Annotated in this window: 43 protein-coding genes and 1 pseudogene; 20 read left to right on the forward strand and 24 right to left on the reverse strand. The window is 53.3% G+C overall.

The annotated features are described in order from the left end of the window. Positions 1 to 196 precede the first annotated feature (196 nt). The gene (locus VSP_RS04450; protein WP_009959038.1) at positions 197 to 1,321 is read left to right on the forward strand and encodes a hypothetical protein; all 1,125 of its coding nucleotides are present in this window, start codon (positions 197 to 199) and stop codon (positions 1,319 to 1,321) included. On the opposite strand, the gene VSP_RS04455 is transcribed toward VSP_RS04450, so the two are convergent. Then, complete coding sequence (locus VSP_RS04455; RefSeq protein ID WP_009959040.1) at positions 1,318 to 2,355, reverse strand: IS630-like element ISVsp12 family transposase; 1,038 nt, start codon at positions 2,353 to 2,355, stop codon at positions 1,318 to 1,320. The genes VSP_RS04450 and VSP_RS04455 overlap by 4 nt on opposite strands. A 563-nt stretch (positions 2,356 to 2,918) precedes the next feature. Here VSP_RS04455 and VSP_RS04460 point away from each other — a divergent pair. The 3 genes from VSP_RS04460 to VSP_RS04470 are packed head-to-tail and all read left to right on the forward strand — an operon-like array spanning position 2,919 to position 7,885. Next, a complete protein-coding gene (locus tag VSP_RS04460; protein ID WP_425509796.1) occupies positions 2,919 to 3,992 on the forward strand; it encodes an HlyD family secretion protein in 1,074 nt (357 codons plus the stop codon). Between the two features lie 14 nt (positions 3,993 to 4,006). Next, the gene (rbbA, locus tag VSP_RS04465; protein WP_232289543.1) at positions 4,007 to 6,754 is read left to right on the forward strand and encodes a ribosome-associated ATPase/putative transporter RbbA; all 2,748 of its coding nucleotides are present in this window, start codon (positions 4,007 to 4,009) and stop codon (positions 6,752 to 6,754) included. 6 nt (positions 6,755 to 6,760) lie between these two features. Further along, positions 6,761 to 7,885: an ABC transporter permease gene (locus VSP_RS04470; RefSeq protein ID WP_009959044.1), complete on the forward strand. Its 1,125-nt coding sequence runs from the start codon at positions 6,761 to 6,763 to the stop codon at positions 7,883 to 7,885. Positions 7,886 to 8,235: 350 nt separating this feature from the next. Here the strand turns inward: VSP_RS04470 and VSP_RS04475 are convergent, their stop codons facing one another. Beyond that, the gene (locus VSP_RS04475) at positions 8,236 to 9,129 is read right to left on the reverse strand and encodes a LysR family transcriptional regulator (protein WP_009959045.1); all 894 of its coding nucleotides are present in this window, start codon (positions 9,127 to 9,129) and stop codon (positions 8,236 to 8,238) included. A gap of 84 nt (positions 9,130 to 9,213) precedes the next feature. Between VSP_RS04475 and VSP_RS04480 the strand changes: the two genes are divergently transcribed. The 5 genes from VSP_RS04480 to VSP_RS04500 all read left to right on the forward strand — a co-directional run bounded on the left by VSP_RS04480 (position 9,214) and on the right by VSP_RS04500 (position 16,747). After that, positions 9,214 to 10,827, forward strand: coding sequence for a proton-conducting transporter transmembrane domain-containing protein (locus VSP_RS04480; protein ID WP_009959046.1), 1,614 nt, complete (start codon positions 9,214 to 9,216; stop codon positions 10,825 to 10,827). Positions 10,828 to 10,850: 23 nt separating this feature from the next. Next, complete coding sequence (locus VSP_RS04485; RefSeq protein ID WP_009959047.1) at positions 10,851 to 13,325, forward strand: YbcC family protein; 2,475 nt, start codon at positions 10,851 to 10,853, stop codon at positions 13,323 to 13,325. 5 nt (positions 13,326 to 13,330) lie between these two features. Continuing rightward, positions 13,331 to 14,512, forward strand: coding sequence for a 5-(carboxyamino)imidazole ribonucleotide synthase (locus tag VSP_RS04490; RefSeq protein ID WP_009959049.1), 1,182 nt, complete (start codon positions 13,331 to 13,333; stop codon positions 14,510 to 14,512). Next, the gene (gene purE, locus VSP_RS04495; RefSeq protein ID WP_009959050.1) at positions 14,509 to 15,009 is read left to right on the forward strand and encodes a 5-(carboxyamino)imidazole ribonucleotide mutase; all 501 of its coding nucleotides are present in this window, start codon (positions 14,509 to 14,511) and stop codon (positions 15,007 to 15,009) included. Before VSP_RS04490 ends, purE begins: the two co-directional genes overlap by 4 nt. Positions 15,010 to 15,592: 583 nt before the next feature. Beyond that, on the forward strand, positions 15,593 to 16,747 hold the full coding sequence (locus VSP_RS04500; protein WP_086010719.1) for a tyrosine-type recombinase/integrase: 1,155 nt from the start codon (positions 15,593 to 15,595) through the stop codon (positions 16,745 to 16,747). A gap of 205 nt (positions 16,748 to 16,952) precedes the next feature. Here the strand turns inward: VSP_RS04500 and VSP_RS04505 are convergent, their stop codons facing one another. Further along, positions 16,953 to 17,150: a hypothetical protein gene (locus tag VSP_RS04505; protein WP_009959052.1), complete on the reverse strand. Its 198-nt coding sequence runs from the start codon at positions 17,148 to 17,150 to the stop codon at positions 16,953 to 16,955. 567 nt (positions 17,151 to 17,717) lie between these two features. Between VSP_RS04505 and VSP_RS04515 the strand changes: the two genes are divergently transcribed. The 4 genes from VSP_RS04515 (at position 17,718) to VSP_RS04535 (ending at position 23,479) form a co-directional block, all read left to right on the forward strand. Beyond that, positions 17,718 to 18,662 (forward strand): PD-(D/E)XK nuclease domain-containing protein, encoded by a 945-nt coding sequence (locus VSP_RS04515; protein ID WP_009959055.1) that lies wholly within the window; start codon positions 17,718 to 17,720, stop codon positions 18,660 to 18,662. 8 nt (positions 18,663 to 18,670) lie between these two features. Further along, positions 18,671 to 19,852, forward strand: a complete 1,182-nt coding sequence (gene gapS4b / locus VSP_RS04520; protein ID WP_009959056.1) for a GapS4b family protein — start codon at positions 18,671 to 18,673, stop codon at positions 19,850 to 19,852. A gap of 314 nt (positions 19,853 to 20,166) precedes the next feature. Next, complete coding sequence (locus VSP_RS04530; RefSeq protein WP_009959057.1) at positions 20,167 to 21,345, forward strand: ISAs1-like element ISVsp18 family transposase; 1,179 nt, start codon at positions 20,167 to 20,169, stop codon at positions 21,343 to 21,345. Beyond that, positions 21,338 to 23,479, forward strand: a complete 2,142-nt coding sequence (locus tag VSP_RS04535; protein WP_009959058.1) for an RNA-binding domain-containing protein — start codon at positions 21,338 to 21,340, stop codon at positions 23,477 to 23,479. The genes VSP_RS04530 and VSP_RS04535 overlap by 8 nt, the downstream gene beginning before the upstream one ends. Before the next feature lie 89 nt (positions 23,480 to 23,568). Here VSP_RS04535 and VSP_RS04540 read toward each other — a convergent pair whose 3' ends face one another. The 4 genes from VSP_RS04540 to VSP_RS04555 form a co-directional block, all read right to left on the reverse strand. Then, positions 23,569 to 24,339: a DUF932 domain-containing protein gene (locus VSP_RS04540; RefSeq protein WP_009959060.1), complete on the reverse strand. Its 771-nt coding sequence runs from the start codon at positions 24,337 to 24,339 to the stop codon at positions 23,569 to 23,571. An 82-nt stretch (positions 24,340 to 24,421) separates the two neighbouring features. Further along, positions 24,422 to 25,294, reverse strand: coding sequence for an AlbA family DNA-binding domain-containing protein (locus VSP_RS38905; protein WP_157210733.1), 873 nt, complete (start codon positions 25,292 to 25,294; stop codon positions 24,422 to 24,424). A 177-nt stretch (positions 25,295 to 25,471) separates the two neighbouring features. Continuing rightward, positions 25,472 to 25,747 carry a hypothetical protein gene (locus VSP_RS04550; RefSeq protein ID WP_009959063.1) on the reverse strand — a complete coding sequence of 92 codons (276 nt, stop codon included), beginning with the start codon at positions 25,745 to 25,747 and terminating at the stop codon, positions 25,472 to 25,474. Positions 25,748 to 25,836: 89 nt separating this feature from the next. Next, entirely contained in the window at positions 25,837 to 27,288 is a 1,452-nt protein-coding gene (locus VSP_RS04555) for a DNA polymerase III subunit beta (RefSeq protein ID WP_157210734.1), read from the reverse strand. A 150-nt stretch (positions 27,289 to 27,438) separates the two neighbouring features. On the opposite strand from VSP_RS04555, the gene VSP_RS04560 reads away from it, so the two are divergent. Further along, entirely contained in the window at positions 27,439 to 28,230 is a 792-nt protein-coding gene (locus VSP_RS04560; protein ID WP_198141312.1) for a hypothetical protein, read from the forward strand. Positions 28,231 to 28,466: 236 nt separating this feature from the next. Here VSP_RS04560 and VSP_RS04565 read toward each other — a convergent pair. From VSP_RS04565 to VSP_RS04595, 6 genes are all read right to left on the reverse strand, one after another. Then, a protein-coding gene (locus VSP_RS04565; protein ID WP_086010718.1) for an IS3-like element ISVsp13 family transposase occupies positions 28,467 to 29,641 on the reverse strand; the annotation gives its coding sequence in 2 pieces (ribosomal slippage) (positions 28,467 to 29,365 and positions 29,365 to 29,641; 1,176 coding nt in all). A 271-nt stretch (positions 29,642 to 29,912) separates the two neighbouring features. After that, positions 29,913 to 30,416, reverse strand: a complete 504-nt coding sequence (locus VSP_RS04575) for a hypothetical protein (protein WP_029190181.1) — start codon at positions 30,414 to 30,416, stop codon at positions 29,913 to 29,915. Then, on the reverse strand, positions 30,391 to 30,654 hold the full coding sequence (locus tag VSP_RS04580) for a hypothetical protein (protein ID WP_009959067.1): 264 nt from the start codon (positions 30,652 to 30,654) through the stop codon (positions 30,391 to 30,393). Before VSP_RS04580 ends, VSP_RS04575 begins: the two co-directional genes overlap by 26 nt. Positions 30,655 to 30,733: 79 nt before the next feature. Continuing rightward, entirely contained in the window at positions 30,734 to 31,555 is an 822-nt protein-coding gene (locus VSP_RS04585; protein WP_009959068.1) for a RecB family exonuclease, read from the reverse strand. Next, entirely contained in the window at positions 31,552 to 32,067 is a 516-nt protein-coding gene (locus VSP_RS33855) for a hypothetical protein (RefSeq protein WP_009959069.1), read from the reverse strand. The genes VSP_RS04585 and VSP_RS33855 overlap by 4 nt, the downstream gene beginning before the upstream one ends. 93 nt (positions 32,068 to 32,160) lie before the next feature. Continuing rightward, the gene (locus tag VSP_RS04595) at positions 32,161 to 32,373 is read right to left on the reverse strand and encodes a hypothetical protein (protein WP_009959070.1); all 213 of its coding nucleotides are present in this window, start codon (positions 32,371 to 32,373) and stop codon (positions 32,161 to 32,163) included. 550 nt (positions 32,374 to 32,923) lie between these two features. On the opposite strand from VSP_RS04595, the gene VSP_RS04605 reads away from it, so the two are divergent. Both VSP_RS04605 and VSP_RS04610 read left to right on the forward strand, forming a co-directional pair. Next, positions 32,924 to 37,297, forward strand: a complete 4,374-nt coding sequence (locus VSP_RS04605) for a hypothetical protein (protein WP_157210736.1) — start codon at positions 32,924 to 32,926, stop codon at positions 37,295 to 37,297. An 18-nt stretch (positions 37,298 to 37,315) separates the two neighbouring features. Next, positions 37,316 to 38,917, forward strand: coding sequence for a phosphotransferase (locus VSP_RS04610; protein WP_009959073.1), 1,602 nt, complete (start codon positions 37,316 to 37,318; stop codon positions 38,915 to 38,917). Positions 38,918 to 39,213: 296 nt separating this feature from the next. Here VSP_RS04610 and VSP_RS04615 read toward each other — a convergent pair whose 3' ends face one another. Continuing rightward, complete coding sequence (locus tag VSP_RS04615) at positions 39,214 to 39,984, reverse strand: hypothetical protein (RefSeq protein ID WP_009959074.1); 771 nt, start codon at positions 39,982 to 39,984, stop codon at positions 39,214 to 39,216. Between the two features lie 415 nt (positions 39,985 to 40,399). Here VSP_RS04615 and VSP_RS43815 point away from each other — a divergent pair, with 415 nt between their 5' ends. Beyond that, positions 40,400 to 40,627 (forward strand): helix-turn-helix domain-containing protein, encoded by a 228-nt coding sequence (locus tag VSP_RS43815; protein WP_053332308.1) that lies wholly within the window; start codon positions 40,400 to 40,402, stop codon positions 40,625 to 40,627. A 78-nt stretch (positions 40,628 to 40,705) separates the two neighbouring features. Beyond that, positions 40,706 to 40,999, forward strand: coding sequence for a hypothetical protein (locus VSP_RS33865; protein ID WP_009959077.1), 294 nt, complete (start codon positions 40,706 to 40,708; stop codon positions 40,997 to 40,999). A gap of 97 nt (positions 41,000 to 41,096) precedes the next feature. On the opposite strand, the gene VSP_RS04630 is transcribed toward VSP_RS33865, so the two are convergent. From VSP_RS04630 to VSP_RS04680, 10 genes and pseudogenes are all read right to left on the reverse strand, one after another. Then, the gene (locus VSP_RS04630) at positions 41,097 to 42,260 is read right to left on the reverse strand and encodes a TIGR02597 family protein (protein WP_232289544.1); all 1,164 of its coding nucleotides are present in this window, start codon (positions 42,258 to 42,260) and stop codon (positions 41,097 to 41,099) included. A 35-nt stretch (positions 42,261 to 42,295) separates the two neighbouring features. Continuing rightward, a pseudogene (locus VSP_RS43315) lies at positions 42,296 to 43,414 on the reverse strand (TIGR02597 family protein). 54 nt (positions 43,415 to 43,468) lie between these two features. After that, positions 43,469 to 44,512 carry a hypothetical protein gene (locus tag VSP_RS04645; protein WP_009959082.1) on the reverse strand — a complete coding sequence of 348 codons (1,044 nt, stop codon included), beginning with the start codon at positions 44,510 to 44,512 and terminating at the stop codon, positions 43,469 to 43,471. Positions 44,513 to 44,540: 28 nt separating this feature from the next. Then, positions 44,541 to 45,698: a TIGR02597 family protein gene (locus tag VSP_RS04650; RefSeq protein ID WP_009959083.1), complete on the reverse strand. Its 1,158-nt coding sequence runs from the start codon at positions 45,696 to 45,698 to the stop codon at positions 44,541 to 44,543. Positions 45,699 to 45,719: 21 nt separating this feature from the next. Continuing rightward, entirely contained in the window at positions 45,720 to 46,799 is a 1,080-nt protein-coding gene (locus VSP_RS04655) for a TIGR02597 family protein (RefSeq protein WP_081452398.1), read from the reverse strand. A gap of 157 nt (positions 46,800 to 46,956) precedes the next feature. Continuing rightward, entirely contained in the window at positions 46,957 to 48,090 is a 1,134-nt protein-coding gene (locus tag VSP_RS04660; protein WP_009959086.1) for a TIGR02597 family protein, read from the reverse strand. A gap of 71 nt (positions 48,091 to 48,161) precedes the next feature. Continuing rightward, positions 48,162 to 49,256, reverse strand: coding sequence for a TIGR02597 family protein (locus VSP_RS04665; protein WP_081452399.1), 1,095 nt, complete (start codon positions 49,254 to 49,256; stop codon positions 48,162 to 48,164). Further along, complete coding sequence (locus VSP_RS04670; RefSeq protein WP_044133426.1) at positions 49,253 to 50,398, reverse strand: TIGR02597 family protein; 1,146 nt, start codon at positions 50,396 to 50,398, stop codon at positions 49,253 to 49,255. Before VSP_RS04670 ends, VSP_RS04665 begins: the two co-directional genes overlap by 4 nt. Before the next feature lie 9 nt (positions 50,399 to 50,407). Continuing rightward, the gene (locus VSP_RS04675; protein ID WP_009959089.1) at positions 50,408 to 51,676 is read right to left on the reverse strand and encodes a TIGR02597 family protein; all 1,269 of its coding nucleotides are present in this window, start codon (positions 51,674 to 51,676) and stop codon (positions 50,408 to 50,410) included. 9 nt (positions 51,677 to 51,685) lie between these two features. Next, entirely contained in the window at positions 51,686 to 52,582 is an 897-nt protein-coding gene (locus tag VSP_RS04680) for a hypothetical protein (protein WP_157210738.1), read from the reverse strand. Positions 52,583 to 53,198: 616 nt separating this feature from the next. On the opposite strand from VSP_RS04680, the gene VSP_RS04685 reads away from it, so the two are divergent. Further along, positions 53,199 to 55,208 carry a DUF6973 domain-containing protein gene (locus VSP_RS04685; protein WP_029190182.1) on the forward strand — a complete coding sequence of 670 codons (2,010 nt, stop codon included), beginning with the start codon at positions 53,199 to 53,201 and terminating at the stop codon, positions 55,206 to 55,208. 15 nt (positions 55,209 to 55,223) lie between these two features. Then, positions 55,224 to 55,904: a hypothetical protein gene (locus VSP_RS04690; RefSeq protein ID WP_156346122.1), complete on the forward strand. Its 681-nt coding sequence runs from the start codon at positions 55,224 to 55,226 to the stop codon at positions 55,902 to 55,904. Positions 55,905 to 57,671 lie beyond the last annotated feature (1,767 nt).

Here is a 57,671-nt window from a genome sequence, read left to right on the forward strand (position 1 = left end):
CACTCCACAAGCGCCACTGCCACATAGCACAACGGCTCTAGAGTGTGTCGATGTGGATGAGTTCGAATGCAGCTTGAATGCGGTTGCAAATCCTCCATCTTGCACCACGGATCACCATTGCAGGGTGGGTATTGCGTGCGGCGGCTGGAGGTGCACGGTCTAATTTCCCTGGAAATCTGAAAGTAGATATCTCGCCATGAAAAAAAACGTTTGGACTGCGTTCTTACTGGTGATTGGCTTTGCAGGCTTTGCGGCCGCGCAGGATGCTGGTGATCTCCCGAAGGTGCTTAGGGCGACTGTCTCGGCATATGAGCAGCTTCTGAGTGAGAGTGAACTGGCGGCGACGGGGCAATATGAAGTCAAGGTGCTTGACACTCACAAGCCCATTCAGCGGTTCAGGGATATCTACTTCTCGCAGAAAAAAAAGCGGCCTATCATTGATGATCAGGCCTTCGACGCTGTCTATGCCAGGCTGGTGGGGAACTGGCCAGGTGACACTCCGTGGGAAGGGCTTTTTATCGGCGAAGGCCGCCATCTGAAGTCGGGAAACGAGGAGCAGTTCTTTGATGGTTCTATTTATGCCCAGCGCACCATAGGGGGTAATGTGATTGTTTTGAATGACGAGGCGATTCTCACACGCGTTCCTGACTACCTGGGTACCTTTTCCACGTTAAATAGCAATTTGGAGTTTGGAAAGTCGTTTGGAGACTCCTGGTCATCTTCAGGTGTTTCTCTTGTGGAACTTCTGGATCAAGCCATGAGCCCGAAGGCCGAAATCACTCTGGAGGGCGACTATCTGAAGTGCACGATACCTGCGTTTGGAGGTGTTTCCAACGTCGATCTAAGGATCCAGATCGAGCTTGAGCCCGGAAAGGTATTCCTCCCCAAGACCATATGGGTTGCGAGGTCCTTGGCGGGAAAAAACGTTCCCATTGAACTCCTCAATGGTTCCAAGATTGAGTACATGGACTACCGCCTCGTCAATGGAAAGATCTATCTGCCCTACGCGATCAAGGGCACTAGCTATACAAGCCTCGAATCAAGCTTTGACGACCCTCAGTTGCGCGATGAATTGTTTAAGCATACGAAATTGCGAGTTGATCCAGGAGTGGTGATTCCCCTCGTGGAACACACGCTTCGTATCAACTCATTGACGCTGCGCCCCAAGGCGGACGGCAGTTCGATTCAACTTCCTGTTACCGTGGGTACTATCGTGAAAGATAGAATGCTCAACAAGGAGTATATTTTTGAAAACTCCATTTTAAAGAAAGCCAACGGACTCAAGAATGACTCGAAGAATAAGTATACTTCTCTGCATTAAGAATTCGGGATTTCAAAGAGCTGGAAGTTTTCAGTTACCAAGGATTGCAGATATCTGCGATTGGCTTCGCTCAGTGAGTCAAGATACTCATCGATTGCCGCCCTGAAGAGCGCAAAGCTCTCAAAGTACTTGTTTCTCAAGCATCGAGTCTTCACCAGTCGCCACACCCGCTCGATAAGATTCAAATTCGGTGAGTAGGGTGGCAGGTAGAGTAGCTCTATGCCAAGCCCTTCAGCCACCTCCCCCACCAGCCGGCTTCTTTGATACCGAGCGTTGTCCATCACCAGGGTTATGGGCTCGTTTCCATAGGTTTCGTATATCTTGGTGATCAAGTCACACACCACCTGCTCATTGATCGAGTCCGTGGTGCGAATGCTGACAAAATCATGATCGCGGGTCTCCACGGCTCCCAGCACGTTGTAACGTTGCCGCCCACTGGCGCTGGGTACGAAGATCCGGGTGAAAGACCAGATCATGCCCAAAAACGAACCCAGCACAAAATGGGCGGCATCAACGAAAAAAACCCGCCTTCGCCCCTGCTGAGCCTCGTCCAGGCGGGGCAGCAACTCTTCATGAAGGAACTCAAATTGCAGTTGCACATCTGCTCCCCCGGGCACCGCGGCGGTCTTGCGAAACTTCAAGCCCAAGCCGATCATGATCCTCCTGGCCTGGGCGTCGGAGAGCCGGATGCCGCTGATTTGCTCGATTCTGGCAGCACCTTCACCTGAGGTGGCGACCGGATCTTGCTCAAAAGACTTGGCAATGTGCTCCAGCCATGGAGCAACACTGCTGGTGGGCCTGTAATAGCGGTCCTCCAAGAGCCCGGCCAACCCGCCATCACGGTAGAGCTTGAGATAGTTGGTGACGGTGTCCTCGCAGAGGCTGAGCGCCTGGGCAATGGCCTGATGTGGGACCTTGAGATGATGCAGCCGCACCGTCATCAACCGGTGGCGGGTCCGCAGGTCAATCTCTGGATCGTCGAGTTCTTCGGCAATAGCTTCAAGGTCTTCGCTGCACAAATCAATCTTGATCATGTGTCTATAGTACTTCCATCGAACCTACTAGCAACCACATAACAACCGAATCCGAAATCTTCATGCAGAGAAGTATAGTTTGGGGACTTCTGTCGCCGCCTTGGTGATCTTCGGCAGGGGCAGGCTGCGGCTGTCACCGGACCAGTCATGCGATGCATGCTATCCCTTAGGCGGGGGCTCCAGGGGGAATCTTAAGACCATCGAAACCGATGTGTCATGGTGAAAATAGTCGGCTCTTTGTGATCCCGATGTTCCAGCGTAATCGACAACGAGTCATCCGTGTCAAATCTATGCACGCAACTCTCCGCAGACTCTTGTAGCCGGGCAATCCGAGGATGTGGCCGCGCACGTCTCGCGGGCAGTGCACTCTTGTGCGGCAATAATTGAGCAAAGTTGGGCAAGATCGGCTGTGAACAAGACTGCCCAAGGTGCGACTTGTCCCTCTGAACCGGGATCAAGTTCACAAGAGTGGCTTGCCTGGTGTGGATCTTATGAATGCCCCCACCCCTACGTTGCGGCAGTCCGGAGGCTTGAATGCAAGCAGGTCTGGAATATACAGGTTGCTGTCGTTTGGTCAACGTTACAAGACAAGGCTTGCCTGGGGCGTTGGGCTGGTGGGGGGCTTGGTGGTGGCCGTGTGGTTTTACCTAAACCAAGGTGACAAGGATGGCCAAGTGGTGCACGGCAATGGGCGCATCGAAGCGACGGAGGTGGACATTGCGACAAAGACTGCCGGCCGGCTCGATGAGGTGCTGGTAAACGAGGGGGATTTTGTTGTCGAGGGGCAGGTTCTTGCCCGCATCCAATCGGACTCCATTCAAGCCCAGCTAGCCGAAGCGGAGGCGCAGCACCGCCAGGCCAGAAATGCCGTGATCAGTGCCTCAGCCCAAGTGCGAGCGAGGGAGAGTGACAAGCTGGCCGCCGAAGCAGTCGTGGTGCAGAGAGAAAGTGAGCTTTACGCCGAGAGGCTCCGCCTGGATCGTTCCGAGGCTTTGGCCAAGCGTGGAGCGCTGGCCGTGCAGACTCTGGACGATGATCGGGCCAGGGTAAAGAGTTCGGAGGCCGCCATCAGTGCCGCCAAGGCGCAGGTTGCAGCGGCAGAGGCCGCTGTGGAGGCCTCGAAAGCACAAATGGAAGGGGCCAATTCCACTGTGGAGGCCGCTGGTGCGACCATCGCCCGAATCAAGTCGGATATAGCCGACTGCACTCTGTTGGCACCTCGGGCTGGGCGGGTGCAATATCGCATCACACAGCCGGGAGAGGTGCTCGGGGCAGGAGGAAAGGTGCTCAATATCGTGGACCTGAGCGATGTTTACATGACCTTCTTCCTGCCTGAAACAGTGGTTGGGCGTGTGCCATTGGGAGCTGAGGCTCGCATAATCCTCGACGCCGTTCCCCAGTATGTCATTCCAGCGCGGATCACCTACGTGGCGAGTGTCGCCCAGTTCACCCCCAAAACGGTAGAGACGGCCAGTGAACGGCAGAAGCTGATGTTCCGCGTGAAGGCGCGGATCGATCCGGAGCTTTTGTTGAAGCATCTCCAGCAAGTCAAGACGGGGGTGCCGGGTACTGCCTGGCTGAATCTGGAGGCTGGCGCTTCCTGGCCCTCCCACCTGAGTATCAAGGTGCCCGAATGAAGGAGGCGGCCCACATGACCGTGGCTCCCATCGCCCGATTGCGGGAGGTTTCACTCCGGCATGGCAAGACCATCGCGCTGGACCGGGTTAGCATCGACGTTCCAGCGGGCTGTATGGCGGGCCTGATAGGTCCCGACGGTGTGGGGAAGTCCAGCCTGCTTTCGCTTGTCACCGGAGTGCGCGCCTTGCAAGAGGGGGAACTGGAAGTGCTGGGCGGAAACATGCGCCACAAGCCGCACCGCGATCAAGCGCGCCCGCGCATCGCCTACATGCCGCAGGGTTTGGGGAAAAACCTCTACGGGACTCTCTCGGTCGAGGAGAACCTCCAGTTCTTCGGGAGGTTGTTTGGCCATGGCCGGCTCGCACGGCGGCAGCGAATTGACCAGCTTACCGAGAGCACTGGCCTGCATCATTTCCTTGATAGGCCGGCCGGCAAGCTGTCGGGTGGCATGAAGCAAAAGCTGGGGCTCTGCTGCGCATTGATCCACGACCCGGATCTCATGGTGCTGGATGAACCCACCACGGGAGTGGATCCCTTGTCTCGTCGTCAGTTTTGGGACCTCATTCACAGCATCCGCTCCGAGAGACCTGCCATGAGCGTGATCGTGGCCACGGCTTACATGGAGGAGGCAGACGGTTTTGACTGGCTGGTGGCTTTGGATGGAGGACGAGTGCTGGCCGCCGGGGCACCGGAAGATTTTCGCCAGCGCACTGGCACCACCACGCTGGAAGAGGCGTTTGTCGCCCTGTTACCCCAGGAAAAAAGACGGGGACACCATCCCGTGGTCCCGTCACCCCCCTGCATTTCAGACAATTCTGTCGTGGCCATTGAGGCCCAGAACCTGACCATGCGATTTGGCAGTTTTGTAGCCGTCGATCATGTGGCGTTTCGCATTCATCAGGGGGAGATCTTTGGATTCCTGGGGTCGAATGGATGTGGGAAGACCACAACGATGAAAATGCTCACTGGCCTTTTGCCGGCAAGCGAAGGTTCGGCGTGGCTTTTCGGTAAAACGATGAACCCAGAGGACATCAGCATCCGTCACCGGGTTGGATACATGTCGCAGGGATTTTCGCTGTACGCGGAATTGACCGTCGGTCAGAATCTTGTGCTTCATGCCAGGTTGTTTCATGTACCCGGCGCGCATCTCCCGGACCGGGTCCGGGAGATGCTGGCGCGCTTCGGCCTGGAAGACGTACAGGATGCTCTGCCTGACCACCTGCCGCTGGGCATCCGTCAGCGTCTTTCTCTCGCGGTAGCCATGGTGCACCACCCAGACCTGTTGATCTTGGACGAGCCGACTTCTGGAGTGGATCCAATCGCCCGTGACCACTTCTGGCACCTGATCACCGACCTGTCGCGAAGAGATCGGGTGACGATCTTCATCTCCACGCATTTCATGAACGAGGCATCCCGCTGTGACCGCATTTCACTCATGCATGCGGGGAAGGTTCTAGAGTGCGATGCCCCCGGCGAGATCGTGCAAAAGCGAAAAGCCCGCAATCTTGAAGAGGCCTTCATCGAATGCCTCGAAGAAGCCCAGGGCGGGAGTGCGAATGCTGTCCCTACGAGGGATTCGCCCGCGGGGAAGCTCCCGTCGTCCTTGGCGGCGGGCTCATCCGCCATGCGTCAGAAGTGCTTTAGTCCCGGGCGCTCGGTCAGTTACATGTGGCGTGAGGCACTGGAACTCCGCCGCGATCCCGTGCGTGCCACCCTGGCCCTTTTGGGCACGGTGATCCTGATGTTTATCATGGGCTATGGCATTAGCATGGATGTGGAGGACATGACATTCGCCGTGCTTGACCACGACCAGACCGGCCTTAGTCAGGGTTATACACTGAACCTCGCCGGTTCACACTATTTCATCGAACAGGATGCTCTGGGGAGCTACGAAGATCTGGACCGGCGCATGCGGGCAGGAAAACTGTCACTCGCGCTGGAGATCCCTTCCGGATTTGCCCGGGACATTCAGCGCGGCTCTTCGGTCCAGATTGGAGTGTGGGTGGACGGAGCCATGCCGCAACGCGCTGAGACCGTGGTGGGCTACATACGTGGCATGCATCAACTCTGGCTGCAGGACGTAGCGAAGCGGCAGCTGGGACAGTCCCTGCCATCCGTCGCGACCATTGAGGTCCGCTATCGATACAATCCGGACGTGAGAAGCCTGCCTGCTATTGTGCCGGCGGTGATCCCCATCCTGTTGATGATGATCCCAGCGATGCTCACCGCACTTTCCGTCGTCCGTGAGAAGGAGATGGGATCGATCATCAATCTTTATGTTACGCCCGTGACACGCGTGGAGTTTCTTCTGGGGAAACAGTTGCCCTATATCGGGCTTGGGCTTTTGAATTTCCTCCTGATGACATTTCTTGCACAGACCTTCTTTGGCGTGCCGGTCAAAGGGGATTTCGCTACCCTGTTCGCGGCCGCTGCCGTTTACGTTGCCTGCGCCACGGGGTTCGGGTTGTTGGCGTCCATCTTTACCCGAAGCCAGATCGCGGCACTCTTTACCACGGTGATCGGCACCATGTTGCCCTCCATTCAGTTTGCGGGCATGATCAACCCGGTTTCCTCGTTGGAAGGAATGGGGGCAGTCATTGGCCACCTGTTTCCAACCACGCACTTTCTAACGATCAGCCGCGGCGTCTTCGGCAAAGCGTTGGGGTTCTCAGACCTGCATGCAAGCTTCTGGCCATTGATCTTGGCTGCTCCGGTTATTTTTGGGTCTGCCGTCCTGCTGCTTCGTAAACAGGAATCCTGAATTGTCATGCGGCACATGGGGAACATTTTCAGATTGGGGGTGAAGGAGTTCTGGAGCCTTGCCCGGGACCCGATCATGCTCATGCTGATTGCGTATGCTTTCACGGTGATGATCTATGTGGCCGCCACCGCGCTGCCCGACACACTGCACCATGCCCCGATTGCCATTGTGGATGAAGACGGTTCTCCGCTCTCCGCGAGGATTGTGGCGAGCTTCTATCCACCACGATTCAAATCGCCTGCACTGATCACTCTGGACCAGATGGACGCTGGGCTTGATTCCGGAGTCTATACATTTGTGGTGGACATCCCGCCCAACTTCCAGCGTGACGTGCTGGGGGGGCATACGCCGAAGATTCAGGTCAACGTGGATGCCACGCGAATGAGCCAGGCTTTCACCGGTACTGCCTATGTACAGGAGATCATCATGGACGAGGTCAACGAGTTTGCGCAGCGCTATCGCAGCAGCACCCGACCGCAGGTGGATCTGGCCATTCGTACCCGTTTCAATCCCAACCTGGAGCAGTCCTGGTTTGGCGCTCTGATGGAGATCATCAACAATGTGACCATGCTCTCCATTATCCTCACCGGTGCCGCTCTGATCCGCGAGCGGGAGCATGGGACCGTTGAACACCTGCTGGTGATGCCGGTCACCCCGGGGGAGATCATGCTCTCCAAGGTATGGTCCATGGGGCTCGTCGTGTTGGTGGCCGCGGGAGGCTCCCTGATGTTTGTCGTCCAAGGCTTGTTGAAAGTGCCTGTGGAAGGCTCTGTGGTCCTGTTTCTTGCAGGAGCCTCTTTGCACTTGTTCGCCACCACCTCCATAGGCATCTATTTGGCGACATTGGCGCGGAACATGCCTCAATTTGGCATGCTAATGATCCTGGTGCTTTTGCCTTTGGAGATGCTCTCGGGTGGTCTCACTCCTCGGGAGAGCATGCCTCAGTTGGTACAGAACATCATGCTGGCGGCGCCCACCACTCATTTTGTGGAGATCGGACAGGCCATCCTCTACCGAGGGGCCGGCATTGAGGTGGTGTGGCGTCCGTTTCTGACTTTGCTACTCATTGGCAGCGCATTCTTCGCCCTGTCTCTTGCCCGCTTTCGCAAAGCCATCGCTCAAATGGCGTGAAACTTACGCGATGATGCGCCTTTGGAAGGCAGCCGACTTTCGCAATACGCATCCTCTCAAGAGGATGGGCCGAAGAGTGAATCGAAACACTACAGAGCGATGGATAGAGAGAACGCGAACTCACGAGCGTTCCATCCCTTGTGAGTAAAGCAGATTCGCAGAGCGTATGGAAACAGCGTATGGAAACTGATCTCGGTGCCTGGGGAAGGGGGGGACTGAAGGCAAAGTTGACGGGATTAAGAAGAATGATAAATGGCTGACTCAGAAAGTTGAGGTAAAAGATTATTGAGCAGGCTGGGCATCTTATTCAGAGATACCCATTGCCTCCCGAACCTAAATGAGTGAATCGGTTAAAGCTCTTTGCTTGAGTTTTCTTTCCTGAGAATTTCGGCCAGTGCCGGGTTGGGGAAACGGCGGCTTGGCGTAATCGCATAGAAGCTCTCTCTAATGCCTGCCACACGATGACGCTCTACGAGAAGACCGGTGTCCAGTTCACCCCGCACGACGACAGGCGGAACGAGCGCCAGACCGGCACCTTCTCGGGCTAGAAGACGCAGCATTGCCATGTCGTCCACCTCGGCGGCGATAATGGGCCTGATGCCTAGTTGCTCAAGCACGAGGTCGAAAGCGACGCGGATGTTGCTGTCGAGGCTCGGAAGAACGAGTGGAGTCGTGCGTAGATCTTCGGGGAAGCTGAACTTTTTCTGCGTTCGTGTGCGCAGTCCGATGAGGCTGACTGGTTGTTCGTCAAGGAGGTGGCTGTGCCAGTTGGTTTCGGCATCGCGATGCACAGGAAGGTTGGAGAGAACGGCGTCGAGGGTATGGGCGCGAAGCTGGGCGAGCAAATTGCGGAGGTTGCCGGAGCGGATGATCAATTCTACGTCGCTGCGGCCAATGAGTGGGCGCAGGAGCGTGAGCTGGAAGTTGCGCGACAATGTGGCGACGGCACCGACGCGCAGGACTTGGCGGCGACCGGAGTCCCTGTTCCGGAGCACGTCCAGCAGCTCCTCTCCCGATCGGAAGATGGACTGGGCGTAGTCCAGTGCGATGCGCCCGGCTTCCGTAAGGACGAGGGTTTTATTCTGCCGATGAAACAACGGCTGGCCGAGACTGTCTTCCAGGCTGCGGAGTTGGGTGCTCAGGGCGGACTGGGAGAGCTTAAGGCGTTCCGCTGCGCGCGTGAGGCTTCCTTCGTTGGCAATGGCTCGGAAATAGCGGAGGTGGTGATAGTTCAGAGAGGACATTCGTCACTTCTATTTAAGCGAACGAAACTGCGCAAAAGATATATTGGAACGAACGAAGATTTTCAAGATACGTTGGGACGCCTTATGAATCTGCCGTCCACCGATCCCACTCATCCGATCTTCTTCGTTTCCGCAGTCGCGGCGGGCCCATTGGTGATGCTCGCGGCAGCGCTCGTTCCCTCAAGGTTGGCCAATCGCCACGGGCGAAGGTTTGCAGCGCTCGCCTCGTGGTTGTCGCTGGGAGTTTTTGTTGTGGCGTTGTCCGCAGGCATCGGGTTCTTGTTCGCGGGCCCGTTGGTGGCTGGAGGGCTGGGCGTCGGCTCGGTGCGGATTGGGGTTTACTTCGACATGCTCTCTGCGGTGATGCTGCTGCTCGTCTCCTTCCTCGGCGCGGTGGTGGTGCGCTTTGCAGGAAATTACCTCGCCGGCGACCCGCAACAAGGCAAGTTCACCAAATGGCTGTGCGTAACGATCGGCTCCGTGCTTGTGCTTTGCATCTCGGGCGACCTGCTTATGTTCACTCTCTCGTGGACAGCGACGAGCCTGAGCCTGCACAAGTTGCTTACTTTCCATCCGGACCGGCCGGCTGCGATGCTGGCAGCGCGGAAGAAGTTCCTCATCAGCAGGCTCGGCGATGCTTGCCTTGTCGGGGCGCTGGTGATGACCTGGCAGTGCTTCGGCACCTGGAATTTCACGGAGATGTTCGCCGCGGCGGCCGTCCTGCGTGAGCAGGGTGGAGCGTACCCATCCTGCCTTGGTTGGACGAGCGTGCTGCTCGTCGCCGGAGCGCTCCTGAAGTCGGCGCAGTTTCCCTTTCACAGCTGGCTGCCGGACACGATGGAGACGCCGACGCCTGTTTCGGCGCTTATGCACGCGGGCATCATCAACGCGGGCGGCTTTCTGGTCGTGCGGCTCAGCCCCATCATCGCAGGGGCGCCCGCCGCGCTCAATGCCCTGGCGGTGGTGGGTGCCTTTACCGCGCTCTTCGCCTCGCTGGTCATGCTGACGCAGACCAGCGTAAAGCGCTCGCTCGCCTACTCGACCATCGCGCAGATGGGCTTCATGATGCTACAGTGTGGCCTTGGGGCTTTCGCGCTTGCGGTGCTACACATCGTCGCGCACTCACTCTACAAGGCGCACGCATTTCTCTCCTCTGGCAGCATCGTCAGCATGACGAGGTCGGCTTGGGTGCCGTCGGAACGACCCGGGGCGCATCCCCTCATTCTTGTTATCACGCTCAGTTCGGCAATCGCGCTCACATGGGGTGTCGGGGCGATCTTCAAACTCAGCCCCGCGAGTGACGCTGGGGTGATGCTGCTTGGTGCGGTGTTCATGATGGGCCTGGCGCATTTGCTCTGGAATCTCTGGGCGTCCTCACATCGTTCCTCGTTGGTGGATTGGGGCCTGCTGGTTGGCGGGGGCGTGGCCATCGCGTATTTCGCGCTGCACGCGGCCTTTGAGAAGCTGCTGGCGTCCTCGGTCGCGTCCTATACACCGCTGCGGTCGCCGCTCGAATTCGGCGTCATGGCCATGGTCGTCCTGCTCTTCATGGCCGTGCTGGTTCTGCAATCGCAACTGCCGTGCTGGTCGGCGACCCGCCTCGGCCGCGTGTTCTATGTGCATGCCTCACAGGCCTTTTACCTGGGCCAGTTCGCCAACCGTCTGACGCTCGCCATTTACGGCAAGAAGGCCGTCTGAACAACTCCCGCCCAACCACGCTCATGACCATTACCCACGCTCCAAACTCCGACGCCTGCGCGACCGTAAATCCCTCCGCCGTTCTCGACGCCGCCCGAGCCGCGTGCAAACGCATCGCGCCACTCTGGCCGCTGCAAAACTTCGTCGCGGTGAATCCATTCGTCGGCCTGACCGAGAGGCCTTTCCTTGAAGCGTGCGAACTTGTCCGGCGAGTCGCGCCAGGTGGCATGCAGATGCCGCTGGAATTCTACCGCGAAAAATACTCAGCGGGTGAAATCACCAATGCCGATCTGGACATGGCGCTCGCCCAAGCAAGGAAAACCCTGCTGGGACAGAATGCAGACGCGCTCGCGAGACTTGACGCGGAGAGCCTCAGGCAAGCGGTGACAGCGGAACCTTCGCCATCGTCGTGGAATGCAATCGTTACTGTCGCGGAGGCGGTGGATTGTGTGCATGGTACCGAGTGGGAAGTGGCCGTCACCGAAACCATCGCACAGTTTTGCTCGGAATATTTTGATGCTGGACAATCAGCCTGGCGGCTGCCATGGCGGACGCTTCCGCTCTACGCAGCGTGGCGCGAGAAGGCCTCAATCAACCTGAACGCCGAAGTCCTCGGTCTGCGCAACTTCCGCCGGTGGGTGAAAGCGCTGCCAGATGACGCGGAGCAGGCACTTGCCTTGTTCATGCAAAAGTTCGGCGTGGCTGAGGAGGAAGCCGCTGACTTCTGCCACCGGCAGCTTATGAGCATCCGTGGCTGGGCCGGACATGTTCAGTATCGCGTGCGCGAAAACAGCATGCATGGTCGGGGCGACGACACGCTGCTGCAACTGCTCTCCATCCGTCTCGCTTACGATGCGGCGCTCCTCGCACAGTTTGACAGCCCGTCGTTGCGCGAGTTCTGGCCCGCGGCATCCCATGCAATGCCCGCTGATCACCAAGAAGTGCTCCAGGCCATGCTCTGGCAGCTCGCGCATGAACACGCCTGGCAGCGCCAGTTTCTCGGAAAACTGTGTGTCGCCAAGGCCGCCCTCAGCCTGGAGCGGCCCGCCGTGCAGGCTGTGTTTTGCATTGATGTACGATCGGAAATTCTCAGGCGGGCGCTCGAAGCCGCGACACCGAAAATCGAGACCATTGGTTTCGCTGGCTTCTTTGGCCTGCCGATCGAATACATTCCCTTCGGCCAGAAAGATGGCACCTCCCAGTGCCCGGTGCTGCTCACCCCGAAATTCCGGGTGCGCGAGACGCTGCGGAAGGCGACGGCAGAAGCCGTCAACACGGAATGGAGGCGGCAGCAGCTCGGCAAGCGGCTTACTTATTCGTGGAACTCGTTCAAGACATCTGCCATCTCATGCTTCTCGTTCGTGGACACGGTGGGTCTCGCCTTCGGCGCAAGGCTCTTCCGCGACGCCTTCGCCCCTGGGGCGGCAAATCATGCGCACAAAAGTGCGTGCGTACCGCACCTTGGAAAATGCGAAGCGGACAAGACTGGCATCGCCATCGAAGACCGTGTGCAACTTGCCCTCGGGGCGCTGCGCAACATGGGTTTGACGAAAAACTTTGCCCGAGTTGTCCTGCTCTGCGGTCACGGAAGTGAGACTGCAAACAATCCTTACGGCTCCGGCCTCGACTGCGGGGCCTGCGGAGGGCATGCTGGCGATGCCAATGCACGCGTCGGTGTGGCAATTCTCAACGACACCGCGGTCAGAGAGGCGCTCAAGGGACACGGCATCCACATTCCGGCGGACACCTGTTTCCTCGCGGGACAGCACAATACCACGACCGACCACGTCACGCTCTTCGACCTCGACGACGTGCCTGCCTCGCATCGCGGAGACCTCGCGGAACTCCAAAATTGGCTCGCCACAGCTGCGAGAACCACCCGGCGCGAGCGGGCCGCATTTCTTGGTCTCGACAGCACCTCTCCGAATCTCGATGCGCAGGTGATCGCCCGGAGCCGCGACTGGGCACAAGTCCGGCCGGAGTGGGGCCTCGCGGGTAACGCTGCGCTCGTCGCCGCGCCGCGCTTGCGGACCAAGACCGCGAACCTCGGCGGCCGCGTCTTCCTGCACAATTACGACCACCGCGCTGACACCGCCGACAGCACGCTAGAACTCATCATGGTCGCTCCTGTGGTCGTCGCGAACTGGATCAACCTCCAATATTATGCCTCGACTGTGAACAATGCCGTCTTCGGCAGCGGGAACAAGGTTACACATAACGTCGTCGGGACCATTGGTGTCTGTCAAGGCAACGGGGGCGACCTTCAGCTCGGCCTCCCGCTCCAATCTGTCCACGACGGTGCAAAATGGATTCACGACCCCATTCGGCTCCATGTCCTCATCGAGGCCCCGCGCGAACGCATCGCCGCCGTCCTTGCTAAGCATGAGAACCTGCGGCAGCTCGTGGACAACGGCTGGCTCCTGCTCTTCGCCATCGAGGATGAAGGGCAAACCTTGTTTCGTTATTATTCTGGCATGAAATGGGAATCCCTAGACTGAGGCTGATGAAACGCATTTTGAATACCGACCCTATACCCAATCTGCCCACTGTGGGAATCATTGGCGGAGGACAGCTCGCCCTCATGCTCGTGCGTGCTGCCTCGCAGCTCGGATTGCACGCACGAGTGATTGATGCATCACCAATATGTCCCGCGCGGCGCGATGCTGCAGACTTCTGTGAAGGGAATCCAGAATCGCCCGCCACGCTTGACCGCTTTGCGATGAATCTCGAAGTCGTCACGTTGGAGAACGAATTTCTCGACGCTGCTCTCATTGCCGGACTCGAAGCCGAAGGTCAAGAGGTCTTGCCGTCATCGCGCACGATGTCGCTGGTGCAGGACAAACTCGCTCAAAAGCAGACGTTGCGAAATGCCGCTGTGTCCGTCGTGGATTTTGAGCCTGTGAATGACGGCACCCCTATACAGGAGCTTGAGAGCCTGTTCGGTCTCCCGTTCGTGCTCAAAAAGAGATGCCACGGCTACGACGGAACCGGCAATTTTACGGTGCATCGTGCGGAGGAATGGGACGCAGCGCTGAACAAGCTCGGCGGTCGCGAGTCCGGACTCTACGCAGAGCGATGGTGCCCCTTCGAGCGCGAACTTGCGGTCATCGTCACTCGCAGCAAAAAGGGTGAGCACGTCCTCTATCCGGTTGTGGAGACGCGGCAGCGAAACCATGTTTGCGAACAAGTCATTGCTCCTGCGGCGGTTAGTGGTTCCATTGCTGAGCAGGCCGCGCATCTAGCCTTAAAGGCGATTGAAGCCGTCGATGGTGTTGGCAGCTTTGGCGTTGAGTTCTTCCTGCTCGCTGACGGAACGCTGCTTGTGAACGAGATCGCGCCACGGGTGCACAACTCTGGCCACTACACCATCGAAGCATGTGAGTGCTCACAGTTTGAAAATCACATCCGCGCCATCTGCGGACTGCCGCTTGGCAGCACCAAGCTGCGCCAGCCTGCTGCGATGGTGAATCTTCTTGGAAAGACTACCGCCGCCGGCGCGCCGCGAGGCCTTGCAGAGGCACTGGCGGTTTCCGGTGCGCATGTGCATTTGTATGGCAAACATCACGCCAAGCGCGGAAGGAAGATGGGGCACGTCACCGCGCTCGGAAGCACCTCTGATGAAGCCCTTGCGACTGCGCAGTGCGCGGCTGATTTCATACACTTCGATCAACCCAATCTAATATGAACGAATTCACCACACCTCTCGTCGGAATAATCATGGGCAGCGACTCCGACTGGGCCACCATGCGTGCAGCTGCGGAGACCTGCCTCGAGTTCGATGTAGGGTTTGAAGCCCGCGTCGTCTCTGCGCATCGCACTCCTGATGACATGGCGGAATACGCCCGCAGTGCCATGGGGCGAGGGCTGCGTGTTATCATTGCCGGAGCGGGAGGGGCCGCGCATCTTCCAGGAATGGTCGCGAGTCACACCGTGCTTCCGGTTATCGGCGTGCCTGTGGAGTCGAAAGCACTCAAAGGGATGGACTCTCTTCTATCCATCGTGCAAATGCCCGCTGGCATCCCCGTCGCCACCGTTGCCATTGGTAATGCACGTAACGCGGGGCTGCTCGCATTGCAGATCCTCGCGATTGGTGATGAGTCGTTGCGAGCGAAGTTGCTCGCTTATCGAGAAGAAATGGCTGCCAACTCCCGCCAAAAGACGGCAAAACTCACCCTTGATTAAAGAGACAGCTAATAGCCTCGTTTCTCCAAAGCTGAGATGCATCGACGATGATGTTGCGCGGCAGGCAGAGGGCAAATGACAGGGCCACTTTTTTCGAGAGCCCGGTCCTGCCCTCCGTGTGCCGCATTCTCTGGATACGGACACCTTGGGGCATTTTCCCTCAAGATCCCGCTCCGCAGAACTTTGGAGGCACTGGCACCGCCTGCTTTGCTTTCAGCATGTGGTTGCCCGCGGTTTGGCAATGGTGGGATTGAGCCCGAACTCCCGTGCGAAATGTGTAGCTGGCCAACGGAACAACCCGTTTTGAGATCGGTTTTTCAGCTGGGCGCGCCATCATTCATTCTGACACAACTTTCACCTTGGCAGGGCGAAACCGGATATCCCCTCGAGCTGTTTTCACCGCAGATTCAGGGGTTTTCTGGAACCTCCAGGGAGAGGGGTATCTTCAAATGCCGACAGCGGGACTCGAACCCGCACGGTGGTCACCCACCAACAGATTTTAAGTCTGGTATGAAATTGTTCATATTCAAGTGACTAGGAGTCAAATAGCTTGCTGAGTGTCAAAAAAGTGTCAAGCTGGGCAATGGCTTGGCCTCTCATCAGGAAACGCTCCAACCGTCGTTCAGTTTCGTGGATGGTGGACTGTGGAATGGTCGATGGCAAGAGAGTGCGATACTTCTTCGGGTCGCGTTCGGAAGCTGAGACCAAAGCTGAACAGCTGAGAATTGAGAAAAAGAACGTCGGCTTGGCGGCCTTTGCACTGACCGACTCAGAGCGCGCACAGGCTGCAGAGTGCATCGAGCTTCTACGGCCATTTGGGAAGTCTCTGAGGGACGCGGTAGACTACTACCTGCCGCATTTGAAGTCGATCAATCGTTCGATAACGTTCGAACGATTGGGCCAGGAAGTTGTAGAAGCAAAGCGCACAGATGGGTTGAGTGTCCGGTATCTGGGTGACCTCGATCAGAAGTTCAAGGCATTCAATCAGTCATTCGGCTCTCGACTGGTTGCATCGATTGAAGCTCTAGAAATTGATGATTGGCTTCGAGGTCTTCGGACTCATAGCGGAGCGAGGGTGTCGGCGGTGAGTCGGAACAACCTGCGTAGAGTGCTCGGGGTGGCGTTCTCGTACGCAGTGGTTCGTCAGTACTGCGATCGAAATCCTGTCACGAGTACTCAGAAAGCAAAAGAGGCGGAGAAGCCAGTGGGGATATTGTCGCCTGACCAGTTGAAGTCTTTGCTGTCGGTTGCCCCACCCCAGCTGGTTCCATTCATCGCAATCGGCGCGTTTGCAGGGCTGCGTCGGGCAGAACTGGAGCGACTTGATTGGGCAGAAGTGAACCTGAACTCTGGATTTGTAGAAGTGAAGGCTAGCAAGGCAAAAAGTGCTCGTAGACGTCTCGTCGCAATCAGGGACAATCTCCGGAGCTGGCTATACCCTTTGGTCGAATCGGTGGGCTTGGTGACTCCCATGAACTATCGGTCGCTTTTGGACACAGCTAGGAAGAAGGCATCGATTCCTGAATGGCCTCACAATGCTCTGAGGCACTCATTTGCGAGCTATTGCTTGGCGGCAGAAAAAAACGCGGCGGCACTTGCACTCGATATGGGGCACACAACGCCACAATTGATTTTTGCTCACTATAGAGAAGTAGTGCAGGAGTCAGCTGCCACTCGTTACTGGAACATTACTCCCGATGACAAATCAGACCCTGCTGGGGATGTCAATTCAGATTGAGGGGTCTGGGCTTGGTTCACTTGACCTCTTGGCGGAAGATTGATCGAGAGTCGGGCCTTCACTTCAGGGCAAAGAACCCGCAGTTGCCGCAGCTTCGGGCCTGGGGTAATCCCACGAAAGCCACCTGCGGTTTTCGTGATGGTTTGACCCATTGGCGGCCCCAAAAGGGGGGCATGGATCTCGCGATTTCCAGACGTGGGGAACCCTACTCCTCGTTAGCATCAAGCCGGAGGTTTGATGCTAGGGCGAAAGCATGTGTGCGAACCCGAAATACCTTGTCCATGAATCGGGCTTTTCCATTGAAGGACGGGATCTTTTCGAGGTCATTGATGATTGACTGAAGCTTCTTTTCGATCCCTTCAGCGGCTTCGGCTCGTCGTATCGCGCGAGATTTCTCTTTCATGAAGGAGTTTTTGACGGCTCCGCGAGTTTGTCGAGCTGGAATGAACTATCGTTCAAATGGTGAGGTTGGGGGATCATTTCATTGGGCAGGAGAAAACTCCTTGGTGAGAGCCCTGGATGGGGAGGATGAAATCGAACTTGATCCTACCTGTTTGGATGGAGGCTGGATCTTTGCTTTGTCAGGCGGAGCGGAAGTTCATGAGTCCAACCCGGCGGCTCTCGCGGCTCTAAAGCGCGGCGTAGAGCGGCAACTACAACTCGATATCCCCGACGTGACTCGATCTGCTGCAATTTGGTTGCGGGTTCTGAAGAGGAACGGGGTCAATGTGGAGATGCAATCAGAGGTGTGTTCCCATTAGGCCAGGGAGAAGAGAGACTCATCACACAGGGACCGCCAATGATCCTCAATCGAACGCCCCTTCAGTCATCTGAGGAAACTGTCGTTCCAAGGGATGGCGTTCACCGAGCTCTCTATCACTGCCGGAGGAGTGAAAAATGGTCGTATTCGGAGATGCTCCAAAGCAAAATCTAGCTGGACAAGGAGCGTCAGCCCGCAATTCTTCCATCCATGGGTGAAAAATCAAAGAATGTGGGGGATCAAGGAGAGGAGCTCGTCAAGGGATTCTTGCAAAAGATCGGATGGAGTCCCGTGGCAGATGGCTTTGACATAGAATGTGAGTTTTCCCAACAACACAAAGGCAAGGGAAGCTCATCTCCGAGGAGCACACACGGAATCGACCTTGCCTTTACCTATCCTTGCCCTCTGGTGCCCGAACTCAGGCGCAATATTCTCATATCCGTTAAGAACTCTTCCGAGGACGACACCAAGAATAGGAGTTCGACGGTTAAATCCGACATTATCGACCTTGGGACAGCTCTGAAGTGTTTCAAGAGATCCCCTGAAAGAAGGGAAATGAATAGTGCCGGAGAAGGTGCAATAAGGTCAGAAGATTATGGAATACTGTTCAAGTTGAATAAGGATCCAGACAATACAAAAAGTTTTTTGGGGGAATCGGGAGGGAGGGAAAGAGTAGATCTTGAAGGGTGGGATCCTATTTACCTGATAGAAAATGCTCGCTACGATTTCGTCGACAGAGTAATGGCCTATGCCGCAGCGATGGCTGGCAGCGTTAAGCCTTCATTCGTCCTGACCAAGACATCTCTGAACGTAGCTGCGGACCAGCGAAAGTCGAGCTCACCTCTCCTCCCTATTCAGAATCTCATCGGTGGTCCGATCGCCATGAGACTGGACCCCGCAGGCACTTCAATCCAAGGCGAACCTTCGCTGGCGCTCTTCTCAAATGAAACTTTTGATTTGGAGTGTTTTAGGAGGCTTGCTAGCTTGGCATATGAGTTGTCCTCAAACTGGGTCCAAGTATTGATAGTGTTTCCAGATTTTCAAGAGGTAAAGCATGGTCCCCTTGTGAAACAAGCCCTAGTCGGGTTGGCACAGAAGGACTTTGCGAAGCGAGTCCAATGCGCTTCGCTGAACGCGGTCACAAGACTAAATTGAAATTCCCGATGACTATGGACGAAGAGATAACACAATCTCAGTATCTGCTCCCTTTTGGAGACGATCTGAGGGCCTTTTTGACGCAAGATAAGGTGACACCGTCGATGTTGCGGAAGGTCTTGCGATCTAGAGGTGTTTTCATATCCTCGATCGAGAAGAAGGATATGCTTGAGCACCTTCTTCTTTCCTTCTTGGCCCCAAGCGAATTTGTTCATTTGCTGGATGAGGTGCGTGAGAAGGAGGATAGTCCGAAGTTGAGAAGCCGTAGTTATACTATATCATCAGAAGCTCCTCCGCTGGCAGAAATGCTGCCAATAGATTTTGAGTTCAACAAGATCGCGCAAGATGAATATGGAAACGTCAAGATTATCGGTGAACCCTCTTTCGCCAGGGATAAGATAGAGGGGAAGGACTCATATTTGCTGTCATATCGACTCGAAAAGCAATCTATCGGCGCTGATTGGACGCGTTGTCGGAGAATCTATGAAGCTTCGATCCGCTACACACTGAACCCCGTCGAGAACCGACTGGAGGTGGCAACAACTCACTCGTCCCCGGAGACTGAAAAAGCCAACAGGCAAGTAGTTGGCCATGTGAACAGTGAACTTCGAGCAAAACACTACATCGAGACATCCGGTGAATCAAAAGTGCTTTTCGGCTCATTCACTAACGAACAGAGAATTTTCTTCCTGATGAAGTTCCCTGGAATAAACAGTCAAGGAGGGTTGTCGTTTGTCAAGTTGGCAGACCTGGCGTTGGCCCTTGATTCTAATACTCCCACTCCAGACGAGGAGCGGTTGAACTGGATGAAGGACTCGGTCAACAAGCTGACACTTTCCGGAGATGCTCTCCAAAACGTCTTTTTTGTCAATGATCCTACATGCTGGAAGCATCTTTTGGTGTGGAGAACGGAAGCGAGGTTCAAGTTTGAAACTGTGGACTTTAGTGGATCTATTGAGGTGATTTTTGAATTCGCGGATTGCGCAAATGGCGCGAATCCAGACGCAGAGTTTCAAATTGCCATCCCGCGAATTTCTTTGGAAGGGAGGGCGCAGGGGAGTCCTGATAGCATTAGACTTAAGCGACAGTTTACAATGTATCTGGATGCGGCAAAGACGGTTTTTGTCCAAGAAGCGTTAAATTATAGTGGCTTGGTCCATGCGGGCATCGGGACGCCTGTTTCATCCTGAAATCATCCCATAATGATGATCGACGTTTGCCTGATAAGTGACATGTGACTGGGGGGTGGGTAATGAGTGATTAGTCAAGATTCAGCGGGTTTCTCCACCAGAGATTAGACGAGCAAAATATAGTGCTATGAACCACAGGGATGACGACATTGCCAAGGCAATTAAAGTGCGTGATGTAAATGGACTTAGTGCCATTTTTATGGAGCGTGATCGACCGGCCATACGGCAAGGGTTCAAGACAGAGACCGAGTTGTGGGACAGGGCTTACGCATCTAGTTTTTACAAAGCACGTGGAAATTAGTTAAGATGTGTGAATGAAGTGGGGCATGTCTTCCGCCTCTGCATCTCCTGACAGCAATCTTCGTGAAGTTTTTCAGAGCATTGATGACTGGAGGGTGCAGCGTACCCAGCGACATGATCTGGCCGACATCCTGGTGATTGCCACCTGCGCCATGCTGTGCGGTCAGGGGCATTACACCCATATGGAAGCCTTCGGCAATCTGAAGCGCACTTGGTTGGAGAGCTTTCTTGCCCTGCCCAACGGCATTCCCAGTCACGACACGTTCCGTAAAGTCTTCAGCCTGCTTGATCCCAAGCGCTTCATGGAAGCCTTCAGTCTCTGGACCCAAGGTGTATTGCGCCAACTCTCCAGCGAGGGGCTTGAGAGCGGTCTCAAAGGGGTGATCGCCATTGATGGAAAGGCACTGCGCGGGGCCGTCGACAAAGGGCAGGCACCTGCGGTCATCGTGGGGGCTTGGGCCAGTGAATTGAGCCTGTGCCTTGGACAGGTCAAGGTTGCTGACAAGAGCAATGAGATTGGCGCGATGCCGGAGTTGTTGGAAATGCTGGCGTTGAAAGGCTGCATCGTGACCATCGACGCCATGGGCTGCCAGAGGGAGGTGGCCAGGAAAATCATCCAGCAAAAGGGGGACTACATCCTGGCCCTCAAAAGCAACCAGGAAAGCCTCCATCAACAGGTCAGCCACTATTTGGACACGGGGGAGGACCTGGCCAGGGCAGAAGGCAACTTTCATCAAGAGGAAAGCGATGGGCACGGCCGGCATGAAGTGCGTCGCTGTTGGGTGAGTGAGGAAGTGGAATGCTGGCTGCAGGGGGCAGAAAAGTGGGCGGGACTGCGCAGCGTGGCTGCGGTGGAATGCGAGCGCACCGTGGCGGGTCAGACCACGGTGCAAAGGCGTTACTTCATCAGCAGTTTGAAAGCCGATGCCGCGCTCATTGCAGCCTCAGTACGCGCTCACTGGGGGATTGAAAACTCGCTGCACTGGGTTCTAGATGTGACCTTTGGCGAAGATGAGAGCCGGTCTAGAAGCGGTTACAGCGCGGAGAATCTGGCCACCCTTCGACGCCTGACTCATGCAATGATCAAGCGAGAGAACCCAAACTCCAAAAAATCGGTCAACCAACGCAGATTCGAAGCCGGACTCAGTACAGACTATCTCCAAACCTTGCTTGGAGTAAATTTAGATGCGTAAGCCCTGGTTGTGGGACTACAAGCCAGACGTTCCGAGATTAGGCGTCTCTGGCCTCAACGCTTGGGCGAATGTTGCCAAAGATGTGCTTAGCTTCCACAATAAAAGGGGTGGGGTCATCATTTTTGGTTTCAGTGATAGTTTTGAATTCGTGGGCGCGAAGGTCCGATTAGATAGTAAATTAATTAATGATCAATTGCGTCGATATTTGCCGGATACCGTGTGGGTGGAATTTCATAGGGAATTCATCCAATCTGATCAAAGATATGTTGGCATTGCGGTGATTCCACCTAATCTAGGGAAGTTGGCATGTTTCACGTGTGATGCTCCGACAAGCGAAAAGAAGCAGCTATTCAAGAAGGGGGGGTCTGCGATACGTATAGAGGATTCCAGTTATGTGCTAAGCGTAGACAAAGTTGATGAATGGAATAGAAAAGATACAAAGTTGCAAGTGGGGCAGAAATATTACGTTGATGAGCCCTTCTATCGTGTGCCTTCGCCAGAATATGTGGAGTTTGTCTATAGACAAGAGCCCTGCGCTGAGATTGAGGCTGCGTTGCGCGATCCTCGAACATCGGTCGCGCATGTCATTGGAATTGGAGGGTTGGGGAAAACGGCGCTTGCCACATGGGCAGCTATACGCGCTTATGAGAGCAATCAGTTCGATTTTATTGTTTCGTGTACAGCAAAGGATCGGGAGTTAACTGCATCTGGGATTGCGGGGCTAAAACCGGAGGTTACATCGTTCGAGTCTCTGTTGAATGCTGTATGTGATACTCTGCAATTTCCAGAGTATAAGCAAGGTAAGCTGGATGAGAGGGAGGATGCGGTGCGTAATATGCTGCGGGATAGCAATGGTCTGTTGTTTGTGGATAACTTGGAGACCGTGGATGATCTCAGGATAATCAGATTCTTAGATACACTTCCAGTGGGAGTACGGGCGCTCGTTACCTCTCGTCGATTGACCGTTAAATTTGCGGTGTATCCTGTGACGCTCGGACCGATGAATGCTGCTGAAACTTGCAGCTTTGTGAGGTCATTGCAATCGCTGTCTTCTTGCAGCTATGTATCTCAGTTTAGAGATGATCAGATTCTGAGGATTGGGGAGGCGTGCAATCATATTCCGCTCGCAATGAGATGGATGATTAGCAAATCAAAGAGTGCATCGGCTGCTTTAAAAGAGGTTGATGCGACGATAAGCTTGGGTATGCACGGGGAAGAGTTGTTGGAGTTTTCATTCAGACGTGTTTTTGAACAGATGGTCCAGAATGAAAGGACAGTACTTGAAGTCCTTTCGCTTTTTGCGCAGCCGCAACCTAGCGAAGTTCTGCTAGTCGGGTCTGCGTTAAAGCTTCCTGAGTTGCAAGATGCTCTCTCGACGTTGATCGAGGATGCAATTGTTGTTAAGCACTTCAATCAAGGTTTGAATGACGAGTGCTATACTGTTTTGGCGATTACTAGATCGTTTATCTATTCTGAGCTGGTGAAAAATGGAGGGAGAGAGCAGACTATAAGAGTGCGACTTAGAGACTATTTTGAGGCGCGAGACATCAAGAATGAGGACGATCGCATTGTCGTGCGGTCGATTAGGCAAAGTGCTGGGAAGAACGATTCTGCTTTGCTTGACCTTGCAGAGTCTGCTAGAAGAAGAGGGGACTTAGCCAGTGCTGAGGATTTGCTCAAGCAGGCGATTTCACGTAATCCTCGAAATTGGCGTGCATATAGATCACTGGCAGAACTTCAGCGCCATGAATTCAAGAGGCCGGGTGAGGCGTTGAGGTTGTACGAGCAAGCGGCCGCAAATTCTCCAAAAGATCGAATTGAGCGGGCAAAACTGTATAGAGAATGGGGGATCTTGTTGCGAGATTCTGGGCAGACGGATGCGGTCGATCAGGCGGCTAGTAAGTTGGAAGAAGCGCATGAGTTGAATTCTCGGGATTGGGTGACTGTTACGGCTCTTGCGCAAATCTATGACCGTCGCGGTGCGTCTGCCAAAGTGATTGAACTCTGTGAGCCGTTGAAGCGGGAGGTCTACGGAAAGACTAAAGAGAAGATGCTCCCTCTGCTTCTAAAAGCATATCAGCGCAGCGGTGAAGTTGTCGCTGTTGCTGAAATTAGGGCGCTGTTGGGTCAGTAGGCGTCGCGCCTAACAAATGAATGCCCCGTTCATAGCTAAAGAAAAGGAACCCCTAAAGCCGTAGGCTGGCAGGGATCCCTTTCCTTGAGCTAGTTCAGCCCGAGACCCACATGGACATCCAGCAATCCATGGAGGGCTTCCGTCTTCTTCGGGAGCTCTGAGAGACTGCCGTCTTTGAGAGCTTCCGTGAAGGCGTTGAAGAGGCTCCAGACACTGCGATCTTCAAAGACCTGGTATCGTGGTTCCCTCCATTCCTTCAGCACGGAGGGGATGAGTCGGTTGCTGCAGACTCCAACGTCGGTGGCCCGAATGATCAGGTCGTGGGCGATGGAGTCTTCAATATCGGCTTCCTTGTAGGCACCGATGCGTTTGTCCTGGTGATGCCATTTGCTCATGAGTTGACCGATGGCTCTCTCAGTGATCCCGGGAAGGTCTCTGACGATGAAGCGGGTGTGTTTTCGGGCGAATTTGACCTCCCCGGAAAAGGAGAGGTTGTCGCACACAAAAACGCTAGCGCCGGCGACAATACCTGCTGGAAAGGTCTTGTCATGGCTGTTTCTGAGACCGAGCACCCAACAGTAGTCATCATCGTTCTTCGGGCCAAGAATTTCCATCAGACCGAAGTATCGATGGCCTTTATGACTGAGACTGTGGGCCTGGGTGCCGATGCGCAGATTGGTGCTCTTGAGGGTCTTCTGCACGGTCTCGATCAGCCGGTTATGAGGGATGGGACACCAGCTGGAGGTTGACCGGGGTGTTCTGACGTCCTGAACTTCATCCAGTGTGGCTTTGTAAGCGCCGCAGTGAAGGATCAGGTTCGGGGTGGGGCGTTTTGGTTTGGGTTGTTCGAGTAGTTGCATGTGTATGGTTGGTTTGGGGTGAAAATGAAAAACCCATGCTCCTTTGAAGGGGCATGGGAGATTGGCCAGTGAGACGCTATCGCTACGTCCAGCCTTTGAGCGCATCTGAGAGCGGTATGTCTCGAAAAAGGGCGGGCATTTCATCCGCGAAAACCGTCACTCGTATCGAGTCCTGAGATTTGAATGGCTGTCTCGAAGTTTTATCAAGCCATTCTTTCATCAACTCCACCTCCCTCTTCAGTGTGACTGAGCTTTCAGGATAGAGGGGGCCGCCCTGATCGTTTGGAAGGCTGAAACGCAGGGAATACGCCTCGGTTTCATCTTTATCCAAGATGACTGGATCCAAGGGGCGAATGGCGTTGCCTGCTGCTCGTAGAGGAATTGTGATGTAGGCAGAATAGTGCATCGCAATTCTTCTCCCTACGTTGTGGATGCGGATTAGGATGTGACTTTTGTCTTTCCACGGTTCATGGATGTTTAGGAACACTTCGAATGTAAGACTAGGGTGTTTGGCCCGATTCATTGCTTCCCTCACTTCGTAGTCCTGCATGAACCTGTTCTCGAAGTTGTAGCGCCGGTAGTATTTCCCGTCAGGGGCCTGGTGTACGGTCTCCGACTGGGGAACCTCGACCACGTAGCAGCAGTCGTTGGTCGATGAGTCCAATTGTACTGGATGGATCACAACTCCTTGAATTCTGGGCTGAATGCCAGAGATGATCTGCTCAAGCCATTCCTTGGAAAACTGGTCTCTGGCTATGGGGTCGACTCGTTCTGGGAGGTGTTTTCTGTCTTGGGATGAGTGCTCTTTGATTCCGTAGATGATGGTACCACCGGCCGAGTTGGCGAATGCAGATACATCTTTCTGGATCTCTTCTCTCTTTTGTGTCTGCTTGGCGAAGGCTCCTGCCGCTTTGTAGTCGAGGTTTAGGCTCTCTTCCACACCGTCGGCGATCATCTGTTCAAGACGTTGTTGATTCCACATTGGGAAAGGTAATCCTGCTTCTGAAATTGCAAGGGGTGGGTTCGGACCTCTCGGACACCTGTTCTCAAGTCGATCTGGGGTTGTAGTTCCTTTGTGTTAGGTTTTTTCCCTTTGAACTTGAAAAGAGACGTCCGAGAGGTCCGAGATTCATCAATACTCCTCTGGTAATATCACCGTGGTCATCGACCGGTCTGCTTCGGTGATGATCCAGAACTTTTGATCCCGTCTGTCGTGGTAGACGGAGAACACTCTGGTTCCTTCTACCAATGCAAGATCGTTTGCTTTGGCGTCTTCCTCATCGCAGTCGCCCCAGTCTCCGCATCGGTGCCGATTCAGTGAATTCGGCACGTCTTCGGGATCAAGTAGGTTGAGAGCGCCTGGTGTCAGGAAGAGACCGCCCAGTTCGAATTTGGGTTCTGTATTCATGTGATGTTGTGGTGCCCCCTGAAAACAGCAAGGGCCGGATATGCGAGATGCACATCCAGCCCTTTCCCGTTTCAGGTATGGCCGTTCCGCTAGATCCTCAGACGGGTGAGGGATTGAATGGTGGCACGTACCGATTGCAGATCGCGTTCAGCATTGCGACGACCCTTCTGGAGCTGCCGGAGTTGTTTGGACGCATCCTGGAGCCGGTTAAGGCCATTCACGATGGTGTCACGGGCTTCTCCGATGACCTGAACGATCTGATCAATGCCTGGCGCTTGTTCTTGCTCTGTCGATGTGTTGTGGGTGGCTGGCATGGGTTTCCTTTCTGGTTTGGTTGGTTGAGGCTTGGTGGTGGGTGGGGGCTGTAAGGCTTTTGGTACAGGTGGTGAGAGCTGAGTAGCTTCTTCTCCCGCTTCGAGTCTGACCGGCATGATGACCAGTTGTCTGCCACTCCGAAAGAATCGAAGGGGTGACATCGGATCAACAATACCCATCGTATCGAGCCCGTACTCCAGAGCCTTCACGAAGTAGCGACGGTCACAGAAGTAGGTGACCTCTGAGCCCGTCCCTTTGGATTCTGGAATCACTATCCGACTCCAGGGTTCGTTTGACTCTTGCTTGGCCAGCAACGCCATCTGACCGTCTTTCCATTGAATACCCATGGTCTGATACTTAGGATCGTGGCAGGGCATTCTCTGGATGGTCTGGACCACGTTCTGGATATTGTCGGCATTGACCTGTAGGTGGGTCTTTGCCTCTACCGGGTCAGGCACGCAGACCTGCCAGTTGGGGTAGTTGTCTTTGATGAGTCGACTGATGAAGCGCCATCTTCTACTGCTGAACTGTACAAGGACTTCAGAATTGGCGTCCGAGACGTCCGAGACCTTCATTTTCCACTCCCCATCGAGGTTGAACTCTCGCCATCCCAAGAACTTGTGACAGGGGATGACAAGAGACTTCTTCAGAGGGAGCTTCAAAGAATTGCAGGAGAACAGATGTCTGCCATCGGTCCCGACCACGTAGTGGGCCTGAGGATCGCTGACATCCACGCAAACGCCATTGAGGACGTAGCGGTTCTGGTCAGTGCTGGTGCAGGCCATGGCGTCAATGAGAGCCAGGCGCATGTTTTCTGGCACCGGAATAGGTTCTCCCTTGATCTTGGGGATCTCAGGGAACTCCTCTACCGGGGGAGCTTTGGATTTTGTCTCACCGAGTTGGCCGGCGAGATCAAACTTGATGCTGTGGTTGTTGTTGGGGCCGGCTTCCAGGTAAACCCGTTGGCTCTTGTCGCAGGTCTTCACTACCTTTTGGAGGTTGTCGAAGTGGACGAGGAGCGAGACGGGCTCACCTTTGGCCGGTTGTTCGAGTCTGAGCGTCACGAACCTGTCGAGATCCGTGGCGGTGAGACAAATCCAGCCATCCTGCGTACGCTCGATCTTGAGGCACTGCAGGACGGGCTGGGGGCTGTTCTTGCTGATGATCTTGCTGAAGCCGCTGAGAGCCGGTTTGAGCTCTGCGACGGGCAAGACGATGGGGGTCATGGTGTGGTTTTCCTTTCTGAGTGTGGGGTTGAACATGAAAAACCCATGCTTCCGCAAGGGAGGTATGGGGTAGGGATTAAGCGGGGGCTATATCTGCCTCCAGTAGCTGATTATCCTTGCATCAATACAATGGCGAGGTTCAGTTGCGCGATGGAGTGTAAAATTGCAATTGTCGAATCCCTGAGCGATTACGAACTGTCTACAGGCGGCTTGTTGAGGGATTCGTTGAAGGGGAAGAATATAGACGTCACCTATAGTCGTGTTCGCGACCTAGCAGAGTTTTTGCAAGCTCTTCACAATGTGAAACTAGAGAGTAGGGTGCACGGTATTCGGCGGATTCTGCATTTTGAGATTCACGGCACCGCTAGCGGTTTTTCACTTGCAGACGGCTCTAGCGTAGATTGGAGTTACCTAAAGAGTGACTTCCAAGAGATTAATATTGCTCAGCAAGGGCATCTGAAGATTGTTATGGCGGTTTGCGAAGGTGCCTGGCTAGGGGAAATTATCAGCGCGACAGATCGCTCCCCGTTCATGAATTTGGTGGGGTGTCCTCACAAGGTGTACGAGCGTTCCATTGCGCGGAGCTTTCCGAGTTTTTACAGTCTTCTTGCAAATGGAGCATCTTTGGAAGATGCCGTTCGGGAGTTGAATATTCTTCAGCATGGAATGAATCCAGATTACGAAATCCTGGATGCAGAGCGAATGTTCGCAATCGCCTATTCAAAGTACCTTGGGGTGAATTCCTCTCCAGAGGCATTGAAGGCTCGCGCCAACGCAATGGCGACAATGCTAATTAATGAGGGACATCTGCGCCCGGAAGTCAGAGCTTATGCGGTCAATGCTGTAGTTTCGCATTTGCAACAAAATGAAGAATGCGATTTTGATCGGTTCAGGGAAAAGTTCTTTATGCATGATATCTTCTCTGAAAACATGGCAATATGAGGTGGACCCCGTTCTTCGGCCAGAGTTGCTGGAAGTTAAGCTATGGTGGGCTGGCTGTTCATTGGGTTAGTTTGGTTCTGTCTTGATGTCAACTTCCTCATTGCACTTCCGACCGATGGGGTTGTGTAACGAAAGGCTCGGAGCGAAGCGGAGAGCCTGAAGTGCAACAACCCCTTCGGTCGGACCGCCGCCCCTGGGGGGCATCCAAGCGGGCTCTGGAAGGCCGCTTGGTGTGTTCATGCGGCAAGAGCCATGGGCATCCTCGGCACTGTCGCAGGCAGCTTCGCAATGCCCTTGTAGGCTTGCTCAGGTGTCTGGTAGCCCAGGGCCTCGTGGGGACGCCATGTGTTGTAGCGCTCAAACCACCGGGCCAGCCCCCGCTCAAGCTCAAGGATGGTGCCATGTTCGCGTATGTAGATTTCCTCGTACTTCACGCTCCGCCACAGCCGTTCGATGAACACGTTGTCCATCCACCGCCCTTTGCCGTCCATGCTGATGCGCGCTCCCAGCTCTTCAATCCGCCCGGTCCATTGCTCACAGGTAAACTGGCTGCCCTGGTCGGTGTTGAAGATCTCCGGCCTGCTCCCTGTCTCCCTCACCGCCATCTCCAGCGCCTCAAGACACAGGTTCACATCCATCGTGTTGCTCACCTGCCACCCCAGCACTTTGCGCGTGTGCCAGTCCATCACTGCACACAGATAGGCGTGGCCTCGCGCCATGGGCACATAGGTGATGTCGGCGCACCACACCTGGTCGGGACGCTCCACGGCCATCTCCCGCAGCAAGTACGGATAAATGCGGTGCCCGTCTCCAGGCTGGCTCGTGCGCGGACGACAGTAGATGGCCTCCAGCCCCATCTGACGTCGCAGCCGCTGCAAGCGCTTGCGGTTGGCCTTGAAGCCGTGGTCGCGCTCCAGCACCTTCACCAGGCGACGGGTCCCCAGGCACGGATCCTTGAGGTAGAGCTCATCAAGCAACCTCATGATTCGGCGGTCTTCACCGCTCTCAGGCACCGCCTCATAGGCTAGCATCGAGCGGCACACCCCCAGCAGTTCACACTGGCTTCTCATGCTCAAAACGGGGTGTTCTTTTTCGACCAGCCCGGCAGGTCGTTCCAGATGCCGAGCTGTTTGGACTTTTTTTGCAGAAAGTCCACTTTCACGGCCAGCTCCCCGATCTTGGAGTGCAACTGGGCCCGTTCGCGCTCGTGCTCCTCCTGGTCGGCACGGCCATGGTCCTGACCAAAGACCCCGGCCATCCCAGCCTGGAGCGTCTTCTTCCAGTCAGAGACCTGCACAGGATGGATGTCGTACTCCTTGGCAATCTCGGCAATGGTCTTGAGGCCTTTGAGCGCTTCGAGCGCCACTCGGGCCTTGAATTCGGGGTCGTGTCTTCTACGTTTGGCTTTCATTTTCGAGTTTCAGGTTCTGGTTTACTCCAGCCCTGCCCAACTCCAAAACTCCAACTTCAGCACTGGTCCGATTTCCGGGGTCCACCTCAATATTCTGTCCAACTTATGAAGCCTGCAAGGAAGCGGGGTTGGCATTCAGAAAGAAACTGGCGACGGACTCGTAGCTTCAATGGGGAGCGCCTTGTCGCATGAGCGTTAGGGGACGCTAGGACTGAAAAAAGACCCGCACACCGATGAAGGCATGCGGGTCTCATTTTGAAGCTGTTTGTGCCTAGTCGTAGTAGCCAGGCGGTGGCCGACGCATGCGACGACTGATCACCACAGATTTGCCGAGGTAGACCAAGGCACTGATCAATCCCACTGCCAACAGAGCCGACAGAGGGAACAAGATCATGTTGGCCGTGGTGGCAGCCAAGAGAGCCACCCAGGTGCTGAACTGTCCCAAAGCGAAGGTGATGATGGGCACCACCAAGAGCGTCGGAACAATCAGAATGGAGGCAATCCTGAGATTGAACCGGATCCATTCCCGCAGGTAGCCCCTGGGAGAGATCCAGTATTCAGTGGAGAGGATTGAGTACCGGAACACTTCGGCAGAACGCTCCACCCCGGTCAGATCGGGCAGAGAAGGATCAACCTTCGGTGCTTCGATCTTCTCGGGGCTCCAGTATCTGAGGATCGTCTTTTTCCAGCGAGACAGCCAGCTGTGTGGCGGGGCTGGAAGCCGTTCCATATCCTCAGGTTCCTGCCAGTCATTCAGGTTTGGGGGATGATGCATGGCGGGTCTTTGCTCCAATTGCGGTTCCAATGACGAAGAGGAGGATGCAGCCAACACCCAGGACACCGGCAATGATCTCCCATTGGTCGGTAGCCTTGTGTTGCTGGAGGAGCTGTTCTTCGGTTTGAACCAGTTCCTTCTGCAGTTCCTTTTCGGTTTCGTTGCTGAACCATCCCGCCTGAGCCTTGGGACATGCCGAGGCCAGGAACAGGATGAAGATGGTGTGTTTGAGTTTCATGAGGGGTGAAAAGAAGAGAGCCAGTCTCCACCACGAGGGTAGATGACTGGCTTCTCTTCCGGTTTTGGGGTGTTGAGATTTACTTCCAGCGACGGCACTCGATATAGAACTCGCAGCTGGCACAGGCCATTCCCGGTGAAGGGATGAAGTCCTGTCTGGCAATGCCTTCCAGGTATGCCGCCAGTAGATGGAACAGCCGGGTTTGCTGGCTGTCGGTCATCGGCGGCAATGCTGTGATGCAGAGCTTGGGGTTCTTGAGTTTGACCAGGTGATGCAGTTCCATGCCTTCTTCCCGGGTGTCTGTGGAATCCCGGTAGAGAATGGCATAGATGCTGGTCTGTACCTCGTGAGTGTGTGCCACCTTCTCTGGATTGGGTGTGGTGGAAGAGGTCTTGTAGTCGATGATCTTGCGTTGCTGCACCAAATCGAGGATGCCAATCAACCTGGGTAAACCATGGTTGGCCAGATCGGCTTCGACTGGTACTTCGACAGCATCAGGCTTCTGGGCGTGTTCGAATCCAGACTGACGCAGGTAGAGTTCACAAAGACGCCAGGCGGTGAGCTTTTCGTCTTCTTCGTCTCCTTGCCAGTCGACGGGTTCTTCATTGTTCTGGAGATCCCACGCCTTGGAGAACTCATCATGGAGTCCTTTGAGGGTGAGGGGTGCTTCCATCCATCGAGCCTTGTGCCATGCTTTCAAGGTGGCGTGAACCACATTGCCAACATGGAGCGAGGCAGGTTTGGGTTTGGACAGCTTGAGGACGTAGCGATAGTAAAACTTCAACCGGCATTGCAGAAACAGCGTGAGCCGTGAGGCTGAAACTGTCTGCTGCAAGCCGGTGAGGATCTCTTTCTCGCTGCGCTCTACCTTGGAAGGTGGAGGAACAGCGAGTGTGGTCATGCCGCTTGTTGTTGGGGTTTCTGCCAGCGCGACTGACGAGGTGTTCCCGCCATCGCCAGCATTTCCTCAATGAGCTGTGAAGCCTGCATCTTGTTGAGCTGCTTCACGCCGAGACCATAGAGCCGTTGGGCAATGGCTTCGACTTGCTGCTTGTCGAGGTTGTTCTCGTTGGTGATGCGCAGGATGAACCCACGCTGACCATCAGTGCAGGCCCAACGGTCGTTGTGAACCTTGAGCTGCTGGCCGTTCTGGCTGTTCCCGTTGCGGTGGTAGCCATTACGGGGGCCAGATGAGGTTCCCTTCTGACCGTACTGCTTGGGATCAGGGACAAAGCCGACCTGTTGGATCTCCTGGTCGACCGACTGCTGGAGAAGCTGGTAGAGCTTCTGACATTCGGTTTCGACCTGGTTGAGGTCAGTGAGTTCGACTTCGACGGAAGCACTGAAGCTGTGGCTGCTGTATTGGGGTAGGCCAAGCTTTTTGCTGTAGTTGGCGGATAGTCTGACTGCCATGGCGGTGGTTTGCGGGTATGGGGTGGGTCCAGGGCACTAAAAAACCGGCCTGTGGTGGGGCCGGTGCTTCATTCCTGGTGATGTTGGGGATTCCTACGCAGCTTTCGCCGGCGGGATGTGGTACTGAGCCTCCTGTTCGCGGAGGGTTTCTGCAGTCTGCCATCCTGAGGAACCGGTGAGAGCCTGGCGCAGAAGCTGATCCGTGAGTTTGGTCATCGGAATGCCTCTGGTTTTGGCCTCATGGTAGAGGACGGAGACGAGAAACCGCGAGATGGGAGGGCTGTAATGACGGTGTTTTGCCTTCATGACGCCTGCCGGAGAGGATTTTTTGACCTGTTCAGCGGTGCTGGAGGCTAATCCTTTCGCGTTCAATGTATTATACCATATGTAGCCCGCATTTTCTTTGGCTAAATGGTGCAATCGACGAAAATGTCAGGCATTTGGTTGCGCCCGATAGCATTGCTGCATATACCAAGAGCCATGTGGTTGTGCCAAATTGACGGGGTTAAGTATTGAAGCGTTCAAGAGCCGAGCGGATGAGAAACGAATCCGTTGCGCCGATTCATTGTCTTAGTTTTCTAAAAACACTCGACCCATGCAAGAGAACTCGCTACCGCCCTTTAGAGCAAGGTTCATTGAGGCCGTTACTCTCGACGCCGTCCTGGGCGGGCTACCACTTGAACTGTTTAGGCCTGCACGCGCGAGCGATGGAGATCGCCATCAACTTGGCACAAGAACAATACTTCCGCGAAGGAGAGTTGCATTATCCTTTAGAAATCTCGGATTTGTGACTGCGGAGGGCTTGAATGTCGTCGCTGGATTGAAGGAGCTTATCAGGAGCTCCGCAGGTGACTCCTTGATATCGTTTGAATTTGACTCTGACTCTGAACGGATGGCTGAAGTTTTTGGAGTTAAGCAGCTAAACGATCAACCTCCGATCGATGGGGTTCAGCCCCTTCGACACCTATCAGACAGTGCCTGGACTGCTGGGCCATTCTGTTGCAGGCTAAACGCAGAAAAAGATGTTATTGAGGCTGCGAGAGGCATTGCCGAAAGTGCGTCGCTGGTTGCCGACAATTGGTCGTCAAGTGAAATTGGCGTTCTCCATGATGCGATCGAAAGGATTGTAATTGAGGCGCTGTATAACATATATGAGCATGCATATGAGCGAAAAATCCAAGAAAAACTATCTCTTGTGTCATTCTGCGTTCAGCCAGCCGATCGCTACATAAGTAAGAGGTCGTATTCAAGCTCAGAGTTAAGTTGGTTGCAGTTTCATGGCAAACGGATGGTGTTAGAGATCGCGGTTAGTGACCTTGGACAAGGGGTTGCAAAGACGTTGTGGCTTAACTATCACGATAAGCATCCAACTAAATTTGCTAAGCTTGTAAATGCTAAATCTGGAACCAGGGAGTTTGAGTTGGCTCGAAGGGGGGTTCATGAGCAACTTTGCCTTTATGCATTTAATCATGAGTCGACAAGAAAAAATGTGGATGATTTCTTCGATCCATATCATCAATTGAATTGGAGGGGGTTGTTTCGAGGTCGCAGGCATATAGCTGATCTAGGGGGGTGTGTTACACTTACTTCTGGAAGAGGGCGTGCCGGCTTTGCGACGAAGAGTGATGGTGAAAGTGGATTTGCATTCGCAATGCCTGGTGATAATGATCTTATCGGTACAACTCTAACGTTGCGAATTCCACTGCCTTTAGGTAGAAGAGCTTCTCCTATGCACGCTTTGCGGGACGTTGTCACGGAACGAGATGAAATGCGGCAAATCGAGCTGAAGTTGCTTCCGTTGAGTGGATTGGTTGCTGGTCGTAAATTTGATGGGGATGGTGGAACTAGGATGGTGCCTCACGATCTCCATGGGGAGATGGTTGGCTTGGTGTTGCCGTTCAGGCGGGTAACCTCTGCGCATCATTTGAGTTTAGGTGCATCGAGCTTCACATCAGTTGAATTTCTGCAGTGTGTGAGGAAGTTGAATCCTAGGTTGGTTCCAATTGTAATGTTTGGATTCGTTAAGGACGCAATACTTAGGGTTCCTCTGGAGTCTAGTGGGGCGGCAGTTGGTGGTCCACGGATGCTTGCTATATGGGATTCTCAAACTCGCCATCTAATATGGAAGTTTGTTGGTGCTTTTGACCAGGAAACAGAGTCAATGCTCGATGCGTTGGAATCACGTGGAGAGTATGATATTCCCTCTGTCGTGCCCGACGTAGTTGTGGACTTGGCATATGAGTTGCAAGCAAATTATGCTCACGATATCGTCTTCAACGAGAGTAGCCGTCGAATCGCTATCAGGAGATTTTCTATGCGGATCTCAAAGAAATCTGAAGAAGCTGCATTTAAGATCGCATTTGATCAGTACTGGCCTCTTATCGAGCAAAGAGTCGTTGAGGATGGGCCCGTGTTGGTGCATACGGGAAGGAGAGTATCGCGATATTTGTGTATATTGTACCTTGTTGAGAGTTCGTGGTACTTCGGAGAGATCATGGGGGTGCGGCTCCGTGCATTAATTGACGGTGACTATGTTGTAACGGATGATTTTGGAAGTCTCTGCGTGGCTCAAACCCTTATGAGGAGCGAATCCGGACATCGAACTAAGCTTGGACTTGCAGAGAGCATGGACTGCCCTCTGGGGCAGCCTGTCACGATTTTTGCAGATGCCATATTTAGAGGTAATACTGTCACAGTATTGGCCGAGATTCTCAGGGCGCGGGGGTGCATCGTAAACAAGATTGTTGCATGCGTTGATCTCCGAGAAGATCGGGGCACCCTGATCCTGGGAGACATTCCGATTCATGCACTTGTCAATGTGGATGCGTTCAGGACTGAGGAACTTCAACAAAGTGCTAATGGTGGCGCTGATGTGCAAATTGATCGTGTCACTCATGTTCCGATACGGGGCGCATCTTCGCAGTTTGTGGCTATGGCATCTACCCAGATGGCGGAAGATCTTCTAAAAAGATCTGAGTCAATCATTGAACACGGCTTCAAAGAGCGTGGTGGCAGGTTGCACACAATTGCACTGCCGGTGGGGCGGCTATTAAAAAGTTTTCGTAATGAATGTGTTGATCTTATCGTTGACAAGATTGTGCGATTCTTGGCAGATTGTGCAGATTGTCCTGCTGACATAGTTTTCTTTTTTCGTGCGGAAAGTGAGATTGCGAATTGCATTGGTTCTCTACATGACAGACTTGTAAGTAAAGGTCACATCGGTATTGGTCGCACCTACAAGGTGGCTTTGCAGAGCGAGCATCAAGGGGCGACAACGCTTTTTACGCATTCAAAAATACCACTATTTAGAACTTGCGTTCCGGTTGATTCTGGTCAGTTGCTGTTCTTCAGCAATGAAACAACAGGTGTAAGGCCAAACGGGAAATACCTTGGAATTTATTTGGATGATGCTGCGGTTAGCGGAAAAGCGCTTAGAAGCTTTTTGTACCAAGCTATGTGTGACAAGGAGTGTGTCCCGATTGGATTGCTGGGGGTCGTTCTGGTAAATAGGCTTAGTCCTGTTGAGTTGCGGGCCTTTGAACTAAACAGGCGCTTGTGGTCGCCAAATTTGCAGGATGAAGTTGGTGTTCCATTTAGATTGGCGGATGTATTTAGAATGCAAGTGCGGTCTAAGGAGGGGGGGAGCCCCAAAGACCATCCGATGATTAGAAGAGTGCTGGAGAGTGGTCCGATTCCAACGGCTGAGCTCAGGCAATACTTTCAAGCGATTCTAGAAAAACTGGACACTGAAAGGCCGGTGCGACATATATTTTACGTTGATAGAACAAAAGGGAAGAAAGCGGTACTCTCTCTTAATGGAGCCAAACTCAGGCATTTGTTTGCATTGCATCAGCAGAACGAGGCGGTATTGCCTGACCTGTTGAGTTGCTGGAGAACTTTGGTTTCCGAATGCGATCCGTCTCTTCTCTTTGTGTTGGCGTTGGAACCTGACATGTTGGAAGAGGCTCCATTCAATGGAGTTTGCCGAAGAGATACAATTCGCCTTTGTGTGCATATTCTGACTGATACTCGTACTAGTGAGGAGGCTAAAAGTGATGCCCTGACCGTCTTGGCGTTCTATGAAAATGGATTTTTCGAATCGATAGGCGAAGTTGCGTCGACTATCTTCCGTGATGTGCCGCTGCGGCAGCAGTTTTTACTTTTTGTTCTAACATGGTTTAGTAGAACAATGAGTCAATACGACAAAATTATAGAAGTGTTGAGCAACGTTCGCGAACCAGATGCCGACGTAAAGTGGGCGTCGATTGCCAAAAGTCTGATATCTCACTCGCACAGATTCAGACAACAGACTGCGGCCTTAAGATCAGAAGCGGACGCCGAGCATGCGCTGCGACTGCTACTGGGGCGAATGTCTCGACATTCGCTAGATGTGGAGGAGCACTGGGAGTCTTTGGGTAATCAGCTCTTTGCGTTGCGCCTAGGTTGGGATGATGTTGTCGACGATGATGTTCTTGCGGATGTGGTTCGTAAGTTGAGACTTGCTTGCTCACTTGTGGTTGATGCATTTTTGCCAGCCTTTGCTAGCCTTGCCTATTTGTATGAACTCAAAGGTGAGAACAGTATGGCATCCCGAATGCAACAGGCGCATGAAGTGTGTTTTCGCTGCGTGGGAGCAATCCGGCAGATGTTGAGTGTGGATGAAGCTATACTTGGTAGGAATGTTGTTGAGAATGTCGCAGAGCTATTTGAGTCCATCAGAGATGAGAGTTGGCCGCAAGGCTGGTCTGCGACGGATGTGCTTAGTCGCGCCGACATCGGTGAGGATACCACTCCGCTGCTAAAGGGATTGAGGGCATTCTATTCAGCACCTTGGGCGATGATGGAGAGAATGGCGGACCAATTGCGCCGCAAAAGCGGTTTGCCGCGAATGAAGGCTGCTATTACGGAGGAGCTAATTGTCTGCAAGGTTCCGTATTTGGATATGCACGAGATATTGAGGCCATTGCTGGACAATGTTGCTATTCATGGAGATATAGGAACACTCACTGTAGTCAAATATGACGTGCCATCATGCTTGGTGATTGAGGTGTGCAATCGAATTGTGAGTCGAGATGTTGGCAATGGCGCAGGGTTGGTTCTTGTTAGATCGAGAGCGCAAACTCACGATATATCAATAGAATCTGGGAGAGCGCAGATGCCGGGAGATTGGCGAGCGGTGTTGACGATTCGACATTTCTTTCGAGTGGATGCCATAAATGCAATTCATTGAAAAAACTAATGACATCATATGAAATTCATAGTCATAGAGAACCAGCGTGGCGATTTAGATAGCCTTATCTTGGTGTTGAAGCATGCTTTTCCGTCGGCGGAGATCGTTACCAAGCCGGGGGAGGTGGTGAATCTTTGGAGTTCCGCTGTTAACTGCGTGAGCAAAGAGCTTGAAAGCAAGGAGTTGATAGTATTCACCGATATCGCCCTTGACGACAACAGTAGCGCGGATGCGCAAGCCGGGCTTGAGCAGATTAGACGCGTCTTTGCGATCAAGCCTGATGCTACTTGGATCGCCTTTACATCTTTCACGGAAGTTGTGGAGTCAGAAGAGGCAGGGGAGATTTTTCACGCGGTGTTAAGCAAGCAAAAGTTCAACAAACCGCGAAAAATTCACGAACGGGCGCAATATGTCGCCAAGATTGTGCAATCTGGCATAGGCAAGAGTACCGGGTCTTCAAGTTGCGTTTTTAGCGCCAACGATTCTTTGGGTATGCGCACATTTTTGGCGGTTTTCTCGCGCTTTGCTCTCGAGGAGATCATATTGGCCGAATGCCAGGGATGGACTGGAGTCGTAGTGTCGGCTTTGTCGGCTGGATACTCTGGAGCAAGTCTACTTGCTCTCCGGGGGAGTCTCAGCGGCGTGATGAGGCGCATTGTTGTAAAGGTGGCAGCGAGGGCAGACACGATTGAGCGAGAAACCAAAATTCTGACGGAGTTTTTCGGTGAAGCTCAAGAATTTTCTCGCCGTTGTGCTTCCGCGCAGCCTTTGAAACCTCTTCCAAGGGGGCTTGGATACTATTCCATTCAAGAAGCTGTTGCAGGTGAAACGCTTTTTAGTGTGATTAACGATGATCAATCGGTCAAGAGTTCCGCCGTGCGTTCAATTTTGAAAGCAATTGTGGATGTTGAACTTGTGCAATCTGGTGCCGCAATAAATCTATTAGACGAGAAAGAGCATCGTAAACGTAGAATTGGATTGCTTCCCGTCGATATTGATAGGATTAAGAAGTCATGCTCAGAATTAAGGGGAATGGCTTCTTGCCTGAAGCACGATGGTGGATGGCCGTCGACGGACGTCGATCCGGAATTGTTATTTAGGAATATTGAAGTTACAGCGTTGAATTGGAACGAGGCATTGGATAATTTGCCGCCGCTATTGTGGGTGCTTCAGCATGGCGACCTGAATCCCCATAACGTTATCGTGGGAGAGTTGGGCCAGCCCACTTTCATTGATTTGGCTAGGTTGGACCGATGGCCTGTCGGCTATGACCTTTGCCGACTTTCAATGCAGCTTAAACTGAGACTTGTGGATCGAGCTGAAAGTTCTGAGTGGGTGCGGAATAATCTCGGAGTCTGGACGCGTGAGCGTCTTTTTCAAGTTGGTGCAGAAGGTGAATGGAAATCTATGCTTTGTCCGGCAGCTAGCTTTTTTGAGCATGCTATGACAAATTGGATTCGAAACGAGCCCAACGCAGAATCTATTATGCTGGGGCTGCGTATCAGTGCGCTTATGGATCTACTGAGAATCATATCGTATGCAGACTTGTCTCCATTTAAGCGGCTTTGGGCTGCGATTGACTGCGGCTTTTTGATTGAAGAATTGGAACAAATGCAGTGATGCGCGAGTTCTAACATTCCAATGCATTCCCGGCATTGGGGCATCGCAAATGGGGGCTTTCCGAGCGAGCGCAGTATGTGCCTTTAGGGGAGCTCCATCGTGCAATCCTCAGCGCATTTGTTGATTCCTCCACAGTTTTTTGTATTCGAGGAAGATTACTTGCGTCCACAGCCTTGACTGAGCATTGGAGGGGCTACTGATGAAGTTGTGGGCGTGCAAAAACTAGTATGCAGCTTTTGCAGACAGGTTGGCCAAAAAAGGGTTTGGCTGAAAGCCGCCCCCTTGTCACTAAATCCTCACCGGCTGGAGCATTGCAGAAGCAGTTCTCCAAGCGGGCGGGGGATGTACCAGCGCGATGCCTCTAGTGCCCTCCATTCCACATCCCTGAAACCATTGCGTTTAATCGGGTCAATGACGCACGAATCCACACGCAGAAGCTCAGGAGTAGACTTTGGTGCTGTGTTTGCATGCTTCGCCTGGTACGTCTGCCAGTATTTTCCTACCAAGAAAGACGCTTTGTGATCCACCCACAGCCTCGACAGTGCCTTGGAGCGACTGCTGATGAAGTTGTAGGTGTGCCAGCCAGTTTCATTGTAGGGCGCATCAACCCAGCTGCGTTCAGGCGTCTCGGCGACGAGTTGAACGCACACGACTTGATCTGCTCGATCTGTGACCAGGTAGAGCTTGTTGTAGTGGCCTTCAAAGGTTCCGTCGAATGCGTAGTGGAAGAAGGAATCCCTCGGGAAACCTCCTGCGGCTACGGCATTTTTAGGAGCCGATTTGGTCAGGTTCAGGGCCTTTTTGGCATCTTCGAGTGGCATCAGGTAGGTGACGCTTTCGAAGATGACCTGAGCTTTGCTGCCTGTGAAGGTGGGCTTGGGTTGAAAGAACGGTGACAGCAACGTCGCCAGGTCTTTCGCTGAGGCGCTGCCACCTTGTAAGGGGGTAGACCAGTTGTTTGCGAGTACGATGGTGCCTTCTCCCGGTTTTGCTTGAGGCGCTTGGCCCGAAGCGATGCCGGTGAAGGTGAATGCGATGATGAGAGGGATGATTTTGGTCATGATCATGGGTTAAGAGTTGGTTTTCTAGCACCCTGCTATACCAGCTCCTGTGCAGCCTTCGGGGAGGGGGGCTGCTATCAATCCTACGGCTTCCTTCTAGAGGCCCAGAGTTTATATCCCCCGAAGCATGCCAGTCCTGCGAGGCAAACCAACCCCAAAGTCTGGTCGGATTTTCGTCTTGAGTTCCGCTGGGACGTCTCTTGTGGTCCGGCCAGTGCGCCGATGAACAGTATGAAGACGACAAACCCCAGTGCGGCTGTATTCCCGAGACAGTTCATGGAAGGGTGTGATTAGCCCCCTCGTGTGGCGCAGTAGAACAGGGAGAAGGGGGGGGTGAGGATATATCCTCATACCCGGGGCGAAGTTTGTCAAGCAAGTTGGCGAATTGCCCCCTGATATAGCCAGTCAAATCAACGCAGAATTGAGCCGCCGACTGGCCCAAGAAAGGGTGGCTCGTGGGATCTCGAAGAAAAAACTCGCTGGACTAGCAGGTATGGATCGCACGACGGTTTCCTTTATCGAAGACCCAGAGAAGAACCCGACCATCTACAACTTGATCCGATATGCACTCGCTCTCGAGATTGATTTGGGTGTTCTGCTTTCTGAATGCGTTGCCGAACAGGGGAATAGGGAACCGAAGCGCAGGTAGTTGATTCGAGAGTCAAATCGTCGGTTGGTGTCATATTCCAGTTTGGACTGACAGGCTATCTGTGCTTAAACTTTGGCCATGGCCAATACCACGTTCCGACCGTCCGTTGAAACCCTAAATCAAGCAATCGCTATTGCCGAGAAGATCCAGCAGCTCGAAATCGATTTGGCTGCGATACTTGAGGGCTCCGCCAGTACTCCGGTGACTGGAAAGCGTCGTGGTCGGCCGGCGAAGGTGGTTGTTGAAGCTGAGGAAAAGGCTCCCAAAGCGAAAAAGTCAGCTAGGAAGACGCGCGTGATGTCTGAGGAAGGACGTCAGCGCATCATTGAGGCCCAGAAAAAGCGGTGGGCGGCGAAGAGGAAAAAGGCTTAAAAGTGAAATCAGCCGAAATCCTCCTTTCAAAATTGCAGCTCCTCTAAACGGGTTAAGAAGGGTGCCCAACCAGCCTTCAAGTTGCGCACCATGGCAGCTACTCGCTAACATTGTAGGGTGGTGTAATCTTCCAGAGCTTGGTGGTAGGAACATTCTCGGCGGCCTTGCGAATGACGAAGCCGGAGCCAGGGTAAAACACGACTTCGTTGTTCTTTATGGCAGTAAATCCTCCGGCGGTTTGCCTCCAGCCGGGGCCACCGTATAATGAGCCAGTGTAGTAGTAGAAGGTTTTTGAAGAAGATCTGTTCTTGATTGCAAAACTGTTATCGTAGTACAACAATCTATCACCGTCGATTCCGTTTATGGTAGTGGAGGGTTTCAGCGCACCACTCTGGAAAAGCTGTGAATCCCACAAGCTAAGTGGTATTGGGATGTCAAGAGCGATCGCAATATCTTGCGCGAGATTGGATTGAAGTGTCGCCAGCGTGAATGCTTTCTTTCCAAGTGGCACATTGCCTGAGGACACTAGAGAGACTGTCGGTGCGGCTTCCTGACGTATGATTACATAACAATCTGGAATCACGACTTGGTCATCAAACTTTACCCCAAAACCGCCTCCAATCTTTCTCCAACCTGGACCATTGAATGAGGTGCCGTCGTAGTAAAAAAACATCGCGCTAGAGGCGATGTTAACTCCAGGAGATGTCAGATCTGGAAAAAAGATACAGGTGCAACTCCCAACGCCACCAATAGAGGTCGAGGTGGTGATTCCCTGTTGCCCTGGAAACAGCGTTGAAAGCGTCCAATAAGGGATCACCTTGAAGGTGTTGCCCGGTTGAACCCCTTCCGGATCGTCGATTACATCTCCGTTGAGATCAATGGTGATGGTGGCGGTGTTGTTGCCGGAGGCTTCTGTATTAGCGGTGATGGTGTAGTACATCCCGGCGCGTGAGCCAGAGGTGAAAGAGATGTAGTAGGTATTTGGCTGAGTTCCTTGAGAGTACACAAACTCTGAGGTGGCCCAAGATGGAATTCCCTCAACGACGATTGTGCAGCCGGAAACCGACTCCACTGTGCCTATCGCTTTTGTTTGGCGATGAAAAGGCGCACTGTAGTAGGTATCAGACTCCCCAAGGGCGGTGATTTTGTTGAACCCCACGGGATCTGAAAAAGATTGGGCCTGCAGGTTCAATGGCAGTGCGACCATGGCCAAAAAAGAAAAGAGGCAAACTACGCCAGGGTATGAGGAGGAGGGATGCATGGCTTTAGGGGAGTAACTTTGATGAATACCTCGGATCAGTAGGGATGCGGCACTGGCCATACCTGAGCATGTATGGTGCCACCGGCTTTGCGAACGATGGCTCCGCGGCCAGGGAGAAGGTATTCAGTGTGGTCGACTGGACCATCCATGTTGCCAAGGTTGAACCACCCAGTCCCAAGCTCTGGATCTGTGGAGTAGAAATAGATGTGAGAAGGTTGGATGTTGTGGCCGACTTGGTCTGACTTAAAAAGCATCAGTAGATCCTTGGGGGAGTCGATATCTGATGTCGGTGTGAACGCTCCGGACTGTATGAGATTGCTATCCTGGAGGGAAACGGGAATGGGGAATGGGTTTCCAACAATATTATCCTGAGGTGTATTTGCTGCCAGCGTTGCCAGCGTGGTCGCACAAGTTCGAATCGGAACTCTCCCGGTGAGTACCAGGCTTTTCTGGGAACCCATGTTTCTAACGTTCACAAAAACATCTGGAGCAATCGGTAGATCTCCGGTGCTCGCGAACGTGCCATTGTTGTGCCATCCTACAGGCAAAAGAGAACTTGTGTTGTAGATATGAACGCCGGCACCGGCCTGATTTACGCCGATTTAATCTTGCGAGTAGAACACGATTCGAGCCTTCGGCGCATCGAGGTCGGAGGTCGCTGTGAGTCCGCCACCATTGGGGAATAATGTGTTCAGCGTCCAAAAAGGAATGACTTCGATGTCATCCCCAACGGCCAGACCTCTGGCTTGAAGAGATTGAGGGCCGTCCGGTTCAACCGTGAGCTGCGATAGTGGCGGTGCGCCAGTAGAGTCTGTGTTTGCCACGATGGAATACCACGTTCCGTTCAGCGCCCCGGAGTCTGAAGACGCTTTGTGAACCCGAATGAAATAGTGATTGGGCTGGACACCCGTGGAGTACACCAACTCGTTTTCCTCAAGCGAGGCAGAAATGACCAACGAATTGCCAACCACCGAAACAACCTTCGCTTGCAATATTGGATTTCGCTGGAGCGGGAAGCTCAGCGCCAAGTCACTGCTGGCATTTGCATTGACTTTAATGAATCCAACCGGTTCAGAGATGTGCTGAGCAGACGCTGGATGATGGGCTGAAATCAGAATCAGGCCTATGAGTATCGTCAAGGATGGAGTTTTCATCGGTGGATGCAGAGGCAGCTTGTGATCAGATGTGACTCGCCTTTGGTAGTGAATTCACTCACTGTCCTCCCCGGGCAGTTTGGAGATCAAGAGAACATTCGCAGCTCCGCCTTTGCGCTCCAGGATGAAGCCTGTAGTGAGTATTGCGCCACCTTTGTCCAGATTCCCTGTGTTGCTCGACTTCCAGCCTGCAGTCGTGAAAGGTGGCGCAGGAAGGGCGTAGTAATATTTGTCATAGTTACCGCTGCCATTGGGCATCCAGACGATATCGGCGGTGGATGCGTTGCCGTGGGTCAGATAATCTCCCAGACCCGAATCTTGGAGGGATACTCCAAAAGGGAAAACACGATTGAGGAAGTTCATGCCGGTGGTAATTCCAAGAATTGCGGGGCCGGTCTTGACGCTCCCAGCGGACTTTAGGTTCAATGATGTGCTCCCTCGCCTTTCGACAAAAATGGCCTCGGTGTGATAGATGGGAGTGTTCGAAGCATCAGCATTGCCTGCCGCAGTGTTCTTCCACCCGGCTGTAGTGAATGGAGGCGCGGTGACAGCGTAGTAGACTTTAATGAATCCTCCGGACGTGGGGATCCAGATTATGTCTGCGGTCGACACATTCCCGGGAAGCAGGCCGACCTCATTGCTGCTAGGGTCAGTGTTCCGGGCGATGTTGTTGTCGATGCCGAAAACAGTGGAAACGGTATGTGCTTCTCTGATCTGATAGGTGGCCTGATTGGTGGCGAAACCGGCCAGATCTTCTTCTGTGGTAATCGTTGAATTGGTGAATGAAGCAATCCGGCTTGAAGCCCCTGAACCTGGGCCATTCGAAATCTCAACCCAAAGGTTTGAATGTCCCGCGAGCTTGGCAGTGAAATTTGCGTCGTTGTCAGTGAGAACTGTGGTGGCGATGTTGTCGATTGCTCCGGAGGCCAATAAAGGGCGGAGGAAGTTGACTCCCAGCAAGTTGAGTTGCCCAGGATGGATGGCGATTTCCTGAAAGCCAACGGCTTTTGAAGTGTCAGGTGCTGCCCCAAGCTGCAAGGGCCAACAAGCGCTTGCCAGAATGGTTGCTGCGATGACTCTGAACGGGAGAGTGCTCATGTGAGGCTTTGAAGAAGGGGGTCTGCTCTCAATGTTGCCCCGGTGAATAGGGGGGGATGACTGTCCAAAATTTGGTCGTTGGGACTGCCTCTGCTTGCTTGCGAATGATGAATCCTGAACTGGGCTGGAACATCTCAACATCATTCTGGATAGCGTCCGGATCTCCGCCCAACAGTCGCCAACCGGGCCCTCCATGGGCTGATCCTTCATAGTAAAAAAAGCGAAATGCTGCAGTCTTATTTATGGAAGCTACACCGTTGTCGTAAAAGGAGATTTTGTCACCTGTGGTTCCATCGATGTCTCCGGATCCCGTAAATGCTCCGCTTTGATAGAGCCGGGAATTCCAAAGCGTCATGGCAACGGGAACGTCCAGTGCCATGTAGACGTCTTGGGGCGTGTTGGCCTGAAGGGTGCCTATGGGGTACCTTCGAACACCCAGCGGCACCGTTCCATATGTGAAAACGGTAGTAGTCGGAATGGTGTTGTCCTGACGAAAGACCAGATGACTATCAACGAGGAACACAGTGTCATTGTTGATCGCAGGCCCTCCCCCAATCAAGCGCCAGTTGGGGCCGAATCCACCTGCGCCAGTGTAGTAAAAGTACATTGCAACCGGTGAAAAATTGATTCCTGGCAATGAGACGTTCTGAAAGAGCAGTTTGGTCGCAGCACCTGAACCTCCAGCACTCGTCGTGCCACTGATTCCCTGCTGTCCTGGGAACAGGCTCGAAAGCGTCCAGTAGGGGATCACCTTGAAGGTGTCGCCCGGTTGAACCCCCTCCGGATCGTCGATTACATCTCCGCTGAGATCAATGGTGATAGTAGCGGTGTTGTTGCCGACGGCAGCGGTGTTGGCGGTGACGGTGTAGTACGTCCCGGCGCGTGACCCAGAGGTGAAGGAGACGTAGTAGGTGTTGGGCTGAGTTCCTTGAGCATAAAGGAACTGACTGGAGGCCCAGAGCGGCTCCCCTTGCACAGTCAGAACCGATCCAGAGACCGAATGTACTGCGCACTGAAACAAGACTGGACGGTGAAAAGGCACGCTGAACCGGGTGTCAGAGGATCCTAGCGCCGTCACACGGTTGAATCCCACAGGTTCGCTGAAAACCTGGGCTTCTACTTTGATCGAACACAACAGGGTGAGAACGCTAAGGGCAACGGCACCAGACAATGTCTTTGCAGTCATAGAAGGGGGAAGCCATTGAGGTTAATTCTGGCCAGGAAGATCGTTTCTCCATAAAATGGAGGAGGGCGATGCAATAGGGTATTTGCGGATGATAAACCCTGAGCCGGGCGGTATGAGCACGTGGTTTGAAACAGGGGAGCCCGAACTGGCGCTTCTCCAGTCGCTGCCCACTTTGTAATAGATGAAAGAGGGAGGCTTATTTAGCTGGGGTATGAGATTGTCATACACATACAGTTCATCTCTTCTGTGGGGAAGCAAAATGCTGCTGCTGCTTTGAAATGTGGATTCGTCAAGACCGAGTTTGGAGAGGGGCATTGGTACCGGTCGTCCGTGGGTGACGAAGTTGTCTTGGCGATCAGTGGTCAATACTGCAAGAGGGGAGGTCAGCGACCCCAGCTCCACATGACCGGTAGTGATGAGCTGAGTGTCAGTCGTGATGCTTGCGTGCCCGTGTTTGATGATAAAGTAGGTGTCCGGCCAGAGGATGGTGGAACCGGCTTGGGGGAAGCCTGACGCCGAGCGGCGCCATTCTGTGGTGCCGTAGAGATAGTAAATTGCGGCAGGCGGCAGGTTGTATCCCGGTGAGGTGTTGTCAGGTAGCAATAGTTCCGTTCTTCGCTGGGCGAGGAGGTTTCCAGTGGAAGGGATGATGGTGGACTGCGTGGAAGGCGGGAACAGTGAATCAAGCGTCCAGAACTTGCAGATCTTGAATCGAGTGCCCTCGGAGAGGCTGCTACCGTCCATTCCAGCAAGGTCGATGGTTAGTTGACCGTTGGAATTGCCCGTGATTTGGAAGTAGGTCCCGTTCATGGGACCACTCCTAATTCTGATGAAAGAGTTGTCTCTGAACTGGTCAGTTGCCCAAGAGACACCTTCTACTGGGGTCAGTGTCGCAGTTGAGCCAGTGGAGGTCAACGCACTCAGTGTGCCTTCAAACTGTGGTTGCCGATCGAACGGAACTGAGCAGATTGTATCGGAACCGGCCAAACACGTGGCTCTATTGAATCCTACCGGAGCGCTCAGCTCCTGGGCAGGGCAATTGATCGAAACAGTGGTCAACGCAGCCACTGCCAACATGGAAATGAGGGTGGGGTTCGTCATGTCTAAGCGGTGTTGGAATGCATTTCCCTAGCTGGCGGAAACTAACTAAGCTAGCCGCTTATCCATCCCAAAGTGGATACGGTGAGATTGGGGGGCTTCGTGAGGCGAGCAAGAAACTAAGAGGTCCGGCAATTCTAAGATCTTTCCCAAGAAAAAACTAGGGCACAGGGTAAGGCAAATCAAGCGTCCACGGATCCAGTTGTGCGATCCCGTCAGGTCTGCGGATCACAAATGCCTCGCCGGGTTCTAGGGTGAGGGTGCTGCCGACGGCCCCGCCAAACAGATTTCCTATATCATACCATCCCTCGGGCAGGATGCCCATCGAGCCATCGTAGTACATATAGCTCCTCGTTGGAGCAAGGTCGATGCCTGTGGGAGGGCTGGGAAATTTCAGAAGTAAATCGCCCAAAGGGGCGAAGAGGTTGGGGCTGGGTTTGAAAATGGCGTTTTCAACGAGGCTTAGTTGTTCGACGGTGAGAGGGATAGGAAAGGGCTGAATGACATGGTTGTCATTCGTAGTGGTGGCCAGACGAAGTAAGTTGGTCGTAATCTTGGTGGTAGGGACATCACCTGAGATGTAGTGCGTTTGCATAAAGGAGGACTGGTTACGCATGATCAGGTGGTCATCGGGAGAAAGGGGTGAATTGTCGAATGTTCCCAGGGACGTGTCTGCAACATCGTACCACCCAGCGTCCAAAAGCCCACTTGAGCCGTCGTGGTAGATGTATACCTCTGTTGGGATCAAGTCGTTCCCTGTCAAACCAGGGGCGATCATCATGGCAAAGGTCCCTGACGGAGCAAAGGGATCCGGGCTGGTGACGATTCCAGCTTGATCTGGGAATATTGTGTTTAGCGTCCAATGGGGGATGATGAGGATTTCGTCAATGCCGGTAGTGGCAGCCAAGCCCCGTTCCGAAAGATTTAGTGTCGTGGCGGGAGACACTGTAAGAGTGTCCGATGTATGGCCAGTGATCGAGTACCAAGCGCCAGCCGCAGTTCCCGAAGCGACTCTGACATAAAAGTGGTCAAGTTGGCTGGTTCCGTTGTAGATCAGTTGACCGGCTGTGAAGTTGGCAGTGGCAAGGGTGAGGACGTTGCCGCTCACATTAGTGACGTTGCCTCGATAAACGGACGGACGGTGAACGGGTGCGGAGATTCGCATGTCCGTGTTTGCGGGCGATTCAAATTTTACAAATCCGACCGGATTGCTGAAGTCCTGGCCAAATAGAGCGGGACCTTCTACCCAGGCCGAAAGACAGATCGTTGCGGTGAGGAATAGGATTGGCTTCATTATCGCTGTCTTTTTTTGTGATTTCTATGTGTGAAGCCAAACGGCCAGGCTTCTCATCGGGCTGGTATTGGTCAATCGTTGTAGGGGTTGCTTATCCAAATCTGCCTCTGGTCAACATTCGTCTTGTACTTCCGGACCATGAAACCAGCGGAGTGTGGAAGGACTGCATCGTTGTAAGTGGTTGCTCCTCCACCCACCATGTACCATGATCCATTCATCCGATAGTACATTGCTGACGGTCCCCGGTTCACCTGTGCAACGGTGTTGTCATAAACGCAGAGTAAATCTCTGCGCTGAGTCACCAAGCTGCCAAGGCTGTCGAGAAATGAAACAGGATCGAGGTCCAGCTCTGCAAGTTTGACATCAACAGGGCGCCCCAGGGAGAGATGATTGTCTTGCGATCCCGATGCCAGGGTTTGCATGCAGAGCGCCATGTCATCGAAATCAACAGTCCCCGCGGTAGTGAATGTCGTTGAAGCTGAAATGGCAGGATGATTGTGGCGGATGATGATGTAGCTGTCGGGTGGAATGATCACGTCGTTCATGACGCTGGCTGTTGCGTCATCTGATTTGAGCCAGGAGCTGCCGACGAGGTAGTACTTGTCGACCGGTGGAATGTTGATGCCGGAGGACTGGGTGTTGGCAAAGAGGACTTCGGAGCGGCGATCTGGGGTGTCCGTGCTTAAAGAAGGAATAATCGTGGATTGTGTGGACGGAGGGAATTGGGTTCCAAGTGTCCAGAATCTGCAGATCTTGAATGAGTCGCCTTCGTTCAATCCGGTGATGTTGTCGCCGGCCAGATCGATGGTAAGCGTACTTGTCGAATTGGCGGAGATTTGGTAGTACATGCCGCTCTTCGCCCCTGAAGTGATGCGGACGTAAAAGAAGTCTTTGTACTGATCCGACGTCCAGACGGGTGGGACGGAGGGGGAAATTGTCGCAGCTCCGCCGCTGGCCGTGGTGATTCCTAAGACACCCATAAATGCTTCGCGATCGTTAAAGGACGGCGAGCAGAACGCGTCCGACTGGGGGAGACAGATTGTCTTGGTAAATCCGACCGGCCCGGTGAACTCTTGGGCCTGTATGGGCAGGCAGGCAAGGGCAGCCAGAATGGACAAGCTAGTTGTGAACAACGCAGATGGCATGGGGACGAAGCGCAGAGTCATGGGTAGGGCAAATCAAGCGTCCACGGATCCAGTTGTGCGATTCCAGCAGGCCTTCGGATCACAATGACTTCGCCTGGCCCCAGCACGAGTGAAGTGTCGACGGACCCGCCAAATGGGGCTCCAATGTCGTACCAGCCTTGTGGCAGGAAGCCCATCGAGCCATCGTAGTACATGTAGGTTTTTGTTGGCGTAAGGTTGGTGCCAGTGGGGGGAGGGCTGGGGAATCTTAGAAGCAGGTCGCCCAAGGGTGCGAAAGGATTCGAGCTAGGTGTGAAAATGCCATTCTGGACGAGGTCGAGTTCATCTACCGTGAGGGGCACGGGATAGGGTTGAATGACGTGATTGTCGTTTGTCGTGGTTGCGAGTCGAAGCAGATCGGTTGAAATCTTGGTGCTTGGCGCATCACCCGAGATGTAGTGCGTTTGCAGCTGGCTGGAACGATTGCGCATGATTAAGTGGTCATCTGGTGCCAAGGGGGCATGGTCGTATGTGCCAACGAACAAGTTAGCGACATTGTACCATCCGGCAGCTATGAACCCACTTGATCCATCGTGATAGATGAATACTTCTGTGGGACCCAAATTGGGTCCTGTTAGAGAAGGGGGGATCATCATAACGCGGGTCCCTGACGGAGCAAAGGGATCCGGGCTGGTGACGATTCCAGCTTGATCTGGGAATATTGTGTTTAGCGTCCAATGGGGGATGATGAGGATTTCGTCAATGCCGGTAGTGGCAGCCAAGCCCCGTTCCGAAAGATTTAGTGTCGTGGCGGGAGACACTGTAAGAGTGTCCGATGTATGGCCAGTGATCGAGTACCAAGCGCCAGCCGCAGTTCCCGAAGCGACTCTGACATAAAAGTGGTCAAGTTGGCTGGTTCCGTTGTAGATCAGTTGACCGGCTGTGAAGTTGGCAGTGGCAAGGGTGAGGACGTTGCCGCTCACATTAGTGACGTTGCCTCGATAAACGGACGGACGGTGAACGGGTGCGGAGATTCGCATGTCCGTGTTTGCGGGCGATTCAAATTTGACAAAACCGACCGGATTACTGAAGTCCTGGCCAAATAGAACTGCACCTCCCTGCCATGACAGAAGACAAACGGTTGCAGCAAAGACCATGCACGATTTCATAAATAATGCTCTCATTCTGAGGGGCTACTGCGAAAGATAGGAAGGACGAACACTCCAAACTATCTGAGATGGCGTGGTGCCCCCCTTTTTCCGGATGATGAAACATCTTGTCGAGCTTAAGACGATCTCGTTGTTGGCCAGTACGTTGGCAACGCCAGACCGCCGCCAACCTGGCCCGGGTGGGTTTAGCCCGCCGTAGTAGTAGTAGCTGGTGTCGGCAGCCTTGTTGTATCCAGAAACCGTATTGTCCCACACAAGGAGTTGATCTTGACGGGTGGTGATGGAGTGGGATTCGCTTGGAATGAAGGCGCCGCATTCCACGATGCCGAGTTGCTGTAGTGTGGCATCGGTCACAAACGGCAATACTGTCGCATTGTCCTGATCGGAAGTCGCGGAGATCCTTAACACGGTGCTGAGTCGGGTAGGCTGGACGAATCCCCTGAGGACAACCTTTGTGCCTGCGGAACTCGCCCGATGCCTTACGATGATGAAGCACTCCTGTTTGATGGGGGTGTCGTTGGCAATGATCTGGGCGAATCCTGACTTGCGCCAACCTGGGCCCGCTCCCGCGGTGCCCGAATAGTAGTAATAGGAGTCAAGAGCTGCCAGGTCCGTGCCCACGGAGGTGGTGTCCGGTATAAGGACTTGCGTTTCTCTGGTGGCTATAGAGTGACTGGTGGAGGCGTGAACGCCTTCCTGACTGGGGAAGATCGTTGATAACGTGTGGTAGGGGGTAATCCAGAAAGATGTCCCTGGTCCAACGTTTCCCTGAATCGAACTGCCGTTGAGATTAATGGTCACCGTTTGACCGTCGTTCGCGGTGACTGGGAAAGTTGAGCCTTCTTTTTCACCGTCCGCAATGAGTGCGTAGTAGTGATTGGGCTGTGTACCGGCCAGATAAACAAATCTATTTGTGGCGGGTGCGGCAGTGTCGAATTGCAGCACATTGTGGGTGTCGACGAAGGGCTCGCCCGTATCCCAGGTGCCGTTGCTATTCAGATCAGTGAAAGATTCGCCTGGGTCATGTAACCCATTGTTCTGCAGACCTTGGCAGGTGCCGTGAAATTCTGGGTTCCGGAGAAATGGCAACTGAACGAAGACGTCCGTACTAGTTGGCAGTTGTACCGTTCTTGATCCGATCGGATAGATCACGCTTTGCGCGACGATGCTGGACCAGCCCATCGCCGTCGCCAAGGCGATGGGGAGTGCGCTGCGCCAAGCTCTGCCGTATTGGATCACAGGCAGGCGAAACGGGATGAACGCACCCGCTAGACTCGTATAAAGAGCGATCATTGTGACGAGCTAGGGAAGCTGAATCCAATAGCCAGGAAGCGGAGCTTGAATAACATAGAGGCAGGCGGTATCGTCATTGAAGAACGAGGGGTCATGCATATAGTCAATGGGATCCGGGCCCCCATATTGTCTCCACTGTTGTACCGATCCCGAAACATTTGCACGATAGTAGAACATCCTCCATATTGTGTCGGCATTCAGGAAATGGACTTGATCTGCAGTGTCTCCAGATCCAGCACCCTTGAAACCGTGCGCGCGAGTCATCTTGCGCTGAAAGGGTGAAGAGTCGAGAGGGGCAGGATTGCCGGAGAAATTATAGCCCGCTCGAAGGGGGATGCGAAATGGCGTGGTGCGCACGTCACCGGTATGAACAAGCCCGAGGTTCCCGTTCGCGGGTTGGCGGTAGACTATGATCCCTGTTCCTGGTGGTATGGCGAGGCCGCTATGGTCTGAAAGATCAGTCGGGTCGTTGCCGGAGCGCCATTGGTAAACCGATGAATTGACGTATAGCCAATACGCATCAAGTGTCCCAGCATCATTGTAGAATTGCACCTCGTCTGCGTCTTCCATGAAGGTAGCACCCGTAAGACGCGGTGGATTGGCGCCTCCTCCAAACACATCGGCCAAAGTTGTGTGTGGGCGGATCAAGAACGTCAGTCCGGTTAGGTCAGGCACGGCTCCTGTATTCAATGACGAACCGGAATCCAAGTAGATTGTGGCATTGTTGGCAGCTACCGTGGTGACCACATCAACTTCAAATCGATGGCCGACGTCCTCTGCTTCCGAAGGCATCCCTGGGCCAGTAACTTCAAGGAAGTACTTTTTGGAGACGACAAGCGCAGAAACAGTTGACGATGACGTGAGAGACGTCTCGATACGAGCGGTTGGTGTCGAGTTGCTTGACAAGATGGTCCCCTCAAGTACAGAGGGCTTTGGTAACGAAATGCTCAATACTTGCCAAGCGGGTTGAATCGACAGAGTCGTATATCCTATTGGAGTGGAAAACGACTGACCGTGGCAATCATGACCATTCGAACCTACTAGGAGGAGTGCAGCGATCAAGCATATTGCGGTTTGTGTAGTAAGAGGCATGGTTGCTCTATGAAAGGAAAGCCCGCAGGTTGGCCGGTTGGATAGGGTGATGGTGTGGCTGGAGACGCAGCATAGTCTCAAAAAACCTTGTATGCAATAGTCACTTGCGAACTCGATAAAAAGAGTGACTGCAGTAGTGTTGACTTCGCACCTATTAGAATTGAGAGTGCCGCAAAAGGAAGGCTGGCTGGGTCCAGCAGTATTGCTGGCTTCTTCAATTTGCAATATTCCTGTTGCATATACTGATCCCTTCACCATAATCCAACCCATTCATTGATCGGATTGGTTCGAATTGCCGCAGTTTTTGCCTGCGTGGGAGATTCAGAGTGGCTAGGTGTTATTGAGCTGCGTTAGAGAAGTTTGATTTCGATAGCCCAAAGGTGCGCTTGGAGACTCTAGTCTAGATAAGAAAAGTATGTTTAGTTTACCTATGAGAGACGCGATAAATTTCATTCGGATCGGGCGTTGCAAAATTATCCTGGTGTCGACTGTGTTCGCCGCGTTGCTTTGCTGTCGGCAATTGGCGGCTCAGACCTCTTCAGATTTGAACTCAGGCCTGAATATTACTTATGATGCGGTGAACTCGGAGTTTGTAATATCGTGGTGGGGAGAGGAGGGGGTGAAATATTATCTGCAAAAATCGGCGGACATGGTAAATTGGTCGTACTTGCCGGTGTTGGAGAAAGGCTATGGAATGCCGATTTCAAAAACTGTAACTTCAAGTGAAGAGAGGCTCTTTTTTCGCCTTGCATCTGCGCCATCTGTAAATAGTAGCCCCGAGAATGATGATGCCGATGGTGATTCGGTTGCGGATGGGACTGAAGTAGAGAATGGAACTGATCCGTTTAATCAGGATACTGATGGCGATGGTTGGTTCGATGATGAAGAAATTAACAATAACACGGATGGGAAAGATCCGGGCAGCCAGCCGACTTTGCTCTCTTCTGAAGAGTATGTTGAAATCAAGGCACGTTGGATTAATGCATCTTATACTGATACTGGTGGTCAGATCGAACATTACTATTGGATGTATTCTAGCGAATATCAATTCCCTTCTGAGAATGGTTCGTGGAATATATTCTCAGGCTGGACCGAGTACCTGGAGCCGATCAAATCAGGGGGGGCGTTCTATAGTGATTACCGTGAGCCACCTTTTATCACCGATCTTGCCGTCGCTCAGGCTACATTGGCAGATCTAGATAGCATGACCGAGGGGTGGCGGCAGACGAATGGCGAAGTGGATGTTCGCTCGGCATATACAGTCCAAACAGCGGGTAGCGGCGGCGGTACTCCTCCCTTTGGAGCATATTGGAATGGTGATACCTGGGAAACTTCTTACCAAACACAAGATAATCTAGACTGGTCTGGTGGGGTTGCTGAAGTAAAGTTGTTCTGGAAGGCGAGTGCGCCACGTCAAGAGCGACTTTCATCGGTAAGTATTCCGTTTCTACGTTACACGAAGGTAAACGGAGTGCTGACGAGCGTGGCAACGGAACTATTGACGATTGAGCCTGGTCAATTGAGCTCAAATAGTGGCGGAACTACTGGAGTAGGATCTGTCAAGTTGTCTGCGGATGAGCCGGTCAACAATCGCGTCACACATCATTTCCTGAAACCACTGAAGATTGAAGTGAAGCGGGGAGGGGTCAATAATCAGAATTGGATGACTCAGGGTGGGATAATTCGAGATGTCATTAGTATTTGGAGTGTCGACGATTACGCAACACGCACTGGGGATGCTAAGACTGACTGGATGCAGTTGCGAGTTGATGTGCCGCAGTCCTTGTTGGATGATTTTCCATCACCGATCGTAAAGTGGACTATTCCTGATTCCACTCAGACAGTTGCTGATGATGTGTTGGAAACCCCTCGTCTTCAGTGGTCGTCAAGCACCGGTTTAAAGGAAATCAAAATTACTATTGGCGGGCGCGACTTCAAAGTCTGGTTGGATGTGCCAGATGTTGGAACAATGTCAGAACTGACTTGGGCTAGTATACTTGTCAACTCGGGTCCAGCGGGGGCTGCGGGAGTGGTCAACGCGTGGGCGCATAACGAAGTGGCGAGAAGTTGGTCGCTCGACGCCAGCAACTCGCATTTGCTAAAGTCCGAACAAAATGCCTTGAAGCATAGCTGCTGGATGGCTTTGTGCGCTTCGGATGTGACGGTGGGTCCTGCATGGGCTGCACTTTTAGGTACTGCGCATGAATATGAGAATAAGCTAAAGGGTTCCTATCCGTTCGAGAGCACGATGGACTACCACAATAATCTCGTAGGCACTACTGTTATCCATCCTCTAGACTTTACCGGGGCTCAAATTCGTGCCGACCTCTTGACACGGCTTGGAAATGGTACACTCTGGGTGTGGGATTCGAAGGGGAACGAATTCACTGGCTTCCGGGCAACCAGAAAAGCTAATGGTGAGCCTATTCATCCTCAATGACAAAGGGGTATGGTTATGACGAACAAGTGTATGTTGTTGAGTGTTGTGGCGATAGCTGCCCTTTGTTCTTGTGATGCCAAACATCCTTCACCTTTGGGTGGCGTTGGTTCCAATGGTGCTGAAAACAAGCCGTCTCTTACGCTCCAGTTTGCGGATCTCGCTTCCGTGACGCGGGAGGTTGATGAGGGGTATGATGAGGATCGATTCGCTAAGGTATTTGGAGTCGGTATCAATTTGCCAGATTCCAAAAACAATGCAGAAAGCGGATTGAATACCGTTCTTTTCCGACCTCAAGGTCAACTGGGCCTTAAGGCTCTATTGTTTAAACTAAAAGAGGGCAAAATCGTTGCGATCGACTACTCATTGAGCAGCCTTGACGGACAATCGGAATCAAGGCGCCAAGAGATTTTGTCCGGCTTTGAAAAAAGGGGGGCTAAGCGGGTTCCTACACTAGATGGAGAATTTAACGTAGTTGACGTCGAGGTTGATGAGTATAGGTCTTCCGAGAAGGGATTGGTGGCATTTAGCATGGAGGCCAATAGTGTTGTTCGTATAATTGTATATAACCCTCTTCATTTAAGATCTGAGCAAGTTCTGCCGTCGGTCAATAACTTGCATCCAGAGGTTGTTCAGAAGGCAAGAGAACTTCTTGAGAGACGGAAAGGAATAGTCAAGCAAACGGAGGGGGTGAGGTGAAGAGGCGCTATCTGGTTGGCATTTTATTTTGCCTCTTGAGTCTTTTGTTCGGACTCTATATGTCTTGGCGATGTGGAGACGTGGTCGCTAAAAGTGATTTTGATGGTATCACCCTAGAGGTGGTGCGCAAGCCGGCTATCTGTGATAATTGGTCGGTAAGGGCGCTTCCTGGAGTCGCGTCACACTGTTATGAGGTGACAGTTTTCGGTGGGGGCAATTGCAAAATTGCAACGTACCTAGTGTCATGGCCAAGTGCAGATTTGCGATCTGTGAGTATATCGAGAAATCTTCAGTTGAATCAATATGAAGTGTGGTTTGACGACAGCTATAAAATTGCGTGCACTTTTTCAGGTGGAGACATGCCGTGGATGAAGTGGGAGTTGAGTAGTCATTGAGAAAGTTGAAGTTGGTCAACCGCCTGCTGGTGCGTGTGCGTTATGGTCTGATTTGCGTTAGTAAGCAAAGGTCCTCAGTTTCTTAGGAGCCTTCGTCTAGAGAAAGAAGGCGGCGGGTCTGGTTGTGTGCCCAATGAGCTCATTGTGGTTTCGCAACATTTGTGAGTTGGATGGTAAGCGTGACGCCCAGTGCCTTGTGATGTGGCAGCCATCATAGAGGTCGAGGTTTGAAAAGGTATGACGTCTCTGAGTGCGACGTCACTGCTTTTGAGGCAGAACGGGCTGGGGCGAGTGCACACTCCAGTGACGAGGTGTGAGGAACTGTTGGAGGAGTTTGCCCGTCGTTGTCTGGGTGCGGTGCGCTTTGCGGCCCTGACTTAGTTTCCCGATCCTTTTTCGCTGGATTCGCAATCGATAGGGCGGTCATGGTTTCACCGAGATGTCCTCATAAGCTTCATTGCTATTTCAAGTGCTGCTTAAACCAATGGAATAATGGGCATTTGGAAAAAATAGGGGCTTGATTCTAGGGCTGTACATGCCAAAATCCGGAGTTCAATCTGGATCTTGTCATGAAAACCCTCCTCTTACCTCTCCTGGCCCTAGTTCTCCTGGCGTTTCCGGGGTTCGCTGGCCAAGAGACGATGGATCTGCTCCTGAACGACGGGAGTAAGATCAAGGGAAGGGTGATGTCTGTGACGGCCTCTGAAGTCACTGTGATGAGCGATTTCGGGGTCCTACGTCTCGATTTGCAAAAGCTGACTGCAGAGACCAGGGCGAAACTCTCAGGGGCCAACAAACCGGACTCTACGGCGCTCTTGCAACGAATTGCCGAGCTGGAGGCCAAGGTCAGTCAGTTGCAGCAGGAGAACGAAAAGCTCCGTAGGAATGCTCTGGCAGCCTCTACTCCTGCGAGAGCACCTTCGTACACCCCTTCACCGGCAACGGGAATACGGAGCCTTTCGCCCGGATCCGGTTCAGGGGTTTCTTCATCAGAGGCACCTGCTGCATCGAGATGGACCATCAGCTCTACAGGGAAACGTCACAATTCGGGATGCCGTTACTATGGTTCGGGGCGCTCGTGTGGTCCAGGGGACGGCGTTGCATGTAAAATCTGCGGTGGCTGAGGTCGATAAGGGAGTTGGAATCTCATTGAATGTCACGTGGCTAGACGATCACAGAACCCATTCCGAATATTTGGATTCACGCGTAGATCTCGCTCGCGCAAGAGTTCGACAGGTGGCTCTTCTGTCCTCCTGCTACTTTTCATCGGGATTATGGTCGGGAAGTGCGCCCCAGAGAACACCCAGTCCAATCCGTCAGTAGCATCATCGACGAGCGCGCTTTTGCCGCGACATGAACCAAAGGTGCAAAG

Origin of the sequence: Verrucomicrobium spinosum DSM 4136 = JCM 18804 (assembly GCF_000172155.1) — a bacterium.
Lineage (GTDB): Bacteria > Verrucomicrobiota > Verrucomicrobiia > Verrucomicrobiales > Verrucomicrobiaceae > Verrucomicrobium > Verrucomicrobium spinosum.

Coding starts and splice junctions, on each gene's coding strand:
- VSP_RS33865 (WP_009959077.1), top strand. CDS start 40,706: ATGGCCAATACCACGTTCCGACCGTCCGTTGAAACCCTAAATCAAGCA.
- VSP_RS04535 (WP_009959058.1), top strand. CDS start 21,338: ATGCGTAAGCCCTGGTTGTGGGACTACAAGCCAGACGTTCCGAGATTA.
- VSP_RS04485 (WP_009959047.1), top strand. CDS start 10,851: ATGACCATTACCCACGCTCCAAACTCCGACGCCTGCGCGACCGTAAAT.
- VSP_RS04450 (WP_009959038.1), top strand. CDS start 197: ATGAAAAAAAACGTTTGGACTGCGTTCTTACTGGTGATTGGCTTTGCA.
- VSP_RS04675 (WP_009959089.1), bottom strand. CDS start 51,676: ATGATCGCTCTTTATACGAGTCTAGCGGGTGCGTTCATCCCGTTTCGC.
- VSP_RS04475 (WP_009959045.1), bottom strand. CDS start 9,129: ATGTCCTCTCTGAACTATCACCACCTCCGCTATTTCCGAGCCATTGCC.
- VSP_RS04690 (WP_156346122.1), top strand. CDS start 55,224: ATGACGAACAAGTGTATGTTGTTGAGTGTTGTGGCGATAGCTGCCCTT.
- VSP_RS04665 (WP_081452399.1), bottom strand. CDS start 49,256: ATGACTCTGCGCTTCGTCCCCATGCCATCTGCGTTGTTCACAACTAGC.
- VSP_RS04580 (WP_009959067.1), bottom strand. CDS start 30,654: ATGAAACTCAAACACACCATCTTCATCCTGTTCCTGGCCTCGGCATGT.
- VSP_RS04540 (WP_009959060.1), bottom strand. CDS start 24,339: ATGCAACTACTCGAACAACCCAAACCAAAACGCCCCACCCCGAACCTG.
- VSP_RS04630 (WP_232289544.1), bottom strand. CDS start 42,260: ATGCATCCCTCCTCCTCATACCCTGGCGTAGTTTGCCTCTTTTCTTTT.
- VSP_RS04615 (WP_009959074.1), bottom strand. CDS start 39,984: ATGATCATGACCAAAATCATCCCTCTCATCATCGCATTCACCTTCACC.
- VSP_RS04585 (WP_009959068.1), bottom strand. CDS start 31,555: ATGACCACACTCGCTGTTCCTCCACCTTCCAAGGTAGAGCGCAGCGAG.
- rbbA (WP_232289543.1), top strand. CDS start 4,007: ATGACCGTGGCTCCCATCGCCCGATTGCGGGAGGTTTCACTCCGGCAT.
- VSP_RS04650 (WP_009959083.1), bottom strand. CDS start 45,698: ATGACTGCAAAGACATTGTCTGGTGCCGTTGCCCTTAGCGTTCTCACC.
- VSP_RS04655 (WP_081452398.1), bottom strand. CDS start 46,799: ATGACGAACCCCACCCTCATTTCCATGTTGGCAGTGGCTGCGTTGACC.
- purE (WP_009959050.1), top strand. CDS start 14,509: ATGAACGAATTCACCACACCTCTCGTCGGAATAATCATGGGCAGCGAC.
- gapS4b (WP_009959056.1), top strand. CDS start 18,671: ATGACTATGGACGAAGAGATAACACAATCTCAGTATCTGCTCCCTTTT.
- VSP_RS04660 (WP_009959086.1), bottom strand. CDS start 48,090: ATGAAGCCAATCCTATTCCTCACCGCAACGATCTGTCTTTCGGCCTGG.
- VSP_RS38905 (WP_157210733.1), bottom strand. CDS start 25,294: ATGATCGCCGACGGTGTGGAAGAGAGCCTAAACCTCGACTACAAAGCG.
- VSP_RS04560 (WP_198141312.1), top strand. CDS start 27,439: ATGGAGTGTAAAATTGCAATTGTCGAATCCCTGAGCGATTACGAACTG.
- VSP_RS04515 (WP_009959055.1), top strand. CDS start 17,718: ATGGGTGAAAAATCAAAGAATGTGGGGGATCAAGGAGAGGAGCTCGTC.
- VSP_RS04555 (WP_157210734.1), bottom strand. CDS start 27,288: ATGACCCCCATCGTCTTGCCCGTCGCAGAGCTCAAACCGGCTCTCAGC.
- VSP_RS04595 (WP_009959070.1), bottom strand. CDS start 32,373: ATGAAGGCAAAACACCGTCATTACAGCCCTCCCATCTCGCGGTTTCTC.
- VSP_RS33855 (WP_009959069.1), bottom strand. CDS start 32,067: ATGGCAGTCAGACTATCCGCCAACTACAGCAAAAAGCTTGGCCTACCC.
- VSP_RS04645 (WP_009959082.1), bottom strand. CDS start 44,512: ATGAGCACTCTCCCGTTCAGAGTCATCGCAGCAACCATTCTGGCAAGC.
- VSP_RS04530 (WP_009959057.1), top strand. CDS start 20,167: ATGAAGTGGGGCATGTCTTCCGCCTCTGCATCTCCTGACAGCAATCTT.
- VSP_RS04480 (WP_009959046.1), top strand. CDS start 9,214: ATGAATCTGCCGTCCACCGATCCCACTCATCCGATCTTCTTCGTTTCC.
- VSP_RS04500 (WP_086010719.1), top strand. CDS start 15,593: ATGGCTTGGCCTCTCATCAGGAAACGCTCCAACCGTCGTTCAGTTTCG.
- VSP_RS04470 (WP_009959044.1), top strand. CDS start 6,761: ATGCGGCACATGGGGAACATTTTCAGATTGGGGGTGAAGGAGTTCTGG.
- VSP_RS04575 (WP_029190181.1), bottom strand. CDS start 30,416: ATGCATCATCCCCCAAACCTGAATGACTGGCAGGAACCTGAGGATATG.
- VSP_RS04455 (WP_009959040.1), bottom strand. CDS start 2,355: ATGATCAAGATTGATTTGTGCAGCGAAGACCTTGAAGCTATTGCCGAA.
- VSP_RS04490 (WP_009959049.1), top strand. CDS start 13,331: ATGAAACGCATTTTGAATACCGACCCTATACCCAATCTGCCCACTGTG.
- VSP_RS04550 (WP_009959063.1), bottom strand. CDS start 25,747: ATGAATACAGAACCCAAATTCGAACTGGGCGGTCTCTTCCTGACACCA.
- VSP_RS04685 (WP_029190182.1), top strand. CDS start 53,199: ATGAGAGACGCGATAAATTTCATTCGGATCGGGCGTTGCAAAATTATC.
- VSP_RS04610 (WP_009959073.1), top strand. CDS start 37,316: ATGAAATTCATAGTCATAGAGAACCAGCGTGGCGATTTAGATAGCCTT.
- VSP_RS04670 (WP_044133426.1), bottom strand. CDS start 50,398: ATGAGAGCATTATTTATGAAATCGTGCATGGTCTTTGCTGCAACCGTT.
- VSP_RS04505 (WP_009959052.1), bottom strand. CDS start 17,150: ATGAAAGAGAAATCTCGCGCGATACGACGAGCCGAAGCCGCTGAAGGG.